This window comes from Streptomyces sp. NPDC104761, assembly GCF_055583445.1.
Genome location: NZ_JBVJNZ010000001.1, coordinates 641,896 through 698,170, shown reverse-complemented (window position 1 = coordinate 698,170; position 56,275 = coordinate 641,896). Strand labels below are relative to the sequence as shown.

Below are 56,275 nucleotides of genomic sequence, written 5' to 3'. Positions count from 1 at the left end.
GCGGCCGGCACCCGTGACAAGCTCGCCGACCTGCTCCAGGACGAGGTCCGCAACGACGACCGGAACTGGCAGCTGCTCGGCGCCGTGCTGACCGAGGTCAACCGGCTCCTCGACGAGCTGGACACCGAGCACCGCACCCGCCGGCTGCTGGAGGAGCTGGACCGGGTTTCAGGGGAGCAGCGGGCCAAGCGGCCGTGGCTGACCTGGCTGCGGGAGCGGGTGGGCGTACCGGAGCGGCTGCGGCGGAACCGCGGCGGCGGTCCGGGACGTTCTCCGTCACGGACGGGGAAGGGGGTACGCCGATGACGGACACGGCGGTACGGATCGACGGGAACACGCTGCGGCTGCCGGGCGGGGTCGCGGTGCGGTTCGTGCGCACGCTGCGGCTGCCGGAGACGGGCACGCATCCGCTGCCGCCGGGGCTCGGCGAGTTCCCGGTGCGGCGGGTGAGCGACTACCCGGACACGGTTCCGGAGGAGTGGCGGGCGCGGGGCGGGGTGATGCTGCCGGTGTACCTGCGCGAGGCGATGTGGCTGAGCTTCGCGGGCACGGCGGAACCGGCCGCGCTCCAGGTCGGCGCCGGCAAGGTGTGCGCGGTCTCCGGCGAGCCGTGGCGTGACCGGCTGTCCCGCAATCCGCAGAACTACCTGGTGCTGCCCCGCCAGCCGTGGCTGGACGGAATCAACTCCGGGAAGGGCACGGTCCGCCAGTTCGTGGCGGTGCCGCTCGGGCTGGGCGCCACGGTGGAGGGCCAGGTCACCGGCGAGGAGGTGTGGGGCGGGGTGCAGCTGCAGTCCTTCACCCTCCGGGACGGCCCGCTCGCCGAGTGGCGGCGCGCGGAGCGGTTGCGGCAGGAGCGGCTGCGGCGGGAGCGCATGCGCGGGCCCGGCGCGGCCGGAGGCTACGGCGCGGCCCTGCCGATGATGTCCGCTCTGCCCGCCCCGGCCCCCGGCGCGGGTCCGGCGGCCGGGCCGGCCGGGATGGGCCTGGGCGTCGGCGGTTCGATGCGCCAGGAGGTGTACGGGGACGACCGGCCGCCGGGCGACTGGGCCGAGACCCCGGCCGGGCGCGTCTTCGTGCACCTGGTCACGCCCCCGCAGTGGCGGCGCATCACGGGCGAGGCACCCCCGCCGTCGCCGGTGGACCGGGCGGCGTACACCCGAGCGGGACTGCCCTGGTACGACTACTACGACCAGGACGCCCAGGACCTCGCCGCCCCTGACACCCTGGAGGCGGTCAAGCCGGTCGGCGACTGGCTCGGCGACGACCTGGAGCCCTGGCAGCAGCCGGACCCGGGGCAGGTGGTTCCGCTGAAGGACGCGCAGGGCAAGCCGGTGGCGGACGGCGACTGGTGAGGACGTTGCGTCTGATGCAACTGGCGTTGCTTTTCTTGCGCTGCCCCCGTGGTCCGCGCCAAGGTGTGTCAGGTCCGGGGTGACTCACGACCTGAGGTGCATGGCATGGGCAGGGGTACGGCAGGGACGGGCGGCGGCTGGAGCAGGCGCCGGTTCGTCGGCGCGCTGGCGGGCGCGGCCGCGGTGGCCGCGGTCCCGGCGCCGGCGGCCCCGCCCGCGGAGCGGCCACGCCGGGCAGCGCGCCCGGCGGCCACCGCCACCACGCGGACGCCCGTGGCACCCCGCCCGCTCTACCTCGGCACCTACACCTCCGTGGACGGTGGCGGCACCGGCATCGGCCTCGCCACCTACGATCCGGCGACCGGCGCGATCACCGGCACCGGCACGCTCACGGGGGTCGCCGACCCGTCGTACCTGGCGGTCCACCCGGACGGCCGGACGCTGTACGCGGTGAACGAGCGCGCGGCCGGGAGCGTGACCGCCGTACGCCTGTCGGACCGGAGGATCCTGGGCAGCCGGAGCACGGGCGGGGCGGGCCCGTGTCACGTCTCGGTGCATCCGACCGGCCGCTGGCTGCTGAGCGCCAACTACACCTCGGGCAGTGTGGCCGTGCACCCGATCGACGCCACGGGCGCCCTCGGCGAGCGCACGGCCCTGGTCACGCACGCGAGCCCGGCGCCCGGACCCGGTCAGCAGGGGCCGCACGCCCACCAGTTCGTCACCAGTCCGGACGGCGGGCACGTCCTCGCCGTGGACCTCGGCACCGACACCGTCTACAGCTACCGCCTCGATCCCACGCGGGGCACGCTCACCGAGGCCGCGCAGGCGCACACCGGGCCGGGGGCGGGCCCGCGCCATCTGACCTTCCATCCGGGCGGACGGTACGCGTACCTGGCGAACGAGGTGGGCAACACGGTCGCGGTCTGCGGTTACGACCCGGCGACCGGCCGGGTGACGGTCGGCGAACCGCAGTCCACCGGCAGCGCCGCCGGCACCACCAACTACCCGGCCGAGTTCCTGGTCACCGCGGACGGCGCCTACGCCTTTCTGGCCAACCGGGGCGACAACACGCTCGCGAGGTACGCGGTCGAGGCCGCCGGGGCCCGGCTGCGACTGCTGGACACGGTGCCGGTGCACGGGGACTTCCCGCGCCAGATCGCCTTCTCTCCCGACGGCGGGCTGCTGTTCGCGGCCAACCAGCGGTCCGGCACCGTGAGCGTCTTCACCGTCGACCGGGCCGGCGGTGAACTGCGGCTCGTGGGCGAGCCGTTCGCGTCACCGGTCGCCGTCTGCTCGCTGCCGCTGTAGCGTCCGCGGGCAGGAGGCGGCCGCGCTCGCCTGGGCCAGCAGGGCGTGCATGCGCTCGGTGAGCTGGGAGACGTCGTCGGCGGGCGTGTGGAAGGCGAGCCGCACGTCGCCGTGGGCACGGGTGCGTTCGATGCGCAGGGTCAGTCCGTGCCGGTCCACGGCGAGGGGCTGGACGCGGGTCGCGGCGTGCAGGCTCTCGGACTCGACGAGCCGGGTGAGCCGTTCGACGGCGTCCGGGTGGGCGTCGGCGAGATGGGTGAGCAGTGTGGCCTCGGCGCCGGCCAGCGGGTCCGGCCGGGCGGCGGCGAACTCGTCGAGGTCGACGACCACCGCGCCGGAGGGCCGGCGCAGCACCACGCGGGTGGGCCGGAAGACGAGGTGCTCGTCGCTCGGGGTGAACCAGCCGGCCATCCAGAGCCGGGCCCGGATGCGGCTGCGCACCGGGACGGGCGCGACGTCGGCGAACTCCAGCACGGCGGACGGCTCGCCGCGCGGGGCGCAGATCGCGGCCGTGAGCAGGGCGCTGTCCTCGGGCACGTGCAGCAGCACCCGGCCGTCGTCGGCGACGGCGTGCGCGCCGACGTACTCCTCACGGCCGCCGTCCGCGGTCACCATGCACGACCACGCGACGGCCAGCAGGGACCGGGCCTGCTCCGCCGCACCGGGTCCGGCCGCCCAGGCTGCCTGTTCGTCACCCATCCCGAAACCTCCTTAGGTAAGCCTCACCTAACCTAGCGAAGATCGGGGAGTACGCCAAGCACGGGGCGCGTCACGCAGGCGAGAAGCGGGTGAGGACATGGACCGGGACGGTCAGGAGATGACGCCCAGCAGGGCCCGCGCACACAGGTCGCGCACCTGTTCCCGCGTCAGCTCCTCGGTGCGCAGCCACTCCAGGCAGACGTGCGTGGTGAAGGCGAGCCAGCCGCGCACCGCCAGGCGCGTGTCGGGGCGCCGCTCCAGGGCGGGGCCGAACTCGGGGTCGGCGGCGAGGGCCGCGAGGATCTGGCGCTCCTGGGCGGCCTGGGCCTGCCGGTAGACGCGGCGCACGGCCTGGTCGCCGGAGGCCTCCGCACGGTGGAAGGCGCGGAAGCCGTGCGCGTGCGTGTGGACGTAGTCGAGGTAGACGTCGAGGGCCGCGGTGAGCTGCTCGCGGGCGGGCACGCCGGGTTCGGCGGCCGTCATCCGCAGCATCCGCTCGCTCTCCCGCTCCACGACCGCCGCGAAGAAATCACGTTTCGTCGGAAAATAGTGGTAGAGCAGCCCCCGGGAAACGCCCGCGATCTCGGCGACCTGCTCGATCCACACGTCGTCGTACGGGCTCTCCGAGAAGAGCCGGGCCCCGACCGAGAGGAGCTGCTCACGACGGGCCGCGGTGCTGAGTCTGCGGCGGCTGCGCTCGCCCTGGTTCGGGGCCATGCCCGCACTTTACTTGACGTGGGTTCAACAACGGGACGAGACTGAAACCGCCTATTGAACCCACGTACAACTAGCTCAACCTGCCGCAGCATCGAGGGAGATCGCGTCATGGCGGAGACGGCCGCGCAGCCGGGGACGGGGACGGACGGCCCCCTGCCGAAGGGGTTCCGGGGCGCCGAGCAGGGCTGGCCCGAGCTGCACCGCATCCCGCACCCGCCGCGCCGGCTGCCGCTCCTCGGCGACGTCCTGGGCGTCGACCGGCGCACCCCGCTGCAGGACTCGATGCGGATCGGCGGGCAGCTGGGCCCGATCTTCCGGCGCAGGGCGTTCGGCAACGAGTTCGTGTTCGTGTGGGGCGCCGAGCTGGCCGCCGACATGGCCGACGAGTCGCGGTTCGCCAAGCACGTGGGGCTCGGGGTGGCCAATCTCCGTCCGGTCGCCGGGGACGGCCTGTTCACGGCGTACAACCACGAGCCGAACTGGCAGCTGGCGCACGACGTGCTGGCGCCCGGGTTCAGCCGGGAGGCCATGGAGGGCTACCACGCGATGATGGTGGCGGTGGCCGGGCGGCTGACCGGCCACTGGGACCGGGAGCTGGCGGCCGGCCGCTGGGTGGACGTGCCCGGCGACATGACCAAGCTGACTCTGGAGACGATCGCCCGCACCGGGTTCGGGCACGACTTCGGCTCGTTCGAGCGGGACCGGCCGCATCCCTTCGTGACCGCGATGATCGGCACGCTCACCTATGCGCAGCGCCTGAACAGCGTGCCCGGTCCGCTGGCCCCGCTGATGCTGCGGCAGGCCGCCCGGCGCAACGCGGCCGACATCGACTACCTCAACCGCACCGTCGACGACCTCGTCACCGAGCGGCGCCGGACCGGCCGCGGCGAGGGCGACCTGCTCGACCGGATGCTGGAGACGGCCCATCCGCAGACCGGTGAGCGGCTGTCCGCCGAGAACGTCCGACGGCAGGTGATCACCTTCCTGGTGGCTGGCCACGAGACCACCTCGGGCGCGCTCTCCTTCGCCCTGCACTACCTCGCCCGGCACCCGGAGATCGCCGCCAGGGCCGCCGCCGAGGTGGACCGCGTCTGGGGCGACACGCCCGCGCCCGGCTACGACCAGGTGGCGAAACTCCGTTACGTGCGCCGGGTGTTGGACGAGTCGCTCCGGCTGTGGCCCACCGCCCCCGCCTTCGCCCGCGAGGCCCGCCAGGACACCGTGCTGGCGGGGCGGCACCCCATGCGCCGGGGCGCCTGGGCGCTGGTGCTGACGCCGATGCTGCACCGGGACCCCGAGGTCTGGGGTCCCGACGCCGAGAGCTTCGACCCGGACCGGTTCGAGGCCAAGGCGGCACGGGGCCGGGCGCCGCACACCTTCAAGCCCTTCGGCACCGGGGCACGCGCCTGCATCGGCCGCCAGTTCGCCCTGCACGAGGCCACCCTGGTCCTCGGCCTGCTGCTGCGCCGCTACGGCCTCGGGGCCGACCCGGACTACCGGCTGCGGGTGACCGAGCGGCTGACGCTGATGCCGGAGGGGCTGCGGCTGCGCCTTGAGCGGCGCACCCCTGCCCCCGCCCCCGCCTCCGCTTCGGCGCCGGTGACCGTGCCGGACGCGCCCGCGTCAGAGCACGGCGACGGCTGTCCAGTGCACCGGGCGGGTGACTGAGGCCGGCAGGCGCGTCCGCGCGTTGCCCCGGGCCGCGTCGAGCTGGGGCTGGGTCAGGAAGAAGGCGCCGGTGAGGTCCGCGTCACCGAGATCGGCGTCCCGCAGGTCGGCGCCGATCAGGTCCGCGTCCCGCAGGTCGGCCCCGGTGAGGTCGGCGGCGATGAGGTAGGCCCCGCGCAGGCTCGCCCCACGCAGGTCGGCGCCCCTGAGCCGGGCGCCCATCAGGTCGGCGCCCCGCCGGTCCTGCTTCCTTGCGCGCACCCCCGCCCGGGCCAGCTCGCTGGTCCGCAGCAGCAGCACGTTGACCTCCTGCCGGTGCGCGGCCACGTCCAGGGCGGCCAGCTCCTCGGGCGTACCGAGACTCAGCTCCTCGGTCCTCCGCAGCGCGGCACGCAGTTCGGCGTGGACGGGGCGGGCCGCGGCCAGCTCCAGGGCCTCCGTCAGATACCAGAGCAGTTCGTGCAGTTGGCGTACGACCGGGAACGCCTCGAACATCCGGCGGGCGTCCTCGGCGGATCCGCGCCGCCAGTCCCGGCCGCCGAAGGTGGTCTGCGAGACCTTCTGCCCGGCGCCGAGGCAGTCGTAGACCGTACAGCCGTTGAACCCCTTCTGCCGCAGTTCGGCGTGGATGGCGCAGCGGTGGTCGCCGCCGAGGTTCGCGCAGGGCTTTCCGGCGGGCTTGCCGACCGCGAAGTCCGCCGACGCGGCGAACGGCAGGGCGACGCAGCACAGCCCGAAGCAGCGGGCGCAGTCCCCGCGCAGCCGGTCCCGTTCGGATATGTGTTCTGGCATTCGGCCAGCTTACTGAGCGGTGAGGACCTCCTCGTCGGCATGTCTCAGCCGGGCCGCGTCCGCCCCCGGCGGCCGGCCGAACTGCCGCCGGTACTCGCGGCTGAACTGGGAGGCGCTGTCGTAGCCGACCGCGTACCCCACGTCGGACACGTCGTCGGTGCTGCTCATCAGGCGCAGCCGGGCCTCCTGGAGCCGGATGTGCTTCTGGTACTGGATCGGGGTCATCGCGGTGACCGCGCGGAAGTACCGGTGGAAGGGGGAGGCGCTCATGCCGGAGAGCCGGGCCAGGTCCTCGACGCGCAGGGCGTCGGTGTAGTGCTCGCGGATGTGGCGGACGGCCCGGCCGATCTGGGTGAGCCTGCTGTCGGCGAGCCCGATCTGCCGGACCAGCGCGCCCTGCTCGCCGGTGATCAGCCGCCACAGGATCTCCCGCTCGATCATCGGGGCGAGCACCGGGATGTCGGCGGGCCGGTCGAGCAGCCGGACCATCCGGAGGGCGGCGTCGACCAGGTCGGCGGGCGCCTCGCCGACCGCGAGCGCGGGCAGCCCGGTGCGGCGGCGCACCCCGCCCGCGTGCCGGTCGGTGCCGGTCTCCAGGAGCAGCGCGGCGATGCGCGCGGGCCGCAGCCGGAAGCCGAAACCCAGGAAGGGCGTCTCGCGACTGGCCCGGGTGCACTGCCCGCTGACCGGCAGGTCGACCGAGACGACCAGGTACTGGCCCACCCCGTAGTCGTAGATCCGGCCGCCCAGCGTCAGCCGTTTGGCGCCCTGGGCGACCAGGGCGAGGACGGGGTCCGCGATGCCCGAGCGCGGCCCCGTGGGCCGTTCGGCGCGGGTCAGCATGAGGCCGTCGATCGCGGGGACGGCGTCGGCGTCGCGCGGGGCGTGCCGGTCGATCAGCGAGCGCAGTTCGTCGAGGGACACGCTCCCGATTCAAACGCCGGCCGAGGACGACCGCAACGCCCTCCCCCGGAAAGGTGACAGGATCGTGCAAGCCACCGGTACGATCGCCCTAACGTTCCCGCAGCTCAGCCTGGTTTGCTCGAGGAGTCGCATTCCCCACGCATCGTCCAGGGAGCATTTCATGGCACTCGACTCGTACGTCGGTCTCGGCCGGTCCGGACTCAAGGTGAGCCCCTTCTGTCTCGGCGCGATGAACTTCGGCGAGGACGGCGGCTTCGGCTGCTCGGTCGAGGAGTCGGAGAAGATCCTCCAGACCTATCTCGACCTCGGCGGCAACTTCGTCGACACCGCCAACTTCTACACCAACGGCCACTCCGAGGCGATCCTCGGCGACTTCCTCGCCGCCCGCCCCGGCCGCCGCGACCGCCTGGTGCTGGCCACCAAGTTCTTCGGCAACCTGCACCTCGGCGACCCCAACGGCGGCGGCGCCGGCCGCAAGGCGATCGTCGGCCAGCTGGAGGACTCGCTGCGCCGCCTGCGCACCGACTACGTCGACCTGTACTGGCTGCACAACCACGACCGGTCCACGCCCGTCGAGGAGACCCTGCGCACCCTGGACGACCTGGTGACGGCCGGCAAGATCCGGTACGTCGGCTTCTCCGACACCCCGGCCTGGTTCACCGCCAAGGCCCACACCACGGCGCTGCTGCGCGGCTGGACGCCGGTGACGGCGCTGCAGATGGAGTACTCGCTGCTGGAGCGCACCATCGAGGGCGAGCTGATCCCGCTCGCGCAGGACGCCGGGATGGGGATGCTGCCCTGGTCCCCGCTCAAGAGCGGCTTCCTCTCCGGGAAGTACCGCAGGGACCGGTCCGCACCCGCCGACGCGAAGCGGGCGGCCGTTCTCGGGCAGCCGACCGAGGAGCAGTTCACCGTGATCGAGACGCTCGCCGCGGTCGCCGAGGAGACCGGCGCGAGCCCGGCCGCCGTCGCCCTCTCCTGGGTGCAGAACCGTCCCGGGGTCACCTCCACCCTGATCGGCCCGCGCACCCACGCCCATCTGGAGGCCAACGTGGCCGCCCTCGACGTCCGCCTGACACCGGAGCAGACCGCCCGGCTGGACGAGGTGTCCGCCCCGGTCCTCAACTTCCCGCACGACCTCAACCACCGCGTCGGCACCATGCTCAAGTACGCCGGCGCCACGGTCGACGGGGTGCCGAGCGCGGTGTACCCGCCGCTGCTGGCGAGCCGCGCCCGCTACTGAACCGGGTCCTGGTCGGGTCGTACGTGGGTGAGCTTGGCCGGGTTGGTGACGACGTAGACGCCGGAGACCTGGTCGCCGTCCGGGGTGAGGTCCATGACCATCACGGCGTACGGGGAGTCGCCCGAGAACAGCACCGCCGCTTCGTCCCCGTTCACGCTGCGGTAGTGGACGTCCAGGTCCCCGGCGCGCCGCGAGGCGTAGCCGGCCAGCAGCCGGGCGGCCTTCTCCCGGCCCTGGACGGGCCGCAGCCCGGCCGCCTGCCGGGCGCCGCCGCCGTCGATCCAGACCGTCACGTCCGGCGCGAGGATCTCCAGGAGCGCCTGGAGGTCGCCGCCGAGGGCGGCCGCGACGAACCGTTCGGTCGCCTCCCGCCGGACCCGCGGACGGGCGCGGTAGCGGGGGCGGCGGGCGTGCACATGGGCACGGGCCCGGCGGGCGACCTGGCGGACGGCGGCAGGGCTGCGGTCGAGCATGCCGGCGATCTCGGTGTGGGGATAGCCGAACACCTCGTGGAGGACGAACACCGCCCGTTCCAGCGGGGTCAGGGTCTCCAGGACCACCAGCATCGCCAGCGAGACCGAGTCGTTGCGGACCGTGTGGTCGGCGGCGTCCGGGGCGGGGCCGGTGGTGGCCTCGGTGACGAGGGGATCGGGCAGCCAGGGACCGACGTACGTCTCCCGGCGGGAGGCGATGGCCGTCTGCCGGGCGAGGGCGTGGTTCACCGCGATGCGGACGAGATAGGCGCGCGGGTTGCCGATCTCCGTCAGCGGCGCCCGGCTGTTCTTGCCGGACCAGGACAGCCAGGTCTCCTGGAGCACGTCCTCGGTGTCGGCGACGCTGCCGAGCATGTTGTACACGACGGAGAACAGCAGCTCGCGGTGGCCGACGAAGAGACTGGTCGCCGCCTGTGCCGGATCGTCCTGCGGACTGGCGGGGGCCGGTCGGCGCGGTACGGACATGTTCATCCCTGTGTCCGGTAGGTGAGGTGGTGTGCGGCCGCGACAGGGTTGATCTTGACGGGGTCCAGCCGCCCCTCGGTGAGCACGCCTGGGCCCGCCTCGAACAGGTCCTCGACGAACCGCTCCCAGCCGCCGGGCGAGGAGATCTGCAGGACGCGGGGCGGTGGCTCGGAGGCGCTGCGAAGAGCGTGCGGGACGCCGTGCGGGAGCAGCGCGAACGTTCCCCGGGGCGCTCGGTGCGTGCGGCCGTTGTACTCGATCTCCAGGATTCCGTCCAGCACGTAGACGCATTCGTCCGACCGGTGGTGGACATGGCGCGGGATGTCCTGGGCCACGGTCACCTCCAGCAGGGAGAAGCGTCCCTCGGCGTCGTCGGTGGTCGCCTTGACCGCGAACGCGGGCGGCAACGGGATCCGCCCGGGCCTGACGGCGCCCGGCTTCAGCAGGACGAAGCGGTCTTCAGCCATGAGCCTGCCCCTTCTTGAGCTGCACGATCGGTTCCGGACTCACTTCTTGCCCCCGAACGCCTCTTTCCGGATGACGTCGAGAATGCCCGGTACGCCTTCCGCGGTGCGGACGTCGACGAAGGCACGTACGTGAAGATCGCCGACCGCCTCCTTCAGCAGCGCGTTTCCCAGATCGGCGCGCGAGGTGAAGCGGCCTGGCAGGCGTGAGGTGGCGACCCGGTAGTCGCTGACGGTGTCCGCGTCGAAAAGGCCGGCGGGGCGGACCACCGTCCACCGGTGGTCGCCGGCGCGCACGATCTCCTCCATACGCCGCATGTCCTCGTACACGGTGCGCCCGACGGTGCCCGCGACGAGCGGTTCGAGCACCCTGCGGAAGAAGAAGGTCTCGCCGGGGGCCGCCGCCCCGAAGAGCACGGTGGAGGACACGCAGACCAGGCGCCGGACACCGTGCTCCGTCATGGCCCGGGTGATGTGGGTGATGCCCTCGGAGTACACAGTGACGGGATGCCGGCTGTACGGCACGCCGAGCGTCGAGATCACCGCCTCCTGGCCGGCCACGGCCCGTGCCACGGCACCGGGGTCGAGGACGTCCGCGCCGGCCACCCGCAGCCGAGGGTCGCTCAGCGGGAACTCCGCGGGGCGGCGGGTGACGGCGGTGACCGTGTGCCCTTCGGCGATCGCCTGTGCGGTGGCCTGCCGACCGGTCGGGCCGGCGGCCCCGAATACGACGAGTTTCACGCGTTTCCCCTCTCGAGCTGGTTCTGCCATGTGGGAGGGGCCCGACGGCGGGGAATGTGACATCGCACCGACGGCTGAGACGCGGATCACGGCGAGACGGCCGGGCGGCGGCCTGCCGGCCCTGGTCGATTGCCGCCGCGAGGTTCCCGGACAGGATCACCCGGCCGGGCGGGGGTCGGAAAAATGCACCGGACCATGGTCGGCCGGGGCCGGGCACGGCGGAACGGGGAGCTCTGTCGCGCGGCAGGCTGAGGACGGACCGTGAGCGTGCGCCGCCCCTCAAGGGCTCTCAGCCGTCACCGGCGGTGAAGTCCAGGCGGGCCAGCCGCTCGGGGTCGGCCAGGATGTACATCTCGGTGATCCGGGCGTCGGTGACAGTGACCGCCATGACGGAGAGCGGGCGCCCCTCGGGTGCGGTGACCATGCCGACGGTGCCGTTGACCAGGGCGAGTTGTGCCGCTTCGGCGAACTGCCGGAAGGTGAGGGCCTGTTCGGCCACCGTCCGCGCCCCGCGCAGCACCTTGGACGCGGCGGCGCCGCGCACCAGGGCACCCGAGTCGACGCGCAGCACCACGTCGGGGTGGAGCAGCGCGACCAGCGCCTCGAAGTCGCCGTCCCGGGAGGCGGCAAGGAAGGCGTCGAGAACCCTGCGCTGCCTGCCGAGGTCCGGGTCGGCCGAGGGGACGGCCCCCTGGACCCGGCGGCGGGCCCGGCTGGCCAGCTGGCGGGTGGCGGCCGAACTGCGTTCCACGACGGGCGCGATGTCGTCGAAGGGGACCGAGAACAGGTCGTGCAGGACGAACGCCAGCCGCTCGGCGGGCTCCAGTGTCTCCAGGACGACGAGGAGGGCGAGCCCGACGGAGTCCGCCTCCAGCGCCTGCTGTTCGGGGTCGATGCCCGGCAGCGGCCTGATCACCGGGTCCGGGACGAAGGTCTCGTCGATGGGCTGCTCGCGGCGCGCGCCACGGGAGCGCAGCATGTCGAGGCAGACCCGGCCGACCACCGTGGTCAGCCAGCCGCCCAGGTTCCTGATCTCGTCCGCGTCGGCGCGCCCGAGCTTCAGCCAGGTCTCCTGGACGGCGTCCTCGGCTTCGGCGAACGAGCCGAGCATCCGGTAGGCCACCGCGCTCAGCCGGCTTCGGTGTTCCTGGAAGCGGTCGGCCAGCAGTTCCGTGTCCGTGTTCATGCCCTTGGTGTCCCCCGTTCCTCCACCGCCGCAGACTATGCGGAGCCGCCCGGCCCGCAACCGGATTACCGGCCGGGGGTCACACCTCGTCGCGGACGAGGGCGAGGAGCCGGTCCAGGACCCGGGGGGCGCCGGTGCGCAGTCCGTCGTGCTCGAACTCGTCGGTGACCCAGGTGCGCAGGCCGCGGACGGCCCGGGCGGTCGCCAGCGAGTGCCCGGCGTCGACGTACATGTCGTCGTGGTAGACGGCGGCGGCGACCGGGACCTCGTTGGCGGCCAGGCGGGCCGGGTCGTACAGCGGCTGCCAGTCGGTGCGGGCGGCGAGCAGGTCGGCCGCCGCCTTCAGGGGCCGCAGGGCCGGGTCGGTCTCGAACATCCAGGGGTGCACGGTCTCCCCGGTGAACAGCACCGGGGCGTCGCCGGCGAGCGCCTTGGCCGCGTCGAACTGCGGGAACTCGGCGCGGACCCGCTCGGCCGCCCAGTCGGTGGGGCGCGCGTCCTGGCCGTAGACCGGTTCGTGGACCAGCGCGTACAGCGGGTTGCTCGCGTACGACAGCAGGCCCTGGACCTGTTCCTGGAAGGCGTCGGAGAGTTCGGGGCCGGAGGGGGTGCGGACGAAGGCGTCCTCCAGGAGGAAGTGCAGGCGGTGGCTGCCGTCGCTCATGCCCAGCATCAGGCCGAGGGACTGGAAGGCCTCGACGGTGAGCCGGTAACCGTTCGGCAGCAGCGTCTCGTGCTCCAGGAGGTGCCCGGCGATCCGGCGGGCCCGCTCGACGTCCTGCGGGTAACGGCCGTAGTGCGCGGCGACCTTGCGCTCGATGCGCGGGTAGGCAGCGCGGTAGACGTCGTCGGCGTGCGCGTCGAGGGAGGGCAGGCCGCCGGTGATCACGGAGGTCTTGAGCCCCTCCGGGAAGAACGACAGGTAGGTGACCGTGCAGAAACCGCCGAAGCTCTGGCCCAGGGTCGTCCACGGGGCGCCGCCGGTGACCTGCGGGCGGATCGCCTCGCAGTCCCGGACGATCGAGTCCGCGCGGAAGCGGGCCAGGTAGTCGGCCTGCGCGGCCGGGCCGCCGCGCAGGGGGAGGGTCTGCCGGTTGACCGGTGTGGAGCGGCCGGTGCCGCGCTGGTCGAGGAGCAGGACGCGGTAGTCCGCGAGGGCCCGGTCGAGCCAGGCCTGGCGTCCGACGAAACGATTCGCCCCGAAACCCGGGCCGCCCTGGAGGTACAGCAGCCAGGGCAGCTCCTGGTCCGCCTTGTCGCTCGCCACCACTTCCCGGGCGTACAGCCCGAGGGTCTCACCGTCCGGGTCCGCGTGGTCGAGGGGGACGGTGAAGTGGCGGTCGGTGAGGACGACGCCGGGCTGGCGGTAGCTGAGGCTCAACGTTTCTCCCGGGACGGACGGATGGTCGCGTCCCAGTTCAGCACATGTCCGGGGCCGGTCCACCCCCGGGATCATGAATTCGTTACTGAATCACCGATCAGCGGGCCGCGAGGCTGGAGCGCCGCACCACCAGTTCCGGCTGGAGCACGACCCGGCGGTGTTCGTGAGGCGCCTGTCCCTCGCGTTCCTCGGTCTCCTCGAGGAGGAGGTCCGCGGCCATCGCGCCCATGGTGACGGCGGGCTGGCGGACGGAGGTCAGCGGTACGGCGGCCGCGGCGGCGAACTCGATGTCGTCGTAGCCGACGATCGCGAGGTCGTCCGGGACGACCACCCCGGCCGCGTACATGGCCTGGAGGACGCCGAGGGCGAGGAGGTCGTTGGCGCAGAAGACGGCGGTGGGCCGGTCGGCGAGGCCGAGCAGGCGGGCGCCCGCGTCCCGCCCGGCGGCCACGTCGAGCCGCTCGGTCGGCAGCTCGCGCAGCGCGTCGGGGCCGAGTCCGGCCTCGGCGAGGGCGTTCAGGGCGCCGGTGCGGCGGTCGCGGACCTGGTTGAGGCCGGGCGGCCCGCTGACGTAGGCGATCGAGCGGTGCCCGGCGTCGACGAGGTGGCGGACGGCCAGCGCGCCGCCGGCCACGTCGTCGACGCTGACCGAGCACTCCGTGGTGCCCTCGGCGACCCGGTCGACGAGCACGAAGGGGATGCCGTGCCGGCGGAAGGTCTCGATGTTGCGGCCGGTGGCGTCCGCCGGGGTGAGCAGGACGCCGCGCACCCGCTGTTCGGCGAAGAGCGAGAGGTACTCGGCCTCCTCACCGGCGTTCTGCGCGCTGTTGCAGACCATGACCCCGAGCCCGGCGTCCCGGGCGGCCCGCTCGGCGCCGCGGGCCACGTCAACGAAGAAGGGGTTGCCCATGTCGAGGACGAGCAGGCCCATGATCCGGCTGCGGCCCGCGCGGAGCTGGCGCGCGGACTCGCTGCGGACGTAGCCGAGCCGGTCGATCGCCGACTGCACCCGCGCCCTGGTCTCGCCGGCGACGGTGTCCGGGCGGTTGATGACGTTCGAGACCGTGCCCACCGAGACTCCGGCGGCGCGGGCGACGTCCTTGATACCCACCGACTGGGCCATCGGTCGAGACCTCCAGGAAACATGGACGGGGCCTTCACGGCACGGAAGGGCACATCCGGAAGGGCTTCACATTACGACATGACTCGCACACCGGTCCGGTTCAGGCGGGCAGGGCGAAGTCGACGACATGGAGCGGGGAGGGTGTCGTACCGCTCGACGTCTCCTGGTACATGAACGACAGCACGTTGTCGGCCTTGACCCGCAGCTCGTCGACGACGACCTCGCCGAAGGCGTTCAGGCCACTGCCGTCGTGAAGCAGCGCCCAGTCGGAGTGACCGGAGGCCTTGGACGCGCCGGCGATCCGGCCGTAGGGGAGGACGGCGTAGGCGTTGTCGTACCTGTCAAGGACCAGCTTGGTGCGCTGGCTGGAGTTCAGGGGGACCGGGATCTCGGTCTTCTGCCAGGTGCCGGCGGAGTTCTTGCGGAGGTGGAAGGCGCGGCCGTTCGCGGTGCGGTCGGCGACGTAGTCCGTGGTGCACTGGCCGAAGCGCCCGGGGACGTAGCTGATGATCGCGTGCGGGAGGCCGGCGGAGTCGGTCCACTGGCTCTCCTGGTTCATCAGGGAGTGGTCGGGGTTGAGGGAGTCGACGACCAGCCCGGAGTCGGTGACGGCGACGGTGTCCGAGCTGCCGGTGGTGGCCACCAGGGCGCCCGCGTCGTTACGCCAGGTGCGGCCGCGGTCGGTGGAGTAGACGTAGCCGGTGTCGTGGTTGGTGATGCCACCGCCGTTGCACATGACGGACGCCGACTGCTCACGCCAGGTGAAGAAGGCGTGCAGCCGCCCGCCGGCGTCGTAGTCGATGCCGTGCAGGTACATGTTGCGGGCGGTCGACGACCCGTGCGCGCTCGTGTAGGTCCCGGTGGAGCTGCTCCACTCCCCCAGCGCGGTCCAGCCGGAACCGCCGTACTCCGCAAGGGCGTTGCGGCCATTCCCGGAGACCCCCGCCCGGTAGCTGAGCTGGAGGGCGCCCTCGGGGGTCTGCACGAACTGCGGGTAGGTGAACTGCGAGGTGAGCGGCAGCCCGTCCAGCGAGGTCTGTACGGCGCCGAGGACGGCCGAGGTCCAGGGCGTGGCCGCGGGGTCGTCCAGCAGCCCGGCCACCGACTTCACGTAGAAGAAGCCGTCGCTGTGCGAGTCCATGGTGATGTGGAGCCGGCCGTCGGTCCTCGAGACTCCCATGGAGATGACGTTGTGCGAGTCGCTGGACTTCAGCTGGTGGGCGAGGGTCACGGTCGACCAGGACGAGCCGCCGAGCACCCGGCGCCCGATCACCGCGGCGCCGGTGGCGGTGTACCAGCCGGCGTACTGGTAGCCCTTGAACGTGAACAGGCCGTTCTTCTGGAAGGAGTTGTTGTTGACCAGGCCGTCGTAGGAGACGAAGTAGATCGCCTGGGCGTCGAGCCGGGTGGTCTGCTGCCGGCTCACCGACGGTCCGGGGGCGGCCGCACGGGCGGTGCCCGCGGGGGTGGCCAGGGCGCCGGCGAACGCGGCCCCGAGCACGGTACGTCTCTTCACGAGCGGCTCCTGTCGTGGTTCAGGCGAGGTGGAACACTTCGGTGAGCGGTTTCATCGCCTCGTCGGGACGGGCGCCGTCGAGGGCTTCGAAGAAGGGGCCCATCTCGGCCTGCCAGCGGGCGTTGACCTCGGTGGCCTCCATGCCCGCACGGGCGGCCTCGAAGTCCTCGGTCTCCAGGTAACCGACCAGCAGGCCGTCGTCGCGCAGGAAGAGCGAGTAGTTGTGCCAGCCGGTGGCGGAGAGCGCTTCGCGCATCTCCGGCCACACGGCGGCGTGCCGTTCGCGGTACTCGGCGAGGCGGTCCTGCCGGACCTTGAGGAGGAAACAGACGCGCTGCATCAATGCCTCCTGACGACCTAGAAGTTGAACTGGTCGATGTTCTTCGCGTCGAACACGGTCGGCTTGCCGAGGTTGATCACCCCGTCCTTGCCGATCGTGTAGGTGGTGTCACCGGCCTTGAAGGTCTCGCCCTCCTTGCCGGTGATCTGCCCGGAGACGAGCGCGACGGCGGTGCGGGCCGCGAGGTCGCCGAGCTTGGCCGGGTCCCACAGCTCGAAGCCCTCGACGGTGCCGTTCTTGACGTACTGCCGCATGTCGTTGGGCGTGCCGAGGCCGGTCAGCTTCACCTTGCCCTTGTACTTGGAACCGGACAGGTACTGGGCGGCCGCCTTGATGCCGACCGTGGTCGGGGAGATGATCCCCTTGAGGTCCGGGTACTGCTGGAGCAGGCCCTGGGTCTGCTGGAAGGACTGCTGGGCGTCGTCGTTGCCGTAGGCGATCTTGACCAGCTTGACGTTCTTGTACTTCGGGTCCTTCAGCTCCTCCTTCATGTAGTCGATCCAGGTGTTCTGGTTGGTCGCGGTCTGCGCGGCGCTCAGGATCGCGATCTGGCCCTTGTACCCGATCTGCCCGGCGAGCAACTGCACCTCGGTACGGCCGAGGTCCTCGGCGCTGGCCTGCGAGACGAAGGCGTTGCGGCAGCCGGCGTTGGTGTCGGAGTCGTAGGTGACGACCTTGATGCCGCTGCTCATGGCCTGCTTGAGCGCGGTGCACAGGGCACCTGGGTCCTGTGCCGACACGGCCATGGCGTCGACCTGCTGCTGGGTGAGTGTGTTGACGTAGCTGACCTGCCCGGAGGTGTCGGTCGCGCTGGACGGCCCGACCTCCTTGTACGTGCTGCCCAGTTCGGTGAGCGCCTTCTCGCCGCCCTTGTCGGCGGAGGTGAAGTAAGGGTTGTTGACCTGCTTGGGCAGGAACCCGACGGTGAGGCCCTTCTTGAGCGCGGCGTTCGGATCGGCCTTGGCGGTGGAGGTGGCGGCCGACGTCTCGTCACTGCCGGAGTTGTTCTTGGTGGTACCACCGCAGGCGGTGGCGGCAAGGGCAAGGGAGGACACGGCGGCGAGGGTCACACAGGCGCGCCGGAGGGACGACTTACGCATGACGGTTCCTTTTTCGAGTAACGGCTCTGGGAGCGCCCCCGTTTGGGGGCGCGGGAACAAGGGCGATCTGTCGGGCGACCCTCGGGCCAAGCACCGAGACAACCAGCAACACACCGGTCACGACGATCTGGGACTGCGCGGAGACATTCAGCAGACTCATCACGTTCTGCAACGCCCCGAGCAGGAACACCCCGGCGATCGCGCCGCCCAGCGTCCCCCTGCCCCCGTCGAAGTCGATGCCTCCGAGCAGCACCGCGGCCACCACGCTCAGTTCGAGCCCGGTCGCGTTGTCATAGCGCGCACTGGCGTAGTGCAACGCCCAGAAGATCCCGGTGAGCGAGGCCATGAACCCGGTCGCGACGAACAGGATCAGCTTGTGGCGCTTGACGCGGATGCCTGCGAACCGCGCCGCCTCCTCGCTCGCCCCCACCGCGAAGAGCGACCGCCCGAACGGGGTGGCGTGCAGCACCACCACGGCGATGACGAGCAGCACCAGGAAGGGCAGGAAGGCCCGCGGCAGGAACGTGTCGCCGAGCCGGCCCGCCGCGAAGTCCAGGTACTGCGTGGGAAAGTCGGTCACCGCGTCGGAGCCGAGCACGATCTGCGCGATGCCCCGGTAGGCCGCGAGCGTGCCGATGGTGACGGCGAGGGAGGGCAGGCCGAGGCGGGTCACCAAGAGCCCGTTGACCAGTCCGCAGGCCACGCCCAACAGCAGGCACAGCGGGATGATCGTCTCGATCGCCATGCCCTCGTTCCAGAGCCTGCCCATGACGGCGCCCGAGAGCCCGGCGGTCGACGCGACCGAGAGGTCGATCTCACCGGCCACCACCAGCAGGGTCATCGGCAGGGCGATCAGCGCGATCGGCAGGGTGTTGCCGATCAGGAACGACAGGTTGAGCGAGTTCCCGAAGCCGTCGACGAAGCCGAACGACAGCAGCAGGAGGACGATCAGCAGCGCGCCGACGACCGTGTCCCAGCGGATCGCGCGGGTCAGGGAGTCAGGCATGGCGGATGCTCCTCTTCTTCAGGGCGGAGGCCACCCGCACCGCGACGATCCGGTCGACGGCGATGGCGAGCAGCAGCAGGAAGCCGTTGATGGCGAGGACCCACACGGAGCTGACCCCGAGGGCCGGCAGCACGCTGTTGACGGAGGTGAGCAGCAGCGCGCCCAGCGCGGCGCCGTACACGCTCCCGGAACCGCCGGTGAAGACCACGCCGCCGACCACCACGGCGCTCACGACGGTGAGTTCGTAGCCGTTGCCGGTGCCGGAGTCGACGTTCCCGAACCGGGCCAGGTACATCGCCCCGGCGAGTCCCGCGAGGGCGCCGCAGAAGGTGTAGGCGGTGAGGATCCGCCTGCGGACCGGGATGCCGGCCAGCCGGGCGGCCTCGGGGTTGGAGCCGAGGGCGTACAACTCCCGTCCGCTGCCGAAGTGTTTGAGGTAGTAGGCGGTGGCGACCAGGACCGCGAGGGCGATGAGGGCCGGCCAGGGGATCGCCGACAGGCCGCCGGAGCCGAAGTCGACGAAGGAGCCGGGCAGGTCGGCGGCCGTGATCTGCCGGGAGCCGACCCAGATGGAGTCGACGCCCCGGATGATGTACAGCGTGCCGAGGGTGACGACGAGCGCGGGCACCTGACCGAGGCTGACCAGCAGGCCGTTGAGCAGTCCGCAGCCGATGCCGAGGAGCACGGCGAGCAGGATGGCGACGACCGGGTTGCCGCCGCCGTGCAGGTAGTCACCGGCGGCGAAGGCGGTGACGCCGAGGGTGGAACCGACGGACAGGTCGACGTTCCGCGTGATCACCACCAGGGACTGGCCGGTGGCGACCAGCACCAGGATGGTGGCGTTGAGCAGCAGGTCCTTGATGCCCTGCTCGGAGAGGAACTGGCTGTTGCCGGCCTGGGTGACGGCGATCATCACCAGGAAGACGACGAGGATGGCGAGTTCGCGCATCTTGAAGACGCGGTCGACGAGCCGGGTCCCGGCGGACTCGGGCGTCTCCGCGACGGGGGTCTGCTCGGAGGCGGTCACCGTCATGCGGCGGCCCTCCCCGTGGCGGTGGTCGTCATGCGGCGGCCCTCCCGGTCGCTGCGGCCATCACGGTTTCCTCGCTGGCTTCGGAGCGCGGGATGTCGGCGGTGATCCGGCCCTCGTGCATCACCAGCACGCGGTCGGCCATGCCGAGGATCTCGGGCAGGTCGGAGGAGATCATCAGAACGGCCACCCCGTCGGCGGCCAGCTCGCCCAGGAGCCGATGCACTTCGGCCTTCGTACCGACGTCGATGCCGCGGGTCGGCTCGTCGACGATCAGCACCTTCGGGCCGGTCGCGAGCCATTTGGCGAGGACGACCTTCTGCTGGTTGCCGCCGGAGAGGGTCGAGACGGCGTCGGCGATCCGGGCGTACTTCACCCGGAGCCGGACCGCCCAGTCCAGGGAGCGGCTGCGTTCGGCGCCCCGGTCGACCAGGCCCGCCCTCACGGTGGTGCGCAGTCCGGTCAGCCCGATGTTCCGCTCGATGGACATGTCCATCACGAGGCCCTGGGCGCGCCGGTCCTCGGGGACGAGGGCGAGGCCGGCGGACATCGCGACGGAGGGTGCGCCGTTGGTCAGTCGCCGTCCCCTGACCTCGACGTCACCGGCGTCCCAGCGGTCGACGCCGAACACCGCGCGGGCGACCTCGGTGCGGCCGGCGCCGACCAGACCGGCGAGGCCGACGATCTCACCGGACCGCACCTCGAAGGAGATGTCCGTGAAGACGCCCTCGCGCGTCAACCGCCGCACACTCAGGGCGACTTCGCCGGGGCTGACGTCCTGCTTGGGGTACAGCTCGTCCAGGTCCCGGCCGACCATCCGGCGGACCAGGTCGTCCTCGGTCATGCCGTCGACGAGCTCGCTGGCGATCCAGGCGCCGTCCCGGAGGGTGGTGACCCGGCGGCAGATCTGGAAGATCTCCTCCAGGCGGTGCGAGATGAACAGCACGGCGGCGCCCTGGTCGCGCAGGGTGCGGACGACACCGAAGAGGCGGGCGACCTCACTGCCGGTGAGTGCCGCCGTCGGCTCGTCCATGATCAGGACCCGGGCGTCGAAGGAGAGCGCCTTGGCGATCTCGACGATCTGCTGGTCGGCGATGGACAGGCCGCGGGCGGGGCGGTCGGGGTCGAGGGCGACGCCGAGCCGCTTCATCAGGGCGGCGGTGGCCGCGCGGGTGGCCTTGTGGTCGATTCGGCCGAGGGCGCGCCGGGGCTGACGGCCCATGAAGATGTTCTCGGCGATCGACAGGTCGGGGAAGAGCGTGGGCTCCTGGTAGATCACGGCGATTCCGGCGTCGCGGGCGTCGCCGGGACCGTGGAAGACGACGGGGCCGCCGTCGAGCAGCACCTGCCCGGCGTCCGGCCGGTGCACTCCGGCGAGCGTCTTGATCAGCGTCGACTTGCCCGCGCCGTTCTCCCCGGCGAGGGCGTGCACCTCGCCGGGGAACAGCTCCAGGGAGACGTCCCGCAGGGCGCGCACGGCACCGAAGGACTTGGAGACGTCCTTCAGCGCCAGCACCGGGGCCGGTCCCGTGTCGGACGGGTGGGTCATGGGGGCTCCTCGACGACACCGGCGAGACGGTGGGGCACCGGACCTCACGGCGTCGTGAAAGGTTTCAACTGGATTGCCGGGACCGTAGGCACCACGGGCATGTCACGTCAATGGGTCCGTGTCGAAAAAATTTCGATAGCCGTAGTCACGGCGGAGTCACGGGGGACGGGGTTGGCCGTAGCGCTTGACACCCCTGCGAGAGGCTCATACTTTGCGGTTCTGAATCGTTTCACCACCTAGTTGTTCCGATCCCCCAGGAGCCCCGAAGTGACCGACCTCGCCGCGGTGAAGGCCGCGCTGAAGACCCAGGCCGTCGAAACGCCGTCGTGGGCGTACGGAAACTCGGGGACGCGCTTCAAGGTGTTCGCCCAGCAGGGCGTGCCACGCTCGCCGAAGGAGAAGGTGGACGACGCCGCGCAGGTCCACGCCGTGACCGGGGTCGCGCCGACGGTCGCGTTGCACATCCCGTGGGACAAGGTGGACGCACCCGACGGATACGCCGGCCTGGCCAAGCACGCCGAGGAGCGGGGCCTGCGGCTGGGGGCGATCAACTCCAACACCTTCCAGGACGACGACTACAAGCTGGGCAGCATCTGCCACCCGGACGCGGCGGTGCGCCGCAAGGCCGTCGGCCATCTGCTGGAGTGCGTCGACATCATGGACGCGACGGGGTCGAAGGACCTCAAGCTGTGGTTCGCCGACGGCACCAACTACCCGGGTCAGGACGACATCCGGGCCCGGCAGGACCGGCTGGCCGAGGGGCTGGCCGAGGTGTACGCGCGGCTGGGCGAGGGGCAGCGGATGCTGCTGGAGTACAAGCTCTTCGAGCCGTCCTTCTACACGACCGACGTGCCGGACTGGGGAACGGCGTACGCGCACTGCCTGAAACTGGGGCCGAAGGCACAGGTCGTGGTCGACACCGGCCACCACGCTCCGGGCACCAACATCGAGTTCATCGTCGCCACGCTGCTGCGGGAGGGGAAGCTCGGCGGGTTCGACTTCAACTCGCGGTTCTACGCGGACGACGACCTCATGGTGGGGGCCGCGGACCCGTTCCAGCTCTTCCGGATCATGTACGAGGTGGTGCGGGGCGGTGGGTTCACCGCCGACGTCGCCTTCATGCTCGACCAGTGCCACAACATCGAGGCGAAGATCCCGGCGATCATCCGGTCGGTGATGAACGTGCAGGAGGCGACGGCGAAGGCGTTGCTGGTGGACCGCGACGCGCTGACCGCGGCCCAGCGGGCCGGGGACGTACTGGAGGCGAACGCGGTGCTCATGGACGCGTATGACACGGATGTGAGGCCGTTGTTGCGTGAGGTGCGGGACGAGATGGGACTGGACCCCGACCCGCTTGCGGCGTACCGGCGGTCGGGGTGGGCCGAGAAGATCGTTTCTGAGCGGGTGGGCGGGCAGCAGGCGGGGTGGGGTGCGTAAGCGTCTGCGCTGAACTGTTTCGTCGCGGACTGCGGGCCGTATGTGGCTGGTCGCGCAGTTCCTCCCCCGGCCTTCGGCTGGGGTACCCCCAGCGCCCCTGAGAGGCGCACCGCACACACGCTCTTTCGAAGACTTGGGAAGTCCGATGACCGCACACCCCGAAGCCGCCGCCCTCCTCTCCCGTTCGCATCGCCTCGGCGCCGACCCCCGCAACACCAACTACGCCGGCGGCAACACGTCCGCCAAGGGCACTGCCACCGACCCCGTCACCGGAGGTGATGTCGAGCTGATGTGGGTGAAGGGGTCCGGTGGGGATCTCGGGACGCTCGGCGAGGGCGGGCTCGCCGTGTTGCGGCTGGACCGCTTGCGGGCGCTCGCCGGGGTGTATCCGGGGGTCGACCGCGAGGACGAGATGGTCGCCGCCTTCGACTACTGCCTGCACGGCAAGGGCGGGGCCGCGCCCTCCATCGACACCGCCATGCACGGACTCGTCGACGCGCCGCACGTGGACCATCTGCACCCGGACTCCGGGATCGCGCTCGCCTGTGCGGCGGACGGGGAGAAGCTGACCGCCGAGTGTTTCGGGGACAGCGTGGTGTGGGTGCCGTGGCGGCGGCCGGGGTTCCAGCTGGGGCTGGACATCGCCGCGATCAAGGCCGCCAACCCGCGGGCGATCGGCTGCGTCCTCGGCGGGCACGGCATCACCGCCTGGGGCGACAGCTCCGAGGAGTGCGAGCGGAACTCGCTGCACATCATCCGCACCGCCGAGACGTTCCTGGCGGAGCGCGGGAAGGCGGAACCCTTCGGGCCCGTCGTCGAGGGGTACGGCGCGCTGCCGCAGGACGAGCGGCGGGAGCGGGCCGCGGCCCTCGCACCGTACATCAGGGCCCTTGCCTCCCAGGACCGGGCGCAGGTCGGGCACTTCACCGACTCCGAGGTCGTCCTCGACTTCCTCGCCCGGGCCGAGCACCCTCGGCTCGCGGCACTCGGGACCTCGTGTCCGGATCACTTCCTGCGGACGAAGGTACGGCCGCTCGTGCTCGACCTGCCGCCGGCCGTACCGGTGGCGGAGGCGGTCGCCCGGCTGCGCGAGCTGCACGCCGAGTACCGCGAGGAGTACGCCGCCTACTACCGGCGGCACGCCGACGCGGACTCCCCCGCCATGCGCGGCGCCGACCCCGCGATCGTGCTCGTGCCCGGCGTCGGCATGTTCAGCTTCGGCAGGGACAAGCAGACCGCCCGGGTCGCGGGCGAGTTCTACGTCAACGCCGTCAACGTGATGCGCGGCGCCGAAGCCGTTTCGGCGTATGCGCCGATCGAGGAGTCGGAGAAGTTCCGGATCGAGTACTGGGCGCTGGAGGAGGCCAAGCTCCGGCGGATGCCGAGGCCGAAGGCGCTCGCGACCCGGGTGGCGCTCGTGACGGGGGCCGGGAGCGGGATCGGGAAGGCGATCGCGCACCGGCTCGCGGCCGAGGGGGCCTGTGTCGTCGTCGCCGATCTCGACGCCGAGAGCGCGGCCGCGGTGACGGAGGAGCTCGGCGGGGCCGACAGGGCCGTCGCGGTCACCGTCGACGTGACGGACGAGGAGCAGATCGTCGCCGCCTTCCGGGCCGCCGTACTGGCCTTCGGCGGGGTCGACCTCGTCGTCAACAACGCCGGGATCTCCATCTCCAAGCCGCTGCTGGAGACCTCGGCGAGGGACTGGGACCTCCAGCACGACGTCATGGCCCGCGGTTCCTTCCTGGTGTCGCGGGAGGCGGCGCGGGTGATGACCGCGCAGGAGATGGGCGGTGACATCGTCTACATCGCGTCGAAGAACGCCGTGTTCGCCGGCCCGAACAACATCGCCTACTCGGCGACGAAGGCGGACCAGGCGCACCAGGTGCGGTTGCTGGCCGCCGAGTTGGGTGAGCACGGGATCCGGGTGAACGGGGTCAACCCCGACGGTGTGGTGCGCGGGTCGGGGATCTTCGCCGGGGGGTGGGGGGCACAGCGGGCCGCCGTGTACGGGGTGGAGGAGTCCAAGCTCGGCGAGTTCTACGCGCAGCGGACCATCCTCAAGCGTGAGGTGCTGCCCGAGCACGTGGCGAACGCGGTGTTCGCGCTGACGGGCGGCGAACTCACCCACACCACCGGGCTGCACGTGCCCGTCGACGCGGGTGTGGCGGCCGCGTTCCTGCGATGAGCTCGCCGAGGGCGTACGCGGCGGTCGACCTGGGCGCGTCCAGCGGGCGGGTCATGGTCGGGCGGGTGGGCCCGGACTCGCTGGAGCTGGCCGAGGCGCACCGGTTCGCGAACCGGCCGGTGCGGGTGCCGGAGGGGCTGCGCTGGGACGTGCTCGGCCTGTACGCCGGGGTGTTGGACGGTCTGCGGGCCGCAGGGCAGGTGGATTCCGTCGGCGTCGACAGCTGGGCCGTCGACTACGGTCTGCTGGACGCGGACGGGGCCCTGCTCGGCAACCCGGTGCACTACCGGGACGCGCGGACCGAGGGGATCGCCGAGCAGGTGTGGGCGAGGGTGCCGGCGGCCGAGCTGTACGCCCGCACCGGGCTCCAGTACGCGCCCTTCAACACCCTCTACCAGCTGGTGGCGGCGCGGTCGAGTGCCCAGTTCGCGCATGCCGAGCGGCTGTTGCTCGTCCCGGACCTGCTGTCGTACTGGCTGACCGGCGAGCAGGGCACCGAGCTGACCAACGCCTCCACCACCCAGCTGATCGACCCCATGACGCGCGCGTGGTCGTACGAGATCGCGGACCGGCTGGGGATCGACCTCGGGCTGTTCGCGCCGCTGCGGCGGCCCGGGGATCCCGCCGGAGTGCTGCGGCCCGAGGTGCTGGAGGAGACGGGGCTGACCGGGCCGGTGCCGGTGACCGCCGTCGGCTCGCACGACACGGCGTCGGCGGTCGCCGCCGTACCGGCGCTCGGTGAACGGTTCGCCTACATCTGCACCGGCACCTGGTCGCTGGCCGGACTGGAGCTGACGGCTCCCGTCCTGACCGAGGAGAGCCGGGCCGCCAACTTCACCAACGAGCTCGGACTCGACGGCACGGTCCGCTATCTGCGCAACATCATGGGGCTGTGGCTGCTCCAGGAGTGCGTACGGGCCTGGGGCGACCCGGAGCTGGACGGGCTGCTGCGGGAGGCGGCCGGGGTGCCGGCGCTGCGGTCGGTGGTGGACGCGGGGGATGCCGCGTTCCTGGCACCCGGGCGGATGCCGGAGCGGATCGCCGAGGCGTGCCGGGTCTCCGGGCAGCCGGTGCCGCGGACGCCCGGTGAGATCACCCGCTGCATCCTCGACTCGCTTGCGCTGGCCCACCGGCGGGCGGTCGCGGATGCGCAGCGGCTCGCCGGCCATCCGGTGGACACCGTGTACCTGGTGGGCGGCGGCACCCGCAACGCGCTGCTCTGCCAGCTCACCGCCGACGCCTGCGGGCTGCCGGTGGTGGCGGGGCCCGCGGAGGCGGCCGCGCTCGGGAACGTGCTGGTCCAGGCCCGCGCGCACGGTGTCGTGGGCGACCTGGCCGACATGCGGCGGCTGCTCACCCGCACCCAGCCGCTGACCCGGTACGTGCCCCGCGGCGGCACCGCTTGCTGGGAGGCGGCCCAGGCACGGCCGGCCACCGGATGACGAGCCGCCGCCAGGATGTCCGGCGGCGTCTTACGACCCGCCGCACCGTGACCGGGTCTCCCGCTGATCGAATCGGCCCATTAGGCTGCACTCATCCGATGACCGACCTCTAGGAGCCGCGATGCGTGTCGCCCTCTTCCTGACCTGCGTCAACGACACGCTCTATCCGGAAACCGGCCGCGCCGTGGTGAAACTCCTGACCAGGCTGGGAGTCCAGGTCGATTTCCCGATGGCGCAGACCTGCTGCGGGCAGGCCCACTACAACACCGGGTACCGCCATGAGGCGGAGCCGCTGGCCCGGCATTTCTCCGATGTCTTCGGTGAGTACGAGGCGATCGTGACCCCGTCCGGGTCCTGCGGCGCGATGGTGCGGGAGCTGTATCCGCGGATGGGCGAACGGGCCCGGGCGGAGGGGCGCGGGGACGGGCTGGCGGCGGCGCTGGCGCCGGTGGTGCCGAAGACCTACGAGCTGACGGAGTTTCTGGTGGACGTCCTGGGGGTGACGGACGTCGGGGCATATTATCCGCACTATGTCACATACCACCCGACCTGCCACGGGCTGCGGAGTCTGGGTCTCGGCGACCGTCCCCGCCGCCTCCTCCAGGCCGTCAGGGGCCTGGAGCTGGTGGAGCTGCCGGGCGCCGAGGAGTGCTGCGGGTTCGGCGGCACGTTCGCGGTGAAGAACTCCGACGTCTCGGCGGCGATGGGCACGGACAAGGTGCGCAACGCCGAGTCGACCGGCGCGGAGGTGCTGTGCGCGGCCGACAACTCCTGCCTCATGCACATCGGCGGCACCATGACCCGGCTCGGCAGCGGGCTGCGGCCGGTGCACATCGCGGAGATCCTGGCGAGCACCGAGGAGGACCCGGCCGCATGAGCGGGACGTTCGTAGGGATGCCCGGGTTTCCCCCGGCCACCCATCCGGCCTTCCCGAAGGCCGCGCACGAGGCCGTCAACAACCCCGTCCTGCGCGGGAACCTGCGCCATGCCACGCACACCATCCGCGCCAAGCGGGCCAAGGCGGTGGCCGAGGTGTCCGACTGGGCAGCGCTGCGCGAGGCGGGCAAGCAGATCAAGGACCACACCCTCCGTCATCTCGACCGCTATCTGGTCCAGTTGGAGGAGTCGGTGACGGCGGCGGGCGGTACGGTCCACTGGGCCGCCGACGCCGACGAGGCGAACCGGATCGTCGCCGCACTGGTCAGGGAGACCGGCGAGCCGGAGGTCGTGAAGGTCAAGTCGATGGCCACCCAGGAGATCGGCCTGAACGAGGCGCTGGAAGCCGAGGGCATCCGGGCCTACGAGACCGATCTCGCCGAGCTGATCGTGCAGTTGGGTCACGACCGGCCCTCACACATCCTGGTCCCCGCCATCCACCGCAACCGGGCGGAGATCAGGGACATCTTCCGCAGCCAGATGGGCGAGTGGGGGCGCCCCGCACCCGAGGGTCTCACCGACACCCCGGCCGAACTCGCCGAGGCGGCCCGGCTCCACCTGCGCGAGAAGTTCCTGCGCGCGAAGGTCGGCATCTCCGGCGCGAACTTCATGGTCGCCGAGACCGGCACCCTGGTCGTCGTCGAGTCCGAGGGCAACGGGCGGATGTGCCTCACCCTCCCGGAGACGCTGATCTCGGTCGTCGGCATCGAGAAGATCGTGCCGACCTGGCAGGACCTGGAGGTCTTCCTGCAGACCCTCCCCCGCTCCTCCACCGCCGAGCGGATGAACCCGTACACCTCGACGTGGACCGGCACCACCGACGGCGACGGACCGCGGACCTTCCACCTCGTCCTCCTGGACAACGGCCGCACCGACACCCTCGCCGACGAGGTGGGCCGGCAGGCCCTGCGCTGCATCCGCTGCTCGGCCTGCCTCAACGTCTGCCCGGTCTACGAGCGGGCGGGCGGCCACGCCTACGGCTCGGTCTACCCCGGCCCGATCGGCGCCATCCTCAGCCCCCAGTTGCGGGACACCGGGAGCGAGATCGACGCCTCCCTGCCGTACGCCTCGTCCCTGTGCGGGGCCTGCTACGAGGTCTGTCCGGTCGCCATCGACATCCCGGAGGTCCTTGTGCACCTGCGCGAGCGGGTCGTCGAGGGCGGCGAGGCGGTCCGGGGCGGCAACAAAGTGCTGCTCAAGCCGGCCAAGGGGCACGCGGCCGAGCGGGCGGCGATGCGGGCGGCCCGCTGGGCGTTCTCCCACCCGGCCGCCCTGCGCACCGGCCAGCGGCTCGCCTCCCGCAGCCGCCGGCTGCATCCCCGTACCCTGCCGGGTCCCGGCCGGGCCTGGACCGGGACCCGGGACCTGCCGGCTGTACCGGCGGAGCCGTTCCGGGACTGGTGGCAGCGGACCGGCGGCGGAAAGGACGGCGCGAAGTGAGCAGCAGGGAGCGGATCCTGGGCCGGGTGCGGCGGGCGCTGGCCGAGGTGCGGGACGAGGACACGCCGGTCGAGCGGGCGTACTTGCGCGAGCACGGGGAGCGCAGCGTCGCGGAGACGGTGGACCTGCTCGCCGAGAACCTGGCGGACTACCGGGCGCGCGTGCACCGGTGCACGGAGGACGAACTGGCGGCAGTGATCGGGCGGCTGGTCGCCGAGCACGGTTCGAGCTCGGTGGCCGTGCCCACCGGGCTCCCTCCGGAGTGGCTCGCGTCGACCGGCGCCGAGCAGGTCGCGGACCGGGCCGGGAGCACCCCGCACGAACTCGACCGGGTCGGCAGTGTGGTCACCGGCTGTGCGGTGGCGGTCGCCGAGACCGGGACGATCGTGCTGGACGGCGGCCCCGACCAGGGCCGCCGCCGGATCACCCTCGTGCCCGATCACCACATCTGTGTCGTGCGGGTCCCGGACCAGGTGGTGTCGTCCGTGCCGCAGGCCCTCGAACGGCTCGACCCGGCCCGCCCGTTGACCTGGATCTCCGGCCCCTCCGCGACCAGTGACATCGAACTGGACCGGGTCGAGGGGGTGCACGGTCCACGCACCCTGGAGGTGGTGCTCGTCGGCAGCGGCTCGCAGGGCACCGAGGCCGGTACGGGCGGATCGTGACGGTCGCGGTTAACGTGAGGGAATGATCCGGTTCGAGCAGGTCACCAAGCGGTACGCGGACGGGACGACCGCGGTCGACGGGCTCTCCTTCGAGGTGGCCGCGGGTGAACTCGTCACGCTCGTCGGGCCCTCCGGCTGCGGCAAGACCACGACGATGATGATGGTCAACCGGCTCATCGAACCGACGTCGGGCCGGATCCTCGTCGACGGCGAGGACGTCGCGGGCGTCGACCCGGTGCGGCTGCGGCGCCGGATCGGCTATGTCATCCAGCAGGTGGGCCTGTTCCCGCACCGCACGGTCCTCGACAACACCGCGACCGTCCCGGCCCTGCTCGGCTGGCGACGGGACCGGGCCCGGGCCCGCGCCGCCGAACTGCTCGACCTCGTGGGCCTGGACCCGACGACGTACGGGCCGCGCTACCCGGACCAGCTCTCCGGCGGCCAGCGGCAGCGCGTCGGCGTGGCCCGGGCGCTCGCCGCCGATCCGCCGGTGCTGCTCATGGACGAGCCGTTCGGCGCGGTCGACCCGGTGGTGCGCGAGCAGTTGCAGGACGAGTTCCTCCGGATGCAGGCCGCGGTCCGCAAGACGGTGCTGCTGGTCACGCACGACATCGAGGAGGCGGTGCGGCTCGGCGACCGGATCGCGGTGTACGGGCAGGGCCGGATCGAGCAGTTCGACACTCCGGGTGCGGTACTGGGCAGGCCTGCCACGCCGTACGTGGCCGGGTTCGTGGGTGCGGACCGGGGGCTGAAGCGGCTCTCGGTGACCGACATCGAGCCGGACGACCTGGAGCAGCCGCCGGTCGTCCGGCTGGGCGAGTCCGCCGAGGGTGCCGCGGCACGGCTGCGGGCCGGGGGTGCCCGGTGGGCGGTGGTCCTGGACCCGGACGGCGACCTGCACGGCTGGGTCGGCCGGGACGAGCTGGCCGCGGGCGGCACGATCGACGGGCTCGCCCACCGGATGACGGCGTGGGTGCCGGTGGGCGCCCCGCTGAAGCAGGCGTTCGGTGTGATGCTCCAGTACGACGCCGGGTGGGTCGCGGTACTGGACGGTTCGCGTTTCCTCGGTGTCCTCACCCCCGCCAAGCTGCACGAGGCGCTGCGCCGCTCGGTGGACGCGGACGCACGCGGCGTCCCGCGCGGCCAGGTGCCGTTCGACTCGGTCCCCGACGCCTGACCCGCGCAGCCCGCTGTCCGTCAGCAGTACGTCATCGGGCAGCCGCGGCGCAGCGAGTGCTGGGCGGCCCGCAGGTACAGCGCGACGTAGAAGGCGGTGTCCAGGTCCTCGCCCCACGGGCCGGGGCGGGATGCGGCCGTCTCCTTCGCCTGCCCCTCCAGGAACCACATGGTCAGATCGAGGTTGTCGCAGGCCTCCGGTATCGCCTCGACGGGAAGTCCGGTCACCGCCGCGAGCCGCTGCGCGAGGGCGAGCACCTCGGGCGCACCGGCGACCACCGTGTCGTCGGTGTAGGCGGACTCGACGGGCAGCCGTATCTCCTCGTCGAGCGAGAAGGGCACCAGCACCGACCAGCCCAGCAGCAGCTCCCCCTCCCGTGGCGACAGGTGCTCCCGGCACAGTGCGGCGAAACCGTCCATGGCCGGTACCAGCTTCTCCTCGAACGACAGTCCCGAGCCGCGCACGAAGGCCGCCGCCTCGGGCACCGACTCGTACGGTGCCAGCCCGCGCCGCCGCAGCTCGTCGTTGAGGGCCGAGGCGAGGGCGCCCCTGCCGCCCTCGGTCTCGTGCTCGTCGTCGCCCTCGAGCCACTCCTGCGCGCCGACACTCACCAGATAGATCCCCATGCCCCGAACGTACCGCCCGCCACTGACAACGGGCCCGGGCATCGCGCTGCCGGGGATCGCACTGCCGGGCGTCACGGCAGCGGCCGTCACTTCAGCAGGCCCTTGTCCCGCAGACAGGTCCGGGCCACGTCCTGGGCCAGCCGCCGCCAGCTGTCGACCTGCCGGTTCATCGAGGCCAGATCGGCCGTCGTCAGGACGTCGTTGAGCTTGCCGAGCGCCTTGGTGACGCGCTCGCTGCCGGCCCGCGCACGGTTGACGACCGGGACGACGTAGTCGGCGTTCTGCAGATGCCTGTCGTCGGTGAGGAGGACCAGCCCGAACTGGTCGAGGGTCGCGTCGGTGGTCGTGGTCAGCACCATCTGGTCCTGCCCGCTCTGCACGGCCCGCTTGGCCTGGGTGGTGCCGACGCCCTTGGGGTCGATGCCGGTGATGTCGATGCCGTAGACCTTCTTCAGCCCCGGTTCGCAGTACGGCCGTTGCACGCATTCGTCGCCCGCCGCGAGCCGGACCTTCAGACCCGAGGCGCCGAGGTCGCTGAGCGTCCTGAGGTGGTGCCGGCGGGCGTAGGCGGCGGTGACCGCGAAGGCGTTCTGGTCCACCGCCCGCCCCGGATCGAGGACGGTGAGGCCGCGAGGGGTGGCGAGGCGGCGCAGTGCCCGCATGGTGGTGGTGAGGTCCGGGGAGCCCACGGGGGGCGCGTCGGGGCCGTTGGTCTTGGCGTTGAGCCAGTCGGCGAAGGTGGCCGCGTATTCGGGGACCACGTCGATCTGGCCGGACTCCAGGGCGGGTTCGTAGAGCTCGCGGTTGGCGACCGTGAGGAGGGAGGTCTTGTACCCGGCCCGGTTCAGGAGCTGGGCGTACATCTGGGCCAGCAGGTCGCTCTCGGTGAATCCGGCGGAGCCGATGGTCAGGTGTCTGCTGTCGCCCGGGGGTGCGGTGACCTCACCGCGGTCCTCCAGGGAGGGTCCGGTGGTGCAGGCGGTGAGGGCGAGGAGTACGGCGGCGGCCGCCGCGCGGAGTCTCACGGCGCACCCCGCAGCCAGACCGGGGCGAGGCGCTCGGCGAGTTCGAAGACCCCCTCGACGATCAGCGCGAAGACGGCGACCAGGATCGCCCCGGCGACGACCATGGGTGTGCTGGCCAGGTTGAATCCGGCGGTGATGATCCGGCCGAGTCCCCCGCCGCCGGCGAGCGCGGCGATGGTGGCCGTGGCGACGAGCTGGACGGCGGCGATCCGCACCCCGTTGAGGACCATGGGGAGCGAAAGGGGCAGTTCCACGTGAAACAGCACCTGTCGCCCGGTCATCCCCATCCCCCGGGCCACCTGCACGATGTTCCGGTCGACCTCGCGCATGCCGACGTAGGCGTTGGTGAGCAGGGGCGGCACGGCGAACAGCACCAGGGCGACCACGGTGGGCCCCTCGCCCCACCTGCCGATCGGGGTGAGCAGGAGCAGTACCAGGACGGCGAAGGTGGGGACGGCCCGGCCGACGTTGGAGATGTTCACGGCGAGCGCGCCGCCCCTGCCGAGGTGGCCGAGGACCAGTGCGACCGGGAGCGCGATCAGGCAGCTGATGACCAGGCAGACGACGGTGAGGGCGAGGTGCTGGAGCAGCCGGTGGCCGATGCCGTCGTCACCGGACCAGTGCGTGGAGTCGGTGAGCCACGCCCAGGCGTCGGTGAGCGCCTTCACGTGCGGGCCGCCCGCGTCCACGGGGTGAGCAGTCGCTGTACCCCGAGCAGCAGCAGGTCGGCGGCGACCGCGATCAGCACGCAGAGCACGGAGGCGGTGAGGACCTGGGCCTTGAAGTAGGTGTTCATGCCGGCGTAGATCAGGTTGCCGAGCCCGCCGAAGCCGACGATCGCGCCGACGGTGACCAGGGAGACCGCGGAGACGGTGGCGATGCGCAGGCCCGCCATCGCGGCGGGCAGGGCGAGGGGCAGTTCGACGGTGAGCAGGAGGCGCATCGGGCCGTAGCCCAGGCCGCGGGCGGCCTGCCGGGTCTCCTCGGGGACGGCGCGCAGGCCCGCGAGGATGTTGCGGACGAGCAGGGTGAGCGAATAGAGCACCAGGCCGGCGACGACGAGGGTGGCCGAGAGCCCGTACAGGGGCAGGAGCAGGGAGAACATCGCCAGGGACGGGATGGTGTACAGGATGGTCGTGATGCCGAGGACGGGTCCGGCCGACCAGCGCCGGCGGCGGGCGAGCAGGGCCAGCGGGACGGCGACGACGAGGGCGACGAGCACCGAGACCACGGTGAGCCGGAGGTGCTGGCCGACGGCATCGAGGAGGATCTGGCGGCGGCTGGTCAGATAGGCGCCGCAGATCCACTCGTTGCGCGCGAGGCAGTCGTTCGGGGGCGCGGTCACGCCTCCATTGCACCGGGCGGGCGACCGGCCCGGCGCGTTGTGGTGATCCGTCCGGGCGGCTACTTCAGCCCGGCCGCGTCCAGGAGTGTGGTCACCGTGCGGGTGACCAGCCCGTCGTCGAGGTGCTCGATGTGGGCGCCGGCCCGGGCGCTGGCCCCGTCGAAGACCAGCATGAGCTGCCGGGCGAGCAGGGCCGGATCCGCCGCACCGCCCTCTTCGGCCTGCTGCTCGAAGTAGCCCTGCAGCAGTTCCTTGGCGGCGCGGGCCACCACACTCGCGGGATGCTCGCCGTCCTTCAGCTCGACGAGCACGGCGAGGTACGGGCAGCCGCAGTAGCCGGGGGCCGCCGCGTTCTCCTCCACCCGGCGGAACACGTACCCGATCCGTTCGCGAGGGGTGGCCGTCTCGGCGTCCGGGGACCTGAGCTGGGTCTCGTACCAGGGCCTGCGCCGCTCCAGGCTCGCGGCCAGCACCTCGTCCTTGCTGCCGAAGAGCTGGTACATCGAGCGCTTCGAGACCCCCGCGGATTTGCACAGCGCCTCGACGCCGATCGAGACGCCGTCGTGGTAGAAGAGCTCGGCGGCGGCGTCGAGCAGACGGTCGCGGGGGGACGCCTTGTCTGTGGTGGCCATACGGCCGAGGTTACCGCGCGGGACGATGTGAGGAAACCGATCGGTATACAGGGTGGCAGGGGAGGTGAACAAGCGCTTAGATAGATACCCGGACCCGTTCCCCTCGCGCGTCCCACCTGCGCGCGTTCCCACCTGCGTGCGTTCCACGACCCCGATCAGCCGGAGGCCCCGTTGTTCACTTCCGTCGACGACGTCTCCGCCCGTCTCGCGGAGACCGGCTACCTCGCCTCCCCCGCCGTCGCCACGACCGTCTTCCTGGCCGACCGGCTGGGCAAACCGCTCCTCGTCGAGGGACCGGCCGGCGTCGGCAAGACCGAGCTGGCGAAGGCCGTGGCCCAGGTCGCCGGAGCCCGGCTGGTGCGGCTGCAGTGCTACGAGGGCGTGGACGAGTCCCGGGCGCTGTACGAGTGGAACCACGCCAAGCAGCTGCTGCGGATCAGCGCCGGCCGGGACGAGACCTGGGACGAGGCCCGCACCGACATCTTCAGCGAGGAGTTCCTGCTCCCCCGCCCGCTGCTCACCGCGATCCGGGGCGACGACCCCAAGGTGCTGCTGATCGACGAGACCGACAAGGCCGACGTCGAGGTGGAGGGCCTGCTCCTGGAGGTGCTCAGCGACTTCCAGGTGACCGTCCCCGAGCTGGGCACGGTCACCGCGACCCGCCGCCCCTTCGTCGTCCTCACCTCCAACGCCAGCCGCGAGCTGTCCGAGGCGCTGCGCCGCCGCTGCCTGTTCCTGCACATCGGCTTCCCGGAGGAGGACCTGGAGCGCCGGATCGTACGGCTGAAGGTTCCGGGTCTCACCGAGGCGCTGACCGAGTCCGTGGTCCGGGTGGTCGGGGCGCTGCGGGCGATGGACCTGCGCAAGGTCCCCTCGGTGGCGGAGACGATCGACTGGGCCCGCACGCTGCTGGCCCTGGGTGCCGACACGCTGGACGAGCAGGTCGTGCGGGACTCCCTGGGCGTGATCCTCAAGCACCAGGACGACATCCAGAAGGCGGCCGCCAAGCTGGACCTGGACGCGCTGTGAGCACGCCCGCCGAAGCTCCGGCCGAGGCACCGGACGGCGCTCCGGCCGACCTCGCCGACCGGCTCACGGGCCTGGTCGGCGCGCTGCGGGCGCACGGGGTGCGGGTCGGCACCGGGGAGACCGTGGACGCGGGCCGGGCGGTTGCGGCGCTGGGCCTGGCGGACCGGGAGCTGCTGCGCGAGGGACTGGCCGCGACCCTGCTGCACGGCACCGGGCAACGGGCCGTCTTCGACCAGGTCTTCGACCTCTACTTCCCGCGTGCGGTGGGCGCGCCAGGCGGCGGCTCCGGCGACCCGTCCGGTGACCGGGACGAGCTCCGGGAGCGGCTCGCCGCCGCCCTTGCCGACGACGACGCCGCGCTGCTGCGGCAGTTGGCGGCCGAGGCCGTGGACGGACTGGGCGGGTACGGGAGTTCGCCGGGCTCGGACGGCTGGTCGTCGTACCAGACCCTGGACCGGCTGCGGCCGCAGACGCTGCTCGCGCGGGTGCGGGCGGACGTCCGGGGGCGGGGCGGCGGCGAGGGGTTCGCGGACCGGCTGCTCGACGACGAGATCCGGCGCCGCATCGAGGCCTTCCGGGGCATGGTCGCGGCGGAGGCCCGGCGCCGGGTGGCCGAGCGGCGCGGGCGGGACCGGATCGCCCGGCGGGCGGTGGCGCCGTCCGCCGACCGGGTGGACTTCCTGTCCGCCGGGCGGGAACAGCTCACCGAGCTGCGCAGGACCGTGCAGCCGCTGGCGCGGAAGCTGGCCACCCGGCTGGCCGCGCGCCGCCGCCGGGCCGCGCGCGGCACCATCGACCTGCGCCGCACCCTTCGCGGTTCGCTGTCGACGGGCGGGGTGCCGATGCGGCCGGTGCTGCGCCGGCGCCGGCCGGTCCGCCCCGAACTGGTGCTGCTCTGCGACGTCTCGGGCTCGGTGTCGGGGTTCTCCGACTTCACGATGCTGCTGGTGCAGGCGCTGCACGACCAGTTCAGCAAGGTGCGAGTGTTCGCCTTCGTCAACCGGATCGACGAGGTGACCGGCCTCCTGGAGCACGGCCGGGCCGATCCGGAGGGGCTGGGCGCCCGGATCCGCGCCGAGGCCACTCTCACCGGCTGGCACGGCAGCAGCGACTACGGCGTCGCACTCGGCGAGTTCGCGGAGCGGTACGGCGCCGCGGTGGGCCCGCGCACCACGGTCTTCGTGCTCGGCGACGCCCGCACCAACAACCTCGACCCGAACCTCGCCGCCGTCCGCCGGATCGCCGGACAGGCACGGCGCGTCTACTGGCTGAACCCCGAACCGCTCTCCCTGTGGGGCACCGGCGACTCGGCCGCGCCCGACTACGCGGAGCTGGTGGAGATGCACGAGTGCCGCACCGCACGCCAGCTCGGCGGGCTGATCGCCAGGCTGCTGCCGGTGTGACACAGCGGGCGCCGTCACCCACGGAAGGTGACGGCACCCTTGCCGCGCTCAGCTCTCCTCGGCCTTCGCGTAGTCCGTCGCCATGCCGCCGGCGAAGTCGTACACGATGCACTGCTCGTCCCCCACGACCCACGCGTCGTGTCCCGGCGGAAGGACGAAGACGTCACCGGGGCCGATCTCGCCCTCGCCGCCGTCGTCCATGACGAGGTGCATCCTGCCCTGCACCACATAGCCGTTGTGGTGGACCATGCAGCTCCCGGTGCCCGCGATCGGCGCCACCGACTCCGACCAGCGCCAGCCCGGCTCGAAGGTGCCGACGGCGAAGTCGAGGCCGGTCATGTGCACGGCCTCCAGGTGGCCGCGGGGGAAGTCACGCCGCTCGTCCGGTTTGTCGACCGTCTTGATCTCCAGCATGACGGTGTCCTCCCTTCGAACACCCGTCCACCACTCCATCGTCTGCCTGTCAAATCGGGAGCGCCATTCGACGGCGGGGTCTTCCGGCGGGAGTGTGCTATGTGACATATTACTGGCGTGAGCATGCGACTGACCTGCGACGTCGTAGTGATCGGGGCGGGCATGGCAGGTGCCGCCTGCGCCCTGTACGCGTCCCGGGCGGGTCTGGACGTCATCGTGGTGGACCGTGGCCCGGTGGCCGGCGGCACGACCGGTGCGGGTGAGGGGAATCTGCTCGTCTCCGACAAGGGGCCCGGGCCCGAGCTCGAACTCGCCCTGTTGTCGGCCCGGTTGTGGACCGGCCTGGCCGGGGAGTTCGGTGACCGGATCGAGTACGAGCCCAAGGGCGGGGTGGTCGTCGCCGCCGAACCCGAGGGACTGGCCGCCCTCGAGAGGTTCGCCGCCGGGCAACGGGCCTGCGGGGTCGCGGCGGAGAACGTCGGCGCGGATCAACTCCGTGATATCGAGCCGTACTTGGCGCCCGGTCTGGCGGGCGGAGTGCTCTACCCCCAGGACGCCCAGGTCATGCCTTCCCTGGCCGCCGCACACCTCCTGCGGGCCTCGGGTGCCCGGCTGTCGACCGGCCGCACGGTGACGGAGGTGCTGCGCGATGCCGGGGGTGCCGTACGCGGTGTCCGTACCGGGCGCGGCGACATCCACGCCCCGGCCGTGGTGAACGCGGCCGGGACCTGGGGCGGCGAGGTGGCCGCGCTCGCGGGTGTACACCTGCCCGTGCTCCCCCGGCGCGGCTTCGTCCTGGTCACCGAGCCGCTGCCGCGCCGGGTACGGCACAAGGTGTACGCCGCCGACTACGTGGCCGACGTGGCCAGCGACTCGGTCGCGCTGCAGACCTCGCCGGTCGTCGAGGGCACGGCGGCCGGGCCTGTCCTGATCGGCGCGAGCCGGGAACGCGTCGGCTTCGACCGGTCGTTCTCGCTGCCGGCCGTACGGGCGCTGGCGGCGGGTGCCGTCCGGCTGTTCCCCTTCCTGTCCGGGATCCGGGCGATCCGCACCTACCTGGGTTTCCGCCCGTACCTGCCCGACCACCTCCCCGCCATCGGTCCCGACCCCCGGGCGCCCGGTCTCCTCCACGCCTGCGGGCACGAGGGCGCGGGCATCGGACTGGCCACCGGTACCGGGCAGTTGATCGCCCAGGTGCTCAGCGGCAAGGCACCCGAGCTGGACCTGACCCCGTTCCGTCCCGAGCGTTTCGGCGAGGAGAGCCCGTGAATCCCCTGGAGTTGGTGCAGGCCCGCCCCGGCCCGGCCTTCACCGTCACCTTCGACGGGCGCGCGATCGTGGCGCTGCCGGGTCAGACGGTCGCGGCCGCGCTCTGGGCGTCCGGTGTCACGTCCTGGCGGACCACCCGCGGTGAGGGCCGGCCACGCGGGGTCTTCTGCGGGATCGGCGTCTGCTTCGACTGCCTGATCACCGTCAACGGCTCTCTCAATCAACGGGCTTGTGTGGTGCCCGTGCACCCCGGCGACGCGATCCGTACGCAGCGGGGGACGGGGCACGATGACTGACGCCCGTCGGCCGGAGTCGGCGCCCCGGCTCGCCGTGATCGGCGCCGGCCCTGCCGGTCTCGCCGCCACCCTGGCAGCCACCCGGGGCGGTCTGCGGGTCACCCTGGTCGACGCGGCGCCCGAAGCGGGCGGCCAGTTCTACCGGCAGCCCGCCGCCGGGCTCGGCGCCCGCCGTCCGCAGGCGCTGCACCACCGGTGGCGCGACTGGGAACGCCTGCGCGCCGGCCTCGACCGGCTCGTCGCGGCAGGGCTGGTGACGCAACTGCGGGACCATCACGTGTGGTGCGTGACGCGGCATCGGTCCGGTTTCACCGTGCACGCCCTGCTCGGCCCCGAGCAGCAACGGGCCGTCGAGGTACGCGCGGACGCCGTGCTGCTCGCCACCGGCGGTTACGAGAAGGTGCTCCCCTTCCCCGGCTGGACGCTCCCCGGTGTCGTCACGGCGGGCGGGGCGCAGGCCATGCTGAAGGGCGGACTGGTGCTGCCGGGCCGTACGGCGGTCGTCGCCGGCACCGGACCGCTGCTGCTGCCGGTCGCGACCGGCCTCGCGGCGGCGGGCGCCCGGGTGGCGGCGCTGGTCGAGTCGGCAGACCCGCGGGCCTTCGTACGGCGCTCCCCCGCACTGGCCGCCCACCCGGGCAAGCTCGCCGAAGGCGCCCACTACGCGGCCCGGTTGCTGCGGCACGGCGTGCGGACCCTGGTCCACCACACCGTCGTCGAGGCACACGGCGACCGGCGCGGTCTGCGGCTCGAAGCGGTCACCGTCGCCGGGCTGGACGCCGCGGGCCGGGTGCGGCCGGGCACCCGGCGGCGCATCGACTGCGACACCCTGGCCGTCGGGCACGGCATGCTCCCGCACACCGACCTCGCCGAGGGCCTGGGCTGCCGGATCGACGAGGTGGCGGTGCACGTCGACGACGAGCAGCGCACCGACGTACCCGGGGTGTGGGCGGCGGGCGAGGCCACCGGCGTCGGCGGTGCGGTCCTCGCCCTCGCCGAGGGGCACGTCGCGGGCAGGTCGGCGGCCGCGCGGCTGTCGGGCCGGGAGCCGGACCCGCGCGACTGGGCGGGGGCCGCCCGGGCCCGTGCCGCGCTGCGCCGGTTCGCCGCGGCGATGGACGACGCCTACGCGCCGCCGGCGCACTGGGCCGAGCAGGTCACGGACGACACGGTCGTCTGCCGCTGCGAGGAGGTCACCGGCGGGGCGGTCCGGCGGGCCGTGACCGAGCTGGGCGCCGGAGACGTACGGACCGTCAAACTGCTCACGCGGGCCGGGATGGGCTGGTGCCAGGGGCGGATGTGCGGGCCGGCGGTCGCCGGGCTGGCCGGTTGCCCGGAGACTGCGGCACGCAGGCCGTTCGCGCGGCCGGTGCCGCTCGGGGTGCTGGCGCGGGCCGGCAGCGCGGACGGCGAGCAGTGCTATGTCACATACCACCTGGACGACGCAGACCACCCGGCCCCCTCGGAGGAACCCTGATGCCCACCCCTCACCCCCACCCTCACGCCCACTCCCACTCCCACCCCTGGCGGGGCGTCCTCGTGGCCACCGCCCTCCCGCTCCGCGACGACCTCTCCGTCGACCACGACAGGTACGCCGAGCACTGCGCCTGGCTGGTCGGGAACGGCTGTGACGGGGTCGTACCGAACGGCTCGCTCGGTGAGTACCAGGTGCTCACCCCCGAGGAGCGCGCGAAGGTCGTCGAGACCGCGGTGGCCGCGGTCGGCGGGGCGCGGGTCATGCCCGGGGTGGCCGCCTACGGCTCGGCCGAGGCCCGCCGCTGGGCCGAGCAGGCCCGGGACGCCGGCTGCGCGGCGGTGATGCTGCTGCCGCCCAACGCCTATCGGGCTGAGGAGCGTTCGGTCCTTGCGCACTACGCGGAGGTCGCGAAGGCCGGGGTGCCGGTCGTTGCGTACAACAACCCCATCGACACCAAGGTCGACCTGGTGCCCGAGTTGCTCGCCAAACTGCACGGCGAGGGGTACGTCCACGCCGTCAAGGAGTTCTCGGGAGATGTCCGGCGCGCCTACCGGCTGGCGGAACTCGTCCCGGAACTCGACCTGTTGATCGGCGCCGACGACGTCCTGCTGGAGCTGGCGATCGCGGGGGCCAAGGGCTGGGTGGCCGGTTACCCCAACGCGTTGCCGGCCGCGTCGGTGGAGCTGTACCACGCGGCGGTGGGCGGCGACCTGGACACCGCCGGGCGGTTGTACCGGCAGTTGCATCCGCTGCTGCGCTGGGACTCCAGGGTCGAGTTCGTCCAGGCCATCAAGTTGTCCATGGACATCGTCGGCCGGCACGGCGGCGCCTGCCGCCCGCCGCGCGTGCCGCTGCTGCCCGAACAGGAGGCCGTGGTCCGCGCGGCCACCGAGAAGGCCGTCGCGGCCGGACTGGCGTGACGGAACCCGCCCACCCTCCAGGAGCGTCATGCGCAGCAAACTCGTCCTGCACGCCGTCGACTCGCACACCGAGGGCATGCCGACCCGGGTGATCACCGGCGGGATCGGCACCATCCCCGGCGCGACGATGAACGAGCGGCGGCTGTACTTCCGTGAACACCGCGACGACATCAAGCAGTTGCTGATGAACGAGCCGCGCGGGCACTCCGCGATGAGCGGGGCGATCCTGCAGCCGCCGACACGGCCCGACTGCGACTGGGGCGTGGTCTACATCGAGGTCTCCGGCTATCTGCCGATGTGCGGGCACGGCACGATCGGCGTGGCGACGGTGCTCGTGGAGACCGGGATGGTGGAGGTCGTGGAACCGGTGACCACCATCCGGCTCGACACCCCGGCCGGCCTGGTCGTCGCCGAGGTGGCGGTGGCGGACGGCGCGGCGCGGAACGTCACGCTGCGGAACGTACCGTCGTTCTCGGTCGCGCTGGACCGGAAGATCGCGCTGGCTGACGGCCGGTCAGTGACATATGACATGGCATACGGCGGCAACTTCTACGCCATCCTCCCCCTCGACGAGTTCGACCTCCCCTTCGACCGCACCCGTAAGGACGACATCCTCCGGGCGGGTCTGTCCCTCATGGCGGCGATCAACGCCGAGGCGGAGCCCGTCCATCCCGAGGACCCGTCCATCCGCGGCTGCCACCACGTCCACCTGATCGCCCCGGGCGCCACGGCCCGCCACTCCCGCCACGCGATGGCCATCCATCCCGGCTGGTTCGACCGCTCCCCCTGCGGCACCGGCACCAGCGCCCGGATGGCACAGCTGCATGCCCGCGGCGAACTCCCGCTGGACACCGAGTTCGTGAACGAGTCGTTCATCGGCACCCGGTTCACCGGCCGGCTCCTCGGCACCACCGAGGTCGCGGGTCTCCCGGCGGTCCTGCCCAGCTTCACCGGGCGGGCATGGATCACCGGTACCGCCCAGTATCTGCTGGACCCTGACGACCCGTTCCCGGCGGGCTTCGTACTCTGATTCCCCCGACGCCCCTCCGACTCTGATTCCCCCGACGCCCCTCCGACTCTGATTCCCCCGACGCCCCTCCGACGCCCTTCCGACGACGTTCCTCCAGGAGTTCCACCATGGCCGACCGGCCCAGCAGCACGCCCACCGCCGCCAAGCGCGCCGTCCCGGCCGTCAAGCCCGCCATTCCCTCGCTCGGCGGCCGGAAGCCGAACTTCCGGGAGCGGGTCGTGGACGTCCTGCGGGCCGCGCTGATCGCCGGTGAGCTGCGCCCCGGCGAGGTGTACTCGGCGCCGGGGCTCGCTCCCCGCCTGGGCGTCTCCGCGACCCCGGTGCGCGAGGCCATGCTGGAACTGGTGAAGGAGGGCATGGTCGAGATCGTCCCGAACAAGGGGTTCCGGGTCACGGCCGTCTCCGAGCGGCAGCTCGACGAGTACACACACGTCCGGTCCCTGATCGAGATCCCGACGACGGTCGCCCTCGCGGCCACCGCCGACCCCGACGACCTGCAGGCGCTGCGGCCGGTCGCCATGGAGATCGTCACCTCGGCCGTGAAGGGCGACCTGATCGCCTACGTCGAGGCCGACCTGGCCTTCCATCTGGGTCTGCTGGCACTGGCGGGCAACGACCATCTCGTCTCGGTGGTACGGGACCTGAGGCGCCGTTCGCGGCTGTACGGGCTGACGGCGCTGGTGGCGGCGGGACGCCTGAAGGCCTCCGCCGAGGAGCACCTGGAGCTCCTCGACGCCCTGCTGGCCCGTGACGAGCAGGCCGTCCGCGAGATCATGACCCGCCACCTGGGCCACGTCCGCGGACTGTGGGCGGCCCGGCAGCCCGAGCACGGCTGAGCGTTCCACCGGACGTTTCCGGTGTCCGCGGAGCAAGCGGTTGCCGACCTGGCGGTGCGGTCCGGAACCTCGTACGTGGTGCACACAGGGATCCGGTGGGACCGCCGCATGAGGACTCACGGAGGAGGCCGGCGTTTCGCCGGGAGCTGTGCGCTCAGCCTGTCCCTCGGAGTACTGGTATCGGCGAGATCTGGAACGCGCTGATCCGACCACCGAGCATCGAGGCATGGCACATGTACTCGTCACGGGCGGAACCGGATTTCTGGGTTCCCACACGATCGCGCAGCTCCTGTCCGCCGGGCACACCGTCACCACCACGGTGCGCTCCCTGGCCCGACGCTCCGACGTCGAAGGGATGCTCGCCGTGGCCGGAGCCCCGCACACGGGCGACGTCTCCTATGTGGAGGCGGATCTCACCTCCGACCGCGGCTGGGACCGGGCCGTGGCGGACGCCGACTACGTTCTGCACGTGGCCTCGCCGTTTCCCGGAGCCCGGCCGAAGCACGAGGACGAGGTGATCGTCCCGGCCCGTGAGGGGACCCTGCGGGTCCTGCGGACGGCCCGGGACGCGGGCGTCCGCCGCACGGTGCTGACCTCCTCCTTCGCGGCGGTGGGCTACGGCCACGGGCGGACCGCACGGACGTTCGGCGAGGACGACTGGACGGAGACCGACGGGCCGGGGGTGTCCGCGTACGTCAAGTCCAAGGCGGTCGCCGAACAGGCCGCCTGGGACTTCGTCGAGAGCGAGGGCGACGGGCTGGAGCTGACGGTCGTCAACCCCGTGGGGATCTTCGGGCCGGTCCTCGGACCGGACTTCTCCGCGTCGATCCGCATCATCCACGCGATGCTGACCGGCGGGATGCGGGCCGCGCCGCCGGTCTGGACGAACACGGTCGACGTCCGCGACGCGGCCGACCTGCATCTCCGTGCCATGACGGCACCTCAGGCAGCCGGACAGCGGTACCTGGCGCTCGCGGGTGAGCCGATCTCCTTCCACCAGATCGCCCTGACGTTGCGCGCGCGGCTGGGCGAGGCCGCCGCCAAGGCCCCCACCGGCGCCGCCCCGGCCTGGCTGCTGCGCCTGCTGGCCACGGTCAACCCGGCGCTGCGCGAGACGGTGCCGCAGCTGGGCGTCGTACGCCGCGCCTCCAACGCGAAGGCGCGCAAGGAGCTGGACTGGTCCCCGCGTTCCAACGAGGACGCCGTCGTGGCCACCGCGGAGAGCCTGGTCCGCCTCGGGCTGCTGAGCGGCTAGCGTCGAGACTATGGCGCACGAGACGGCCGACACCCTGGGCGAGTTCCTGCGGACCCGGCGCGGACAGATCAGCCCCGAACAGGTCGGGCTGCCCGCCGGTGAGCGGCGCCGGGTCCCCGGACTGCGGCGGGAGGAGGTCGCCCAGCTCGCCGGTATCAGTCCCGAGTACTACCTGCGCCTGGAACAGGGCCGCAACCTCAACCCCTCCGACCAGATCCTGGCCGCCCTGGCCGGCGCGCTCCAGCTCGACGAGGACGCGGTCGCCTACCTGCACCGCCTGGCTCATCCGGCCCCGCCCACCCGCAGGCCACGCAGCCGGGCCCGTACGAACCAGGGTGATCTCCAGCCTCTCCTGGACAGCTGGCCGCACACCCCCGCCTACGCCCAGGGTCCCGGCGGACGCGTCGTCGCGGCCAACCGGCCGGCCGTGCTCCTGTGCCCCTTCTTCGCTGTCGGTCACAACCCGCTACGTGCCGCCTTCCTCGAACCCGAGATGCGCAACCTCTACCCGCAGTGGGACGACACGACCGCCAAGGCCGTCTCCGGCCTGCGCGCCATGATCGACGTCGATGACGCGGACCCGGAACTGCTGGAGACGATCGGCGAACTCACCGTCGCCAGCGAGCGGTTCAGCACTCTGTGGACCCGCCGCGAGGTCCGCCGCCGCGACACCGGCCTCACCCGCCTGAACCACCCACTCGTCGGCGAACTCGACCTGCACTACGAAAAAATGGTGCGCCCGCAGGCCCGCCAGCTGGTCGTCGTCTACTACGCCGACCAGGGCTCCGCCAGCGCCGAGCGCCTGGCACTCCTCAGCAGCCTCTGACCGACGTGCGAGCACGGCTGACCTCAGGTGGTCCGCACCCACTGAGCAGAGTTCCTGGGAACTACGTCGCAGGATGGGCGAGTTCGATGTCGTGGTCGTGGATGTCGGCGCCGGAGACGGCCACCCCGGCGGCGTGCGGCGGGTAGCCGGTCGCGACGACCGTGTACTGGCCGCTGTCCAGGTCGGAGAAGGCGTACGCGCCGTCGTCGCCGGTGGTGGTCGTGCCGACGACGTTGCCCGCGGCGTCCGCCGCCCACCCGGCTCGCCCCACGCCACACCGGCTCATCCCACGCCACACCGGCTCGACGCCACATCGGCTCGACGCCACCTCGGCTCGGCTCACGCCACGTCAGCTCGACTCCCGCACCACCAGCCGGCACGGCACCGTGTGCACCCCCGGCGCCGGCTCGGCGTCGATGGCCTGGAGCAGCCGGAGCGCCGCGATCCGCCCGATCTCGGCCAGGTTCATGTCCACGGTGGTGAGCGGCGGCCGGCAGGCGAGGGCCATCGTGTCCCAGTTGTCGTAGCCGACCACGGCGATGTCCCCCGGCACGTCCCTCCCCCGCTCGCGCAGGGCGTCCGCGACCCCCCGGGCGATCTGGTCGTTGCCGCAGAAGACGGCGTCCGTGCCGGGTGCCGTCCGCAGCACCGCGTCGGCGGCGCGCCGCCCCCAGGCCTCGCTCCACTCGCCGAAGTGCACGCGTCCCGCGGCGAGTTCCAGGCCCGCCTCGGCCAGGTGCCCGACCGCGTGCCGGGCGCGGTCGCGGGCGGCCTGGTGGTGCTCGGGTCCGGTGACATGGGCGATGCGGGTACGACCGGTGGCGAGCAGGTGCTCCACGGCGAGCCGGGCGCCGCCGCGGTCGTCGGTGACCACGGAGGTGTCGGCCGGGTCGGTCGACGGGGAGAGGGCGTAGACCACGGGGATCGCCGGGTCGATGCCGGTCAGGGGCGGGCGGGGGTCGGTGCGCCGGCCGGCGACGATGATGCCGTCGACCCGGCGGTCCGTGAGGGTGCGCAGATGGTGCTGCTCGCGGATGGCGTCGCCGCGGGTGTCGCAGAGCAGGACGGAGATCTTCCCGGCGCCCAGCGCGTCCTCGGCGCCGAGCAGCACCGGGGTGCTGAAGCGGCCGATGCCGTCCGTCGTCATCAGGCCGACCGTCCAGCTGCGGCCGCTGTGCAGGCTCTGCGCGTGCTGGTTGGGCCGGAACCCGAGCGCCGTCACCGCGTCCAGCACCCGTTGCCGGGTTTCCGGGCGCATCCGGCCGGCGCCGTTCAGCGCCTTGGACGCCGTACCGACGCTGACACCGGCGAGCGCGGCGACATCGGCGAGCCTGGCCCGGCCGGCGGGCGGAGAGCCTGGAGCAGAAGTCACGGGCAAACCTTTTCCTGGATGGGTCCTCGGCTCCCCCGTAGACCTCCCGACGGCAGAACCGCCCCACATCGTCGCAGCAGCCCACCCGAAGTACCAGGCCTCTCGGACAACTTGAAAAAACTGCGTCGGGCGTCTTGACCCGCCCCTCGGGCTGCCCTGTACTTCTCGGCGGGAAAACGGTTGCGCAGGCCGGTTCCGCACCGCCACACCGCGCCGCCTCGTGCTCGACTCTCCAGACGTCGTTCGATCTACCGAACAGTGCGCCCATGCACTCCGCCCCTCCCCACCCCGTCCCTCCCCACCCCGGAGAACCATGCCCCGCACCCACTCCGCCCTGCCCTCCCCCGCCGGTCCGGTCCGCCCCACCCCCGATGCCCGGACCGCGCTGCGCCCGGCGGCCGCCACCGTCGACGGCGGCTTCTGGCACGACCGGCGCGCGACCAACGCCCGCGTCTCCCTCCCGCAGGGACCGGACCTGCTGGAGTCCGCCGGAAACCTGCACAACCTGCGGCTGGCGGCGGGCACGGCCGAGGGCGTGTTCCAGGGCGCGTACCCGTTCGTCGACACCGACGTCTACAAGTGGCTCGAGGCGGCCTCCTGGCAACTCGCCGACCAGGATGGTGAACTGCTGGCCGCCGACGTGGACCGGATCGTCGCCCTCGTGGCCGACGCCCAGCAACCCGACGGCTATCTCAACACCTGGTTCCAGCTGGTCAAGGGCGGTGAGCGGTACCAGGACCTGCGCTGGGGGCACGAGTTGTACTGCGCCGGCCATCTGATCCAGGCCGCCGTCGCCCACCACCGCTCCACCGGCCGTCCCGAACTCCTCGCCGTCGCCCGGAGGTTCGCCGACCACATCGACTCGGTTTTCGGCCTCCCCGGCAGCGGCAGGCCCGTCGACGGCATCGACGGTCACCCGGAGGTGGAGACGGCGCTGGTGGAGCTCTACCGGGAGACCGGCGAGCGCCGCTACCTCGACCTGGCGGGCTACTTCGTCGACCGGCACGGCCACGGCCTGCTCGGCGGCGACGCCTACTGCCAGGACCGGGTCCCGCTGCGGGCGGCAACGGACGTCGAGGGCCACGCCGTAAGGCAGTTGTACCTGCTGGCGGCGGCCGCGGACCTGGCAGCTGAGACCGGGGACGCCGAACTCCTGGCGGCGGGCGAGCGGTTGTGGCACGCGATGACGACCACCAAGACGCACCTCACCGGCGGGCTCGGCGCGCACCACGACCAGGAGGAGTTCGGGGACCCCTACGAACTCCCCAACGAGCGGGCCTACTGCGAGACCTGCGCCGCCATCGCCTCCGTCCAGTGGAGCTGGCGCATGGCCCTGCTCACCGGCGAGGCCCGCTACTCCGACCTGATCGAGCGCACCCTCTACAACGGCTTCCTGGCCGGGGTCTCCCTGGACGGCGAGCGCTGGCTGTACGTCAACCCGCTCCAGGTCCGCGACGGCCACACCGACACCGGCGGCGACCAGTCGGCCCGCCGCACCCGCTGGTTCCGCTGCGCCTGCTGCCCGCCCAACGTGATGCGGCTGCTGGCGAGTCTGCCGCACTACCTGGCGTCGGGCGACGAACAGGGCCTGCAGATCCACCAGTTCGTCACCGGCACGTACGCGACCGACCGGGTACGGGTGCGGGCCGAGACGGACTATCCCTGGCACGGCACGATCGCGTTCACCATCGAGGAGACGCCGTCCGGCGAACCGTGGACGTTGTCGCTGCGCATCCCCGCCTGGTGCCGGGAGTTCCGGGTGCGGTGCGCCGGGGAGACCTACGACTCGCCGGCCGACGACGGCTGGCTGCGGCTGTCGCGGACCTGGACGCCCGGCGATCTGGTGGTACTGGAGCTCGCCCTGGAGCCCCGGCTCACCGCGGCCGACCCGCGTGTGGACGCGGTACGCGGCTGTGTGGCGATCGAGCGCGGGCCGCTCGTGCACTGCCTGGAGCAGGTCGACCACCCGGGCGGCGGTCTCGACGACATCGTCCTCGACCCGTCCCGGCCGCTCGCCGTGAAGCACCGCCCGGACCTGCTCGGCGGTGTCACCACCGTGGTGGCCGCGGGCCGGCGGCGCCGCATCCCGGACCGGGGCTGGTGGCCATACGCCCCCGTGACGGGCCCGGCGGCCGAACCCGGTGGCGAGCCGGTCGAGTTGACCGCGATCCCGTACCACGTCTGGGCCAACCGCGAGGACGGCAGCATGCGCGTCTGGCTCCCCACCTCCTGACACACCCCCCGTCCTACGACAACGAGGTCACCCCGTGATACCAACCCGCCGTACCGTCCTGGCCCTCACCACGGCCGCCCTGCTCCCCCTCACCGCCTGCGGTGGCGGTTCCGGCTCCTCGGGATCGTCGTCCTCGGCCGGCGGGACGTACACCTTCTGGGACCCGTACCCGCAGTTCGACGCCTCCTCCGACTGGGGAAAGCGGGTCGCCGCGTGCGGCACCGCGGCCGGGGTGAAGCTCAAGCGGACCGCGTACGACACCACCGACCTCGGCAACAAGGCGCTGCTGGCCGCCCAGCAGGGCAACGCGCCGGACGTGATGCTGGTCGACAACCCGGTGGTCTCCACGCTGGTGGAGGCCGGGATCCTCAACAAGACCAGTGACCTGGGCCTGGACACCGCCTCGATCCAGAAGAACATCATCGGCGCCGGCACGATCGACGGCGCCGCCTACGGTGTCCCGATCGGCGCCAATACCCTCGCGCTCTACTACAACAAGAAGGTCCTCGGTGCGGCCGGCGTCGACCCGGCCTCCGTCAAGGACTGGGCGTCGCTCACGGCCGCGCTGAAGAAGGTCAAGGCGGCCGGGAAGAAGGGGATCACCTTCTCTGCGATCAACACCGAGGAGGGCAGCTTCCAGTTCCTGCCCTGGTTCTGGGGCGCGGGCGGCGACCTGACAAAGCTCGACTCCGCCGCGGGAGTTGCCGCGCTGTCGCTGTGGAAGCAGTGGGTGGACGCGGGGTACGCGCCGAAGGACGTGCTGCAGAACACCCAGACCACCAGTTGGCAGGAGTTCGCGACCGGCGACTACGCGTTCAGTGAGAACGGCACCTGGCAGCTCGGCAACGCCGACAAGGCCGGGTTCGGGTACGGCGTCGTCAACATCCCGGCGCAGAACGGCGGTTCGGCGCCGGTGCCGACGGGCGGCGAGTTCGTCACGGTGCCCGTGCAGAAGGACACCTCGCGCTATGACGTCAGCAAGAAGATCGTCGGCTGTCTGACCAGCGACTCCAGCCTGCTGGCCACCGACACCACCCTCATGTACGTGGCGCCGACCTCCGCTGTGCAGACGCAACAGGTTGCGAAGAACGCGGAGTTGAAGCCCTGGGTGGCGGCGGTCGCAGCGGCGCGGGGCCGGACCAGCGATGGGCTCGGCACCAGGTACCCGACGATCTCGCAACCCTTGTGGACGGCCGTCCAGGCCGCGCTCTCCGGCGGCAAGAGCCCGCAGGACGCGCTGGGTGCCGCGCAGGCCGCGGCGGGCAAGGGCTGACCGATGGCTGTGCATCTGCGGGTGCGCGGGGGCCTGTCGCACCACGCGGCGGAGCCGCATGTCGACGCGGCCCCGCGCCCTGGTGGGGGCGCTGTGCCGCAAGGAGTTCGTCTGTCCCCCGGGCATCGGAGTCGGCTGGCCTCGCTTGCCTTCGTGACGCCCCTGCTCGTGTACCTTGCCGCCTTCTACGTCTATCCCTTGTACCGCAACCTCGACCTGAGCCTGCGCGACTACACCGTGCGCTCCTTCGTGGCGGGCGACGCGCCGTTCTCCGGCTGGGCCAACTTCCGTACCGTGCTGGACGATCCGACGTTCGGCCCGGCGCTGCGGCACACCGTGGTCTTCACCTTCGTGTCGATCGCCTTCCAGTACGTGATCGGGCTGGCCCTCGCGGTCTTCTTCAACCGTCACTTCCGGCTCTCGACCGTGCTGCGTGCACTGTTCCTGATCCCCTGGCTGCTGCCGCTGATCGTGTCGGCGTCGTCGTGGTCGTGGATGTTCAACAGCGAGTCGGGGGTGGTGAACTACTTCCTGCACTTCGTCGGCGTCGGCCCCGTCGGCTGGCTGACGTCGCCCGACTGGGCGCTGACCTCGGTGATCGTCGCCAACGTCTGGATCGGCATCCCGTTCAACCTGGTCATCCTGTACAGCGGCCTGCAGAACATCCCCGGTGAGCTGTACGAGGCGGCGGCCCTCGACGGGGCGGGCGCCTGGCAGCAGTTCCGCCGGGTCACCTTCCCGCTGCTGCGCCCGGTGTCGGCGATCACCCTGCTGCTGGGGCTCGTCTACACCCTCAAGGTGTTCGACCTGATCTGGATCATGACCAAGGGCGGTCCGGGCGACGCCTCCGCCACGCTGGCGACCTGGTCGTACCAGCTGGGCTTCGGCACGCTGCTGCCCAGGTTCGGTCCCGGTGCGGCCGTCGGCAACATCCTGATCCTGATCGCGCTGGTCTTCGGCCTGCTGTACGTCCGCGTCCAGAGGAGGCAGGAGGCGTGAAGTCCCGTGGCCGCACCGTGCTGGGTCTCCTCCTCACCGCGCTGATGCTGTTCCCGGTGTACTGGATGCTCAACGTGTCCCTCACCCCGCAGCAGGACATGCGCAAGGACCCGCCGGACCTGCTCCCGCTGCACCCGACCTTCGAGGGCTACCGGGCAGTCCTCGACGACCAGCTCCCCTACCTGGGCACCAGCCTGCTGATCGGCATCGGCACGGTCGCCCTCACCCTCCTGATCGCCGCCCCGGCCGGCTATGCGCTGGCGAAGCTGCGCCCGCGCGGGGGCGGGGCGCTGAGCCTGGCCCTGCTGATCGCCCAGATGATCCCGGGCATCGTCATGGCGATGGGCTTCTACGGCATCTTCCTGGACCTCGGCCTGTTCGACACCTGGTGGGGGCTGATCGTCGCGGACTCCACCATCGCCGTGCCCTTCGGCGTCATGATCTTCACCGCGTTCATGTCGGGCATCCCCGGCGAACTCCTCTCGGCCGCCCGGATCGACGGCGCCGGCACCTGGCGCACCTTCCGGTCGGTCGTCCTCCCGCTGAGCCGCAACGCGGTCGTCACCGTCTCGCTGTTCGGCTTCCTGTGGGCCTGGTCCGACTTCGTCTTCGCCAACACCCTTGATGGCGGCGGCAGTTGGAAGCCGATCACGCTCGGCATCTACAAGTACATCGGCAACAACAACCAGGAGTGGAACGCGATCATGGCCACCGCCGTCGTCGCGTCGGTCCCCGCGGCCGTCCTCCTGGTCCTCGCCCAGCGCTATGTGGCCGCGGGCGTGACCGCGGGCGCGGTGAAGGACTGACACCCCCCGACTCCCTGAGGAGACGCATGCCATGAGCCGCCCACCCCGCAGCGCCACTCTCGCCGCCGTGATCCTCACGGCCGCCCTCGGCACCGCCGCCCCCGCCCACGCGGCGCCCACCTCCGCCACCACCCTCGTGGTGAACGCCGACCGGACACTGCGCTCGGTCACCCACGTGGCCTCGGGCAGCCTCTACGGTCTCGACACGGCGAACGTGCCGGCCGACAGCCTGGTCGAGCCGCTGAAGCCGAACACCTTCGTGCAGATGGCGCCCGGCGGCAGCCAGCTGCCCAACGGTGAGCCCAGCCCCGGCGGTGACGCCCTCACCGTCGCTCCCGAGGCGGCGAAGGCCGGCGCGAAGGTCGTCGTACGGATGCCGGACTGGTACCCGAACTTCCCCTACAAGTGGGTGAGTTGGAGCGACTGGCTGTCGGCCGTGGACAAGCAGGTCGCGTCCGTGCGGTCGTCCGGCGCCACGAACATCAGCGCCTACGAACTGTGGAACGAGCCCGACGGCACCTGGAACACCTCGGCGGCGGGCGCCTTCGACGACGGCTGGTCACGGACGTACAAGGAGGTCCGCGCGAAGGACGCCGGCACCCCCGTCCAGGGCCCCAGCTTCGCGACGTACACCGACAGCAAGATGAAGACGTTCCTCCAGGACGCCATCGCGAACAACGCCGTGCCCGACATCATCAGCTGGCACGAGCTGCAGAGCAGCGCGAACATCGCCGCGCACGTAGCCGACTACCGGGCCCTGGAGTCGAGCCTCGGCCTCAGCGCCCGCCCGATCGCCATCGAGGAGTACGGCACCACGAGCGAGGTCGGCGTCCCCGGGCCGCTCGCGAGCTATGTCGCCAAATTCGAACGGGCCGGCGTGCACGACGCCGAGCTGGCCTTCTGGAACCACTACGGCACCCTCGGCGACACCCTCACCGACACCGGCGGAGCACCCAACGGCGCCTACTGGCTGTACAAGTGGTACGGCGACATGTCGGGGAACATGCTGGTCACGACGCCTCCGGCGCAGACCGGCATCGACGGCTTCGCCGCCCGCAACGGCGCGGGCAACCAGATCAGTGTGGTCACCGGCGGCTGCACCGGCTCGTGTGCCGTCACCGTCAACGGGCTGTCCGCGCTCTCCGCCTTCGGCAGCACCGTGCACGTCAAGCTGGAGTACACCCCGTCCAAGGGCCGCACGACCGCGGTCTCCGGTCCGGTGACGATCTCGGACTCCGACTACACGGTCAGCGGCGGCTCGATCACCGTGCCGGTCACGATGAACGCCTCCGACGGCTACCACCTGACCATCACCCCGACCGGCAGCGCCACCTCGCTGACCGGCCGCTACCAGATCACCAACAGGAACAGCGGCCTCGCCCTGGACACCAGCGGCGCGGGCACCGCCCAGGGCACCCTCGTCGTCCAGGCCGCCGCCACCACGGGCACCGACCAGAACTGGACCCTCAGCGCCGCGGGCAACGGCCTCTACAAGATCCGGCAGCAGGCGAGCGGCCTGCTCCTCGGCATCACCGACGCGGGCACGAGCGACGGCGGCACCGCCCTGATCTGGGGCGACAACGGCACCGCCGACCACCTCTGGCAGTTGATCCCGTCCGGCGACGGCTACTACAAGATCGCCGACTACAACAGCGGGCTGCTGCTCGGGGTGACCGGCATGAGCACCTCGTCCGGCGCCCAGGTCCTCCAGTGGGACGACAACGGCACCGCCGACCACCTGTGGAAACTGACCGCCCGCTGACGTGCGCCACGGCGAACCCGACACCCGTGCGGAGCGGCGGCCGGCATGCGCCGCCCCGCACGGCCCGCTGCGTGACGAACCGGTGGGCGGTCGTCGTGACGGGGGTCGCTCACACGCGGACAGGGCCCTCCTCGACAACGTGAGGGACGGATTCCGTACGACCGGCCGACCGCTCGGCACGGGGGACCTTCGGCCGCTAAGTTGTCCGACATGAGCAACCTTGACCGCGCGCCCGTTCCGAGCGTGTGCGGCGGCCGCGGATTCGTCGTCGCCGAACCCGTCCGCGAGCTGCTGAGCCCCCGCCACGTGCAACTCGGCGAGTCGACCGAGGTGCGCCGGCTGCTGCCGAACCTCGGCCGCCGCATGATCGGCGCCTGGGCGTTCGTCGACCACTACGGCCCCGACGACATCGCCGACGAGCCCGGGATGCAGGTCCCGCCGCACCCGCACATCGGGCTGCAGACGGTCAGCTGGCTGCACCAGGGCGAGGTCCTGCACCGCGACTCGACCGGCAGCCTGCAGACGATCCGCCCCCGCGAGCTGGGGCTGATGACCTCGGGCCGGGCGATCAGCCATTCCGAGGAGAGCCCCAGGCCGCACACCCGGTACCTGCACGGCGCCCAGCTGTGGGTGGCCCTCCCGGACTCGCACCGCCACACGGACCCGCGGTTCGAGCACCACCCCGACCTGCCGACGGTCACGGCCCCCGGCCTGACCGCCACGGTCATCCTCGGCTCCCTCGACGGCGCGACGTCCCCCGGTACGACGTTCACCCCCATCGTCGGCGCGGACCTGACCCTCGCCCAGGGCGCCGACCTGCGCCTGCCGCTGCAGCCCGACTTCGAGTACGGCGTCCTCGCCATGTCCGGCGAGGTACACGTGGACGGCGTGCCGGTACTCCCGGGCTCCATGCTCTACCTGGGCTGCGGCCGCACCGAACTCCCCCTGCGCGCCGAGTCGGACGCGGCGATCATGCTCCTGGGCGGCGAGCCGTTCGAGGAGGAGCTGATCATGTGGTGGAACTTCGTCGGACGCACCCAGGACGATATCAAACAGGCCCGCGAGGACTGGATGAACGGGACGAGATTTGGGGAAGTAAAAGGTTACGACGGAGCGCCTCTACCCGCCCCCGAACTCCCGCCGGTACCACTGAAACCACGGGGAAGAGTGCGCTGAGCTGGGAATTCGCGACCCTGCAAACGCGCCACCGGGCGAGGTGAAAGACACCTCGCCCGGTTCATCAAGATAGCGAGAGCAAAACCACGTAACACCGCCCGTTCCACCGCCCCTCGAAGTGCAGGCTTCGCCAGCCGTAGTCAGCTTTGATCGGACTGATGCTGACTCAATGCTGACTTTACTGACAGGCAGTCAGGTTCTCCGGGAAGGCTCCACCTTCGCTTCACGCGCCACGCTGACCTCGGCGGTCTCGGCCTCGCACCGCAAGTCACCTACCAACCGCTCCTCCTGGCGCGAGCGAAAATCCCCACCCTCCTGGGAACCATGCTGACCGCAGACCCAGTTATCGGGTCTCCACAAACGCAACACTCCGACGGTCCCCGCTCGTGACACCAGGCAACCTGCGCAATGGACCTGCCGGCCGGGCTGGGGTCATCGCTGCGGGTCCGGGAGCAGGAGCAGCAGGCAGCCAGACCCCCGGCCGGATCGGGAACATCCCCCGCTGGTGCGGCGAGCACCGCTTACCCCTTCGCCGAGAACGCCTTCTCCAGGGACCATGCCCCGGGCAAGCGGAGCAGATGGCCAGCCTTCCGGCACTCCACTGGGATCATCCCCGCAGGCGCGGGGAGCAGAACGCGACCCAGCTGACGAACTGGACGGCGGCGGGATCATCCCCGCAAGCGCGCAGGCTTATCTAGATCTGGACCTACCTTCGCAGGTCGGATGGGCAGGACTGGCTAAGGGACGTAAGGTCAGTCTCGTCAACGCAGGTCGTCAACCGAACATCGGCCGCGGGAGGCTAGGGTCCGTCTTCAAACTGATCTTGCCCCTGCGCGTCCGTGTACAGGGCTCCCAGACCGTGCCCCCTCGCCGTCCCTGGTGATGGCGAGTGACCGGCGAGGGCCACGGGCAACGGATGTACGCGTGGTCGTGAAGGGCGGTCGCCTACGCCGCGAAGGGCTCCATGAGGCTTCAGCCGAACGATCGTCCGTGGGCTATAGGTGAGGCCCGGAGACACTGTCTCCTGCACAACCACGCTGGCGGTAACGCAGGCAGGAGGCTGGGCCTTCCTATCTGAGACGTGCTGCGACAGTTGGGCCGTTCAGTGCTGCGCGGCGTCGGCGATCAGTTCGGTCACGGCGTTTGGCTTGGCGATCATGGACAGGTGCGGGGCATGGATATTGAAGGTGTGTGCGTGTGCACGCATGTCGTCGCCCGAGCAGGACGAACAGCAGCGAGCCAAAGAGACTCGCCTATGGGAACAGCCCATCTACGAAGGCGGAATGGTGTTCCAGGTCGGGAACGTCTTCCTTCTGGCCGAGTCCCTTCTGATCGTCGCGTACTCGGCTCTGCTCGCCTCAGGTGACAGCAACCGCGCCGGTGAGCATCTCTTCGTACTGCGCACACTCGCCGCATTTGGCCTCGTCACCTCAGTGGCTTGGTCCTACATGGCTCATCGGCAATTGCGATTCGCCCGGCGACTGGAACGCCACGCCCTCTCCCGACTCCCTGACTACGCGGAAATGGTCTCCTACGCCAGTTCTCCAGGCATGGAGTCCAAGCTCCTGCTCGCGTACCTGATGCCGGCCGTAGCCGGGATCATGTGGATTCTGTTCCTCGTGGTTGTGTGAGACGACCACCCGCTGGCGCACCGCTGTAGAGAAGCCGCGCCGGGCGGGCCGGGTCTCCGTCCCGTCTCGCCCGGCGGTCCGTCACCCGAAAGTGCGTAACAGCCCTCGAAGGCAGTGGCCTTCCACGCGAGCGCCAGCTGGTGCGGGCGATGGGACGAGGGGTCGCCCGGGCGGAGCGGCCGCCCGGCGGACACCGCCGGGGTGCGGCTCGACCGAAGTGGCCCTCGAGCCGGTCACCGTCGGGACCGCGTCAAGAG

52 protein-coding genes and 1 pseudogene (1 of these 53 cut by a window edge) are annotated in these 56,275 nt (G+C 71.9%); 29 read left to right on the top strand and 24 right to left on the bottom strand.

Annotated features, from left to right (window positions below; genetic code table 11):
- The 3 genes from ACZ63F_RS03230 to ACZ63F_RS03220 all read left to right on the top strand — a co-directional run.
- Positions 1–306, top strand: the 3' end of a protein-coding gene (locus tag ACZ63F_RS03230; protein ID WP_469708184.1) for an FUSC family protein. It extends 975 nt beyond the left edge of the window; the window shows 306 of its 1,281 coding nt (coding positions 976–1,281); its start codon lies beyond the left edge, outside the window; the stop codon is at positions 304–306.
- Positions 303–1,355 carry a hypothetical protein gene (locus ACZ63F_RS03225; RefSeq protein WP_469708182.1) on the top strand — a complete coding sequence of 351 codons (1,053 nt, stop codon included), beginning with the start codon at positions 303–305 and terminating at the stop codon, positions 1,353–1,355. Before ACZ63F_RS03230 ends, ACZ63F_RS03225 begins: the two co-directional genes overlap by 4 nt.
- 105 nt (positions 1,356–1,460) lie before the next feature.
- Complete coding sequence (locus tag ACZ63F_RS03220; protein WP_469708181.1) at positions 1,461–2,663, top strand: lactonase family protein; 1,203 nt, start codon at positions 1,461–1,463, stop codon at positions 2,661–2,663.
- Here ACZ63F_RS03220 and ACZ63F_RS03215 read toward each other — a convergent pair.
- Both ACZ63F_RS03215 and ACZ63F_RS03210 read right to left on the bottom strand, forming a co-directional pair.
- Positions 2,631–3,362: a DUF2470 domain-containing protein gene (locus tag ACZ63F_RS03215; RefSeq protein ID WP_469708179.1), complete on the bottom strand. Its 732-nt coding sequence runs from the start codon at positions 3,360–3,362 to the stop codon at positions 2,631–2,633. The genes ACZ63F_RS03220 and ACZ63F_RS03215 overlap by 33 nt on opposite strands.
- A gap of 111 nt (positions 3,363–3,473) precedes the next feature.
- On the bottom strand, positions 3,474–4,079 hold the full coding sequence (locus ACZ63F_RS03210) for a TetR/AcrR family transcriptional regulator (protein ID WP_352358578.1): 606 nt from the start codon (positions 4,077–4,079) through the stop codon (positions 3,474–3,476).
- A gap of 108 nt (positions 4,080–4,187) precedes the next feature.
- Between ACZ63F_RS03210 and ACZ63F_RS03205 the strand changes: the two genes are divergently transcribed.
- On the top strand, positions 4,188–5,747 hold the full coding sequence (locus ACZ63F_RS03205) for a cytochrome P450 (RefSeq protein ID WP_469708177.1): 1,560 nt from the start codon (positions 4,188–4,190) through the stop codon (positions 5,745–5,747).
- Here ACZ63F_RS03205 and ACZ63F_RS03200 read toward each other — a convergent pair.
- Both ACZ63F_RS03200 and ACZ63F_RS03195 read right to left on the bottom strand, forming a co-directional pair.
- Positions 5,703–6,539, bottom strand: a complete 837-nt coding sequence (locus ACZ63F_RS03200; RefSeq protein ID WP_469708174.1) for a pentapeptide repeat-containing protein — start codon at positions 6,537–6,539, stop codon at positions 5,703–5,705. The genes ACZ63F_RS03205 and ACZ63F_RS03200 overlap by 45 nt on opposite strands.
- Positions 6,540–6,548: 9 nt before the next feature.
- Positions 6,549–7,463, bottom strand: coding sequence for an AraC family transcriptional regulator (locus tag ACZ63F_RS03195; RefSeq protein WP_469708173.1), 915 nt, complete (start codon positions 7,461–7,463; stop codon positions 6,549–6,551).
- A gap of 160 nt (positions 7,464–7,623) precedes the next feature.
- Here ACZ63F_RS03195 and ACZ63F_RS03190 point away from each other — a divergent pair, with 160 nt between their 5' ends.
- The gene (locus tag ACZ63F_RS03190) at positions 7,624–8,706 is read left to right on the top strand and encodes an aldo/keto reductase (protein WP_469708171.1); all 1,083 of its coding nucleotides are present in this window, start codon (positions 7,624–7,626) and stop codon (positions 8,704–8,706) included.
- Here the strand turns inward: ACZ63F_RS03190 and sigJ (ACZ63F_RS03185) are convergent.
- The 12 genes from sigJ (ACZ63F_RS03185) to ACZ63F_RS03130 all read right to left on the bottom strand — a co-directional run bounded on the left by sigJ (ACZ63F_RS03185) (position 8,700) and on the right by ACZ63F_RS03130 (position 21,101).
- Positions 8,700–9,665: an RNA polymerase sigma factor SigJ gene (sigJ, locus tag ACZ63F_RS03185; protein ID WP_469708170.1), complete on the bottom strand. Its 966-nt coding sequence runs from the start codon at positions 9,663–9,665 to the stop codon at positions 8,700–8,702. The two genes, ACZ63F_RS03190 and sigJ (ACZ63F_RS03185), sit on opposite strands and share 7 nt — an antisense overlap.
- Positions 9,666–9,667: 2 nt before the next feature.
- Complete coding sequence (locus ACZ63F_RS03180) at positions 9,668–10,132, bottom strand: cupin domain-containing protein (protein ID WP_469708168.1); 465 nt, start codon at positions 10,130–10,132, stop codon at positions 9,668–9,670.
- A gap of 39 nt (positions 10,133–10,171) precedes the next feature.
- Positions 10,172–10,870: an NAD(P)-dependent oxidoreductase gene (locus tag ACZ63F_RS03175; protein WP_469708166.1), complete on the bottom strand. Its 699-nt coding sequence runs from the start codon at positions 10,868–10,870 to the stop codon at positions 10,172–10,174.
- Positions 10,871–11,159: 289 nt separating this feature from the next.
- Entirely contained in the window at positions 11,160–12,056 is an 897-nt protein-coding gene (gene sigJ, locus ACZ63F_RS03170) for an RNA polymerase sigma factor SigJ (RefSeq protein WP_469708164.1), read from the bottom strand.
- A gap of 79 nt (positions 12,057–12,135) precedes the next feature.
- Positions 12,136–13,437: an alpha/beta fold hydrolase gene (locus tag ACZ63F_RS03165; protein WP_469708162.1), complete on the bottom strand. Its 1,302-nt coding sequence runs from the start codon at positions 13,435–13,437 to the stop codon at positions 12,136–12,138.
- A gap of 97 nt (positions 13,438–13,534) precedes the next feature.
- The gene (locus ACZ63F_RS03160; protein WP_469708160.1) at positions 13,535–14,560 is read right to left on the bottom strand and encodes a LacI family DNA-binding transcriptional regulator; all 1,026 of its coding nucleotides are present in this window, start codon (positions 14,558–14,560) and stop codon (positions 13,535–13,537) included.
- A gap of 100 nt (positions 14,561–14,660) precedes the next feature.
- Complete coding sequence (locus ACZ63F_RS03155; RefSeq protein WP_469708158.1) at positions 14,661–16,076, bottom strand: BNR repeat-containing protein; 1,416 nt, start codon at positions 16,074–16,076, stop codon at positions 14,661–14,663.
- Positions 16,077–16,095: 19 nt separating this feature from the next.
- On the bottom strand, positions 16,096–16,416 hold the full coding sequence (locus ACZ63F_RS03150) for an L-rhamnose mutarotase (RefSeq protein WP_469708157.1): 321 nt from the start codon (positions 16,414–16,416) through the stop codon (positions 16,096–16,098).
- Positions 16,417–16,433: 17 nt separating this feature from the next.
- Complete coding sequence (gene rhaS, locus ACZ63F_RS03145; RefSeq protein WP_469708155.1) at positions 16,434–17,516, bottom strand: rhamnose ABC transporter substrate-binding protein; 1,083 nt, start codon at positions 17,514–17,516, stop codon at positions 16,434–16,436.
- Positions 17,509–18,522: an ABC transporter permease gene (locus ACZ63F_RS03140; protein WP_469708153.1), complete on the bottom strand. Its 1,014-nt coding sequence runs from the start codon at positions 18,520–18,522 to the stop codon at positions 17,509–17,511. Before ACZ63F_RS03140 ends, rhaS begins: the two co-directional genes overlap by 8 nt.
- A complete protein-coding gene (locus tag ACZ63F_RS03135; protein ID WP_469708151.1) occupies positions 18,515–19,555 on the bottom strand; it encodes an ABC transporter permease in 1,041 nt (346 codons plus the stop codon). Before ACZ63F_RS03135 ends, ACZ63F_RS03140 begins: the two co-directional genes overlap by 8 nt.
- Before the next feature lie 28 nt (positions 19,556–19,583).
- Positions 19,584–21,101, bottom strand: coding sequence for a sugar ABC transporter ATP-binding protein (locus ACZ63F_RS03130; RefSeq protein ID WP_469708149.1), 1,518 nt, complete (start codon positions 21,099–21,101; stop codon positions 19,584–19,586).
- Positions 21,102–21,368: 267 nt separating this feature from the next.
- Here ACZ63F_RS03130 and rhaI point away from each other — a divergent pair, with 267 nt between their 5' ends.
- The 7 genes from rhaI to ACZ63F_RS03095 all read left to right on the top strand — a co-directional run bounded on the left by rhaI (position 21,369) and on the right by ACZ63F_RS03095 (position 30,383).
- Positions 21,369–22,538 (top strand): L-rhamnose isomerase, encoded by a 1,170-nt coding sequence (gene rhaI / locus ACZ63F_RS03125; RefSeq protein WP_469708147.1) that lies wholly within the window; start codon positions 21,369–21,371, stop codon positions 22,536–22,538.
- 145 nt (positions 22,539–22,683) lie between these two features.
- On the top strand, positions 22,684–24,723 hold the full coding sequence (locus ACZ63F_RS03120; RefSeq protein WP_469708145.1) for a bifunctional aldolase/short-chain dehydrogenase: 2,040 nt from the start codon (positions 22,684–22,686) through the stop codon (positions 24,721–24,723).
- Positions 24,720–26,165, top strand: a complete 1,446-nt coding sequence (locus ACZ63F_RS03115; protein WP_469708144.1) for a rhamnulokinase — start codon at positions 24,720–24,722, stop codon at positions 26,163–26,165. Before ACZ63F_RS03120 ends, ACZ63F_RS03115 begins: the two co-directional genes overlap by 4 nt.
- A 121-nt stretch (positions 26,166–26,286) precedes the next feature.
- Positions 26,287–27,042 (top strand): (Fe-S)-binding protein, encoded by a 756-nt coding sequence (locus tag ACZ63F_RS03110; RefSeq protein ID WP_469708142.1) that lies wholly within the window; start codon positions 26,287–26,289, stop codon positions 27,040–27,042.
- On the top strand, positions 27,039–28,541 hold the full coding sequence (locus ACZ63F_RS03105; protein WP_469708140.1) for a LutB/LldF family L-lactate oxidation iron-sulfur protein: 1,503 nt from the start codon (positions 27,039–27,041) through the stop codon (positions 28,539–28,541). Before ACZ63F_RS03110 ends, ACZ63F_RS03105 begins: the two co-directional genes overlap by 4 nt.
- Entirely contained in the window at positions 28,538–29,206 is a 669-nt protein-coding gene (locus ACZ63F_RS03100) for a LutC/YkgG family protein (RefSeq protein ID WP_469708138.1), read from the top strand. The genes ACZ63F_RS03105 and ACZ63F_RS03100 overlap by 4 nt, the downstream gene beginning before the upstream one ends.
- A gap of 22 nt (positions 29,207–29,228) precedes the next feature.
- Positions 29,229–30,383: an ABC transporter ATP-binding protein gene (locus ACZ63F_RS03095; protein WP_469708136.1), complete on the top strand. Its 1,155-nt coding sequence runs from the start codon at positions 29,229–29,231 to the stop codon at positions 30,381–30,383.
- Between the two features lie 20 nt (positions 30,384–30,403).
- Here ACZ63F_RS03095 and ACZ63F_RS03090 read toward each other — a convergent pair whose 3' ends face one another.
- From ACZ63F_RS03090 to ACZ63F_RS03070, 5 genes are all read right to left on the bottom strand, one after another.
- Positions 30,404–31,009, bottom strand: coding sequence for a hypothetical protein (locus ACZ63F_RS03090; RefSeq protein WP_469708135.1), 606 nt, complete (start codon positions 31,007–31,009; stop codon positions 30,404–30,406).
- 86 nt (positions 31,010–31,095) lie between these two features.
- Positions 31,096–32,034 carry an ABC transporter substrate-binding protein gene (locus ACZ63F_RS03085; protein WP_469708134.1) on the bottom strand — a complete coding sequence of 313 codons (939 nt, stop codon included), beginning with the start codon at positions 32,032–32,034 and terminating at the stop codon, positions 31,096–31,098.
- A complete protein-coding gene (locus ACZ63F_RS03080) occupies positions 32,031–32,702 on the bottom strand; it encodes an ABC transporter permease (protein ID WP_469709307.1) in 672 nt (223 codons plus the stop codon). Before ACZ63F_RS03080 ends, ACZ63F_RS03085 begins: the two co-directional genes overlap by 4 nt.
- Positions 32,699–33,379, bottom strand: coding sequence for an ABC transporter permease (locus ACZ63F_RS03075; protein ID WP_469708132.1), 681 nt, complete (start codon positions 33,377–33,379; stop codon positions 32,699–32,701). The genes ACZ63F_RS03080 and ACZ63F_RS03075 overlap by 4 nt, the downstream gene beginning before the upstream one ends.
- A gap of 59 nt (positions 33,380–33,438) precedes the next feature.
- On the bottom strand, positions 33,439–34,011 hold the full coding sequence (locus ACZ63F_RS03070) for a TetR/AcrR family transcriptional regulator (protein WP_469708131.1): 573 nt from the start codon (positions 34,009–34,011) through the stop codon (positions 33,439–33,441).
- A 171-nt stretch (positions 34,012–34,182) separates the two neighbouring features.
- On the opposite strand from ACZ63F_RS03070, the gene ACZ63F_RS03065 reads away from it, so the two are divergent.
- Both ACZ63F_RS03065 and ACZ63F_RS03060 read left to right on the top strand, forming a co-directional pair.
- Positions 34,183–35,040, top strand: a complete 858-nt coding sequence (locus tag ACZ63F_RS03065) for an AAA family ATPase (protein WP_366357867.1) — start codon at positions 34,183–34,185, stop codon at positions 35,038–35,040.
- A complete protein-coding gene (locus ACZ63F_RS03060) occupies positions 35,037–36,443 on the top strand; it encodes a VWA domain-containing protein (protein WP_469708129.1) in 1,407 nt (468 codons plus the stop codon). The genes ACZ63F_RS03065 and ACZ63F_RS03060 overlap by 4 nt, the downstream gene beginning before the upstream one ends.
- Before the next feature lie 48 nt (positions 36,444–36,491).
- Here ACZ63F_RS03060 and ACZ63F_RS03055 read toward each other — a convergent pair whose 3' ends face one another.
- Positions 36,492–36,857 (bottom strand): cupin domain-containing protein, encoded by a 366-nt coding sequence (locus ACZ63F_RS03055; RefSeq protein ID WP_469708128.1) that lies wholly within the window; start codon positions 36,855–36,857, stop codon positions 36,492–36,494.
- A 117-nt stretch (positions 36,858–36,974) separates the two neighbouring features.
- Here ACZ63F_RS03055 and ACZ63F_RS03050 point away from each other — a divergent pair, with 117 nt between their 5' ends.
- The 8 genes from ACZ63F_RS03050 (at position 36,975) to ACZ63F_RS03015 (ending at position 44,766) form a co-directional block, all read left to right on the top strand.
- On the top strand, positions 36,975–38,126 hold the full coding sequence (locus tag ACZ63F_RS03050) for an NAD(P)/FAD-dependent oxidoreductase (RefSeq protein WP_469708127.1): 1,152 nt from the start codon (positions 36,975–36,977) through the stop codon (positions 38,124–38,126).
- Positions 38,123–38,422, top strand: coding sequence for a (2Fe-2S)-binding protein (locus ACZ63F_RS03045; protein ID WP_469708126.1), 300 nt, complete (start codon positions 38,123–38,125; stop codon positions 38,420–38,422). The genes ACZ63F_RS03050 and ACZ63F_RS03045 overlap by 4 nt, the downstream gene beginning before the upstream one ends.
- Positions 38,415–39,899 (top strand): FAD-dependent oxidoreductase, encoded by a 1,485-nt coding sequence (locus tag ACZ63F_RS03040; RefSeq protein ID WP_469708124.1) that lies wholly within the window; start codon positions 38,415–38,417, stop codon positions 39,897–39,899. The genes ACZ63F_RS03045 and ACZ63F_RS03040 overlap by 8 nt, the downstream gene beginning before the upstream one ends.
- Complete coding sequence (locus ACZ63F_RS03035; RefSeq protein ID WP_469708122.1) at positions 39,899–40,819, top strand: dihydrodipicolinate synthase family protein; 921 nt, start codon at positions 39,899–39,901, stop codon at positions 40,817–40,819. The genes ACZ63F_RS03040 and ACZ63F_RS03035 overlap by 1 nt, the downstream gene beginning before the upstream one ends.
- Positions 40,820–40,847: 28 nt before the next feature.
- Positions 40,848–41,849 carry a proline racemase family protein gene (locus tag ACZ63F_RS03030; RefSeq protein ID WP_469708120.1) on the top strand — a complete coding sequence of 334 codons (1,002 nt, stop codon included), beginning with the start codon at positions 40,848–40,850 and terminating at the stop codon, positions 41,847–41,849.
- A gap of 107 nt (positions 41,850–41,956) precedes the next feature.
- Positions 41,957–42,685, top strand: coding sequence for a GntR family transcriptional regulator (locus ACZ63F_RS03025; RefSeq protein ID WP_469708119.1), 729 nt, complete (start codon positions 41,957–41,959; stop codon positions 42,683–42,685).
- A 226-nt stretch (positions 42,686–42,911) separates the two neighbouring features.
- The gene (locus ACZ63F_RS03020; protein WP_469708117.1) at positions 42,912–43,940 is read left to right on the top strand and encodes an SDR family oxidoreductase; all 1,029 of its coding nucleotides are present in this window, start codon (positions 42,912–42,914) and stop codon (positions 43,938–43,940) included.
- A 10-nt stretch (positions 43,941–43,950) separates the two neighbouring features.
- Positions 43,951–44,766 carry a helix-turn-helix domain-containing protein gene (locus ACZ63F_RS03015; protein ID WP_469708114.1) on the top strand — a complete coding sequence of 272 codons (816 nt, stop codon included), beginning with the start codon at positions 43,951–43,953 and terminating at the stop codon, positions 44,764–44,766.
- A 61-nt stretch (positions 44,767–44,827) separates the two neighbouring features.
- Here ACZ63F_RS03015 and ACZ63F_RS03010 read toward each other — a convergent pair.
- Together ACZ63F_RS03010 and ACZ63F_RS03005 are read right to left on the bottom strand one after the other, a co-directional pair.
- Positions 44,828–45,013 (bottom strand): annotated as a pseudogene (locus ACZ63F_RS03010) (SdrD B-like domain-containing protein); the annotation flags it as partial.
- A gap of 102 nt (positions 45,014–45,115) precedes the next feature.
- A complete protein-coding gene (locus ACZ63F_RS03005; RefSeq protein WP_469708113.1) occupies positions 45,116–46,138 on the bottom strand; it encodes a LacI family DNA-binding transcriptional regulator in 1,023 nt (340 codons plus the stop codon).
- Between the two features lie 313 nt (positions 46,139–46,451).
- Between ACZ63F_RS03005 and ACZ63F_RS03000 the strand changes: the two genes are divergently transcribed.
- The 7 genes from ACZ63F_RS03000 to ACZ63F_RS02970 all read left to right on the top strand — a co-directional run bounded on the left by ACZ63F_RS03000 (position 46,452) and on the right by ACZ63F_RS02970 (position 56,018).
- The gene (locus ACZ63F_RS03000; RefSeq protein WP_469708111.1) at positions 46,452–48,371 is read left to right on the top strand and encodes a glycoside hydrolase family 127 protein; all 1,920 of its coding nucleotides are present in this window, start codon (positions 46,452–46,454) and stop codon (positions 48,369–48,371) included.
- Positions 48,372–48,405: 34 nt separating this feature from the next.
- Positions 48,406–49,644 (top strand): sugar ABC transporter substrate-binding protein, encoded by a 1,239-nt coding sequence (locus tag ACZ63F_RS02995; protein ID WP_469708109.1) that lies wholly within the window; start codon positions 48,406–48,408, stop codon positions 49,642–49,644.
- Positions 49,645–49,647: 3 nt separating this feature from the next.
- On the top strand, positions 49,648–50,643 hold the full coding sequence (locus ACZ63F_RS02990) for a carbohydrate ABC transporter permease (protein ID WP_469708108.1): 996 nt from the start codon (positions 49,648–49,650) through the stop codon (positions 50,641–50,643).
- Positions 50,644–50,687: 44 nt separating this feature from the next.
- Entirely contained in the window at positions 50,688–51,449 is a 762-nt protein-coding gene (locus ACZ63F_RS02985) for a carbohydrate ABC transporter permease (RefSeq protein ID WP_469709306.1), read from the top strand.
- Positions 51,450–51,480: 31 nt separating this feature from the next.
- On the top strand, positions 51,481–53,211 hold the full coding sequence (locus ACZ63F_RS02980) for an RICIN domain-containing protein (RefSeq protein WP_469708106.1): 1,731 nt from the start codon (positions 51,481–51,483) through the stop codon (positions 53,209–53,211).
- A gap of 210 nt (positions 53,212–53,421) precedes the next feature.
- Positions 53,422–54,387, top strand: a complete 966-nt coding sequence (locus tag ACZ63F_RS02975) for a pirin family protein (protein ID WP_469708104.1) — start codon at positions 53,422–53,424, stop codon at positions 54,385–54,387.
- Between the two features lie 1,205 nt (positions 54,388–55,592).
- On the top strand, positions 55,593–56,018 hold the full coding sequence (locus ACZ63F_RS02970; protein ID WP_469708102.1) for a hypothetical protein: 426 nt from the start codon (positions 55,593–55,595) through the stop codon (positions 56,016–56,018).
- The last annotated feature ends 257 nt before the right edge of the window (positions 56,019–56,275 follow it).

Excerpts from the sequence above, each read along its gene's own strand:
- ACZ63F_RS03095 (WP_469708136.1), top strand. The coding sequence starts at position 29,229 with ATGATCCGGTTCGAGCAGGTCACCAAGCGGTACGCGGACGGGACGACC.
- ACZ63F_RS03215 (WP_469708179.1), bottom strand. The coding sequence starts at position 3,362 with ATGGGTGACGAACAGGCAGCCTGGGCGGCCGGACCCGGTGCGGCGGAG.
- ACZ63F_RS03180 (WP_469708168.1), bottom strand. The coding sequence starts at position 10,132 with ATGGCTGAAGACCGCTTCGTCCTGCTGAAGCCGGGCGCCGTCAGGCCC.
- ACZ63F_RS03220 (WP_469708181.1), top strand. The coding sequence starts at position 1,461 with ATGGGCAGGGGTACGGCAGGGACGGGCGGCGGCTGGAGCAGGCGCCGG.
- ACZ63F_RS03150 (WP_469708157.1), bottom strand. The coding sequence starts at position 16,416 with ATGCAGCGCGTCTGTTTCCTCCTCAAGGTCCGGCAGGACCGCCTCGCC.
- ACZ63F_RS03140 (WP_469708153.1), bottom strand. The coding sequence starts at position 18,522 with ATGCCTGACTCCCTGACCCGCGCGATCCGCTGGGACACGGTCGTCGGC.
- ACZ63F_RS03120 (WP_469708145.1), top strand. The coding sequence starts at position 22,684 with ATGACCGCACACCCCGAAGCCGCCGCCCTCCTCTCCCGTTCGCATCGC.
- ACZ63F_RS03090 (WP_469708135.1), bottom strand. The coding sequence starts at position 31,009 with ATGGGGATCTATCTGGTGAGTGTCGGCGCGCAGGAGTGGCTCGAGGGC.
- sigJ (WP_469708170.1), bottom strand. The coding sequence starts at position 9,665 with ATGTCCGTACCGCGCCGACCGGCCCCCGCCAGTCCGCAGGACGATCCG.
- ACZ63F_RS03025 (WP_469708119.1), top strand. The coding sequence starts at position 41,957 with ATGGCCGACCGGCCCAGCAGCACGCCCACCGCCGCCAAGCGCGCCGTC.
- ACZ63F_RS02985 (WP_469709306.1), top strand. The coding sequence starts at position 50,688 with ATGCTGTTCCCGGTGTACTGGATGCTCAACGTGTCCCTCACCCCGCAG.
- ACZ63F_RS03190 (WP_469708171.1), top strand. The coding sequence starts at position 7,624 with ATGGCACTCGACTCGTACGTCGGTCTCGGCCGGTCCGGACTCAAGGTG.
- ACZ63F_RS03070 (WP_469708131.1), bottom strand. The coding sequence starts at position 34,011 with ATGGCCACCACAGACAAGGCGTCCCCCCGCGACCGTCTGCTCGACGCC.
- ACZ63F_RS02990 (WP_469708108.1), top strand. The coding sequence starts at position 49,648 with ATGGCTGTGCATCTGCGGGTGCGCGGGGGCCTGTCGCACCACGCGGCG.
- rhaS (WP_469708155.1), bottom strand. The coding sequence starts at position 17,516 with ATGCGTAAGTCGTCCCTCCGGCGCGCCTGTGTGACCCTCGCCGCCGTG.
- ACZ63F_RS03105 (WP_469708140.1), top strand. The coding sequence starts at position 27,039 with ATGAGCGGGACGTTCGTAGGGATGCCCGGGTTTCCCCCGGCCACCCAT.
- ACZ63F_RS03000 (WP_469708111.1), top strand. The coding sequence starts at position 46,452 with ATGCCCCGCACCCACTCCGCCCTGCCCTCCCCCGCCGGTCCGGTCCGC.
- ACZ63F_RS03205 (WP_469708177.1), top strand. The coding sequence starts at position 4,188 with ATGGCGGAGACGGCCGCGCAGCCGGGGACGGGGACGGACGGCCCCCTG.
- ACZ63F_RS02975 (WP_469708104.1), top strand. The coding sequence starts at position 53,422 with ATGAGCAACCTTGACCGCGCGCCCGTTCCGAGCGTGTGCGGCGGCCGC.
- ACZ63F_RS02970 (WP_469708102.1), top strand. The coding sequence starts at position 55,593 with ATGTCGTCGCCCGAGCAGGACGAACAGCAGCGAGCCAAAGAGACTCGC.
- ACZ63F_RS03210 (WP_352358578.1), bottom strand. The coding sequence starts at position 4,079 with ATGGCCCCGAACCAGGGCGAGCGCAGCCGCCGCAGACTCAGCACCGCG.
- ACZ63F_RS03160 (WP_469708160.1), bottom strand. The coding sequence starts at position 14,560 with ATGGCCCAGTCGGTGGGTATCAAGGACGTCGCCCGCGCCGCCGGAGTC.
- ACZ63F_RS03020 (WP_469708117.1), top strand. The coding sequence starts at position 42,912 with ATGGCACATGTACTCGTCACGGGCGGAACCGGATTTCTGGGTTCCCAC.
- ACZ63F_RS03055 (WP_469708128.1), bottom strand. The coding sequence starts at position 36,857 with ATGCTGGAGATCAAGACGGTCGACAAACCGGACGAGCGGCGTGACTTC.
- ACZ63F_RS03030 (WP_469708120.1), top strand. The coding sequence starts at position 40,848 with ATGCGCAGCAAACTCGTCCTGCACGCCGTCGACTCGCACACCGAGGGC.
- ACZ63F_RS03200 (WP_469708174.1), bottom strand. The coding sequence starts at position 6,539 with ATGCCAGAACACATATCCGAACGGGACCGGCTGCGCGGGGACTGCGCC.
- sigJ (WP_469708164.1), bottom strand. The coding sequence starts at position 12,056 with ATGAACACGGACACGGAACTGCTGGCCGACCGCTTCCAGGAACACCGA.
- ACZ63F_RS03040 (WP_469708124.1), top strand. The coding sequence starts at position 38,415 with ATGACTGACGCCCGTCGGCCGGAGTCGGCGCCCCGGCTCGCCGTGATC.
- ACZ63F_RS03110 (WP_469708142.1), top strand. The coding sequence starts at position 26,287 with ATGCGTGTCGCCCTCTTCCTGACCTGCGTCAACGACACGCTCTATCCG.
- ACZ63F_RS03115 (WP_469708144.1), top strand. The coding sequence starts at position 24,720 with ATGAGCTCGCCGAGGGCGTACGCGGCGGTCGACCTGGGCGCGTCCAGC.
- ACZ63F_RS03135 (WP_469708151.1), bottom strand. The coding sequence starts at position 19,555 with ATGACGGTGACCGCCTCCGAGCAGACCCCCGTCGCGGAGACGCCCGAG.
- ACZ63F_RS03015 (WP_469708114.1), top strand. The coding sequence starts at position 43,951 with ATGGCGCACGAGACGGCCGACACCCTGGGCGAGTTCCTGCGGACCCGG.
- ACZ63F_RS03035 (WP_469708122.1), top strand. The coding sequence starts at position 39,899 with ATGCCCACCCCTCACCCCCACCCTCACGCCCACTCCCACTCCCACCCC.
- ACZ63F_RS03130 (WP_469708149.1), bottom strand. The coding sequence starts at position 21,101 with ATGACCCACCCGTCCGACACGGGACCGGCCCCGGTGCTGGCGCTGAAG.
- ACZ63F_RS03225 (WP_469708182.1), top strand. The coding sequence starts at position 303 with ATGACGGACACGGCGGTACGGATCGACGGGAACACGCTGCGGCTGCCG.
- ACZ63F_RS02980 (WP_469708106.1), top strand. The coding sequence starts at position 51,481 with ATGAGCCGCCCACCCCGCAGCGCCACTCTCGCCGCCGTGATCCTCACG.